Genomic DNA, 55,290 nt, shown 5'->3' on the forward strand with positions numbered 1-55,290 from the left:
CGGCGCTGGCCCGGCTGCTGCTGGAGGCCCCGGTGACGGCCGTCGCCGCCGGTCTCGCGGCCCCGGCGCTCGCCGCCGGGCCGCTGCTGCCGCGGCTGGCGCTGCGCCTGGCCGGGATCCCGGCCCCGGCGGTCCCGACCGACGCCGACTCCGTCGCGGGCGCCGAGCAGGTGCTGCCCGGCGCGGAGCTGACCGCCCGGGCCGGGCTGGCCCGCGGGCTGCACACCGGGACGCTGGCCGGCACCGCGGTCGTCGCCGCCGGGGCGGGCGCCGTCGCCGCGACGGGGGGCTGGACCGGTGGTCTGCTGCTGGTGGTGACGGCGGCGGTGCTGCTCCTGCGGGCCCGTGCGCTCGTCGAGCCCGCGCCGGCCCGCATCCTGACCGGGTCCGCGGTGGTCGCGGTCGCCACCGCCGCCGTCCCGGCAGCGCTCGCGCTGGAGCCCGCGCCGCGCCTCGCCGTGGCGGCGGGGCTGCTGCTCGCCGTCGGACTGGGGGCCGCCGCGGCGCGGGCGACGCCGTCGCCGCCGGCCCGCCGGGCGCTCGACGTGTGCGAGCTCGTCCTCACCGCCGCCGCGGTGCCCGCCGCGCTGGCCGCGATGGGCCTGTTCTCCCTGGTCCGCACCCTGTGACCGGGCCCGTCCGGCACCCCGCTGCCGCCCCACCGACGGCAGCACCGCGGATCGCGCCGCTGCTGGCGGTGCCGCTGCTGGCCGCGTCGGTCCTCGCGCTGCCCACCCCGCCCCCGTCACCCGTTCCCGCCGCCGTCGCCCCCGCCATGTCCTGCGCCGTCCGCACCCCCTGTGGGGTCGCCGCACCCCGCGCAGCAGGTGCGGGAGCAGGCGGAGGGGTGCGGACGAGGCCTGCCGTCGCGGCCGCCGAGCCCGGGCCGCCGGGACCGGCCGACGGGTTGCGGCAGACCCGCGCCTGCACCCCGCCCGGCGACGACGGCCCGGGCGCCGCCCGCGGTGCGGTCCCGCAGCCGCCACCGGGGCTCGCGACCGGCGCGGGGCAGCTCGTCGCCGTCGTCGACACCGGGGTCGCGCCGCTGCCCCGGCTGGCCGGACGGCTCGTCGGCGGCGGGGACTACCTCACCGGCGGCGACGGTCTCACCGACTGCGACGGCCACGGCTCCGACGTCGCGCTGCTCCTCGCCGGGGCCGCCGACCCGGTCACCGGGCTCGGCGCGGGCATGGCGCCCGGCGCGCGGATCCTGTCGCTGCGCCAGTCCTCGGGGCGGTTCGCCGTACGCGGCACCGACGGCACCGAGCGACCCGCCGGCGAGATCCGCACCCTGGCCGCGGCGATCGACCGGGCCGTCGCACTCGGTGCGAGCGTCGTCAACGTGTCCGAGGTGGTGTGCGTGCCGTCCGCGCAGGTCGACTCCGCGGGGGGCGCACTGCGCGAGGCCGTCGACGACGCCGAGCGGGCCGGGGTGCTGGTCGTCGCCGCCGCCGGGAACATCGACGAGGCGGGCACCTGCACCGGCGACCCGGACCTGCGGCCGCTGCCCGCGTCCTACGACTCGGTCCTCGCCGTCGGGGCGGTCGACGGCGACGACGTCCCCGGTGACTTCTCCGTGCCCGGCCCCTGGGTGGACCTCGCCGCCCCGGGCCAGGACCTGCCCCGCCCGTCCGGACCGGACGGCGCGGTGGTCCGCGGGACGTCGTACTCGGCACCGCTGGTCGCGGGGACCGCGGCGCTGCTGCGCGAGCGGTTCCCGATGCTCACCCCGCGCCAGGTCGCCGACCGGTTGCGTGCCACGGCCCGCCCCAGCGCGGGCGACGGCCGCACCGGCCACGGCGTGCTCGACCCCGGGGCCGCGCTGACCGCCGAGCCGCTGCTCCTGACCCCGGACGGTCCCGCCGGTCCCGGCGACCGCGCCGGCTCACCCGGGGCGGGCCGGGCGCCGCTGCCGCTCGCGACAACCCCGCCGCCGGACCTGCCGGCGGTGGCCGGGGTCGGGGCGGTCGCGGCGGTCGGCGGGGCGCTCGTCGCGGCGCTGGCGGGGCTGCGGCGCCGCCCCAGGCGCCCCTGACCTCCGACCTCCGGCACTCCTTGCCCTGCACAGCCGCTCGCCCAGCAGCCGCCCGCAGCCCGCCGGTGTCGCCGCCGCCCCCGTGCGCAGCCGACCCCCTGTGGGGCCGACCCGTGTGGGGCCGACCCGTGTGAGGCCGACCCGTGTGAGGCCGACCCGTGTGAGGCCGACCCGTGTGAGGCCGACCCGTGTGAGGCCGACCCGTGTGAGGCCGACCCGTGTGAGGCCGACCCGTGTGAGGCCGACCCGTGTGAGGCCGACCCGTGTGAGGCCGACCCGTGTGAGGCCGACCCGTGTGAGGCCGACCCGTGTGAGGCCGACCCGTGCGCGGCGGCGCACCGTCAGCCCGGCAGGTCCGCCACCTCCCTCGCCGCCGCGACGCTCAGCACGCCCGCCCGCGGCAGCAGCCGCACCATCTCCGCCGGGGCGTCCCCCGCCACCCCGATCCCCAGCGCCCGCCCGGTCTCGGCGTCCGCGACGCCGTGCACCGCGCCGGAGGCGGCGAGCAGCAGGCGCGTCCCGCCGTCGCCGTCGCCGGTGTCGGCGGGCCCGGTCCGCAGCGGCCCCGGACCGGTCACCGGCAGCACCACGGTGTCGAGGGCGGGCCCGGCGTCGTCGGCACCGGCCAGGCGCACCCGGACCGCGCCGGGCGCGACCGGCTCCTCGGTCCCCGCGACGAGTGCGCGCCGCCCCTCCCGCCAGGTCCCGCACAGCACCGGCGGCACCTCGGTCACGTCGGTCAGCTCGGCCCGGGCGGCGGGCCAGGCCTCGGCACCGGGCACCCGGGTCTGCGGGACGTCGTCGACCAGGCCGGGCGGCAGCGTCGCCGGCTCGGCCTGCCCGGTCCGGGAGCGGACGGCGTCGGCGAGGGTGACCGGGATACGGGCGAGCCCGCCGTCGACCACCAGGAAGTACGTCGACCCGGCGCCGAGGGACTGGCTGCGCACGACCTCCCCGCTCCGCCCCAGCCCCGCGACGGGGGTCGGCTCCGGCGTGGGCACCCGCAGCGGCGCGCCCTCCGGGATCGCGGAGAGCAGGCCGTCGCCGACCCGGCGGACGGGGGCGCCGAGCAGGCCGAGGCCGTCGAGGGCGTTCCGGTCGGCCGGGTCGAGCCGGTGCCGGGCGCCGTCGTGGACGAGGTAGGTGACGCTGCCCTCGGCGGTCAGCAGGACGACCGGTTCCGGACCGGCCGGGGCGGGGCCGAGCGACCCCGCCAGCACGGTCGTGGTGCCGGCGCCGGCGCCGGTGCCCTCACCGCGGGTGTCGCAGACCGCCCACGCGGGCGGGACCGGGACCCCGTCGAGCGGGACGCCGACGGTGCCGGGCACCGCGGCGGGTGCGGTGCGCGGCGCCGCGGCCAGCGCGCCGTCGGGCACCGGGACGGGCACGGCGGTGGCGCCGTCGTCGCGTCCGTGCGCGGCCAGGACCAGCCGTCCGGCGACCGGGTCGGGCACCGGCACGAGCAGCTCGGACCGGTCGGGGGCACGGACCACGGCGTAGAGCACACCGCTGCGCTCCCCCTGCACCAGCGCCCGGGAACGCCAGTCGGTGGCCGGGTCGACCCGGGCCAGCAACGCCGCCACCCCGAGCGCGAGCAGCCCGACCAGCACTCCGGCGAACACCGCGCGATGCTGGGACCGGATCTGTTCGTGCCGCGGCACCGGGTCCGCGCGCACCAGGGCGGCCTCCATCCGGCGCACACCGAAGCGGTGGGCGTCGACCTGGTCGCGGGTCGCCGGGGCGCGCTGCACGCGCGCGGGGGCGGGATCGGTGCGCACCGCACGGACGGTAGGACCGCCGCGGCCCGACCGGACCCGATCCACGGACGCTGCGTAGAAGTACGCCACCTGACCGCTGCGCGCGGCCCGGGCCGGTGCTGCGGCCGTGGAGCCGGGTCAGGCCTCGCGGAGGGGACGGCGCAGCTGCTCGGCCAGGGCGCCGTCCTCGCCGAAGAGGGTGTCGCGCCAGCGCTGCTCCAGCTCGCGGGTGTCGTGCCGGTCGGGGTGGAAGCGCGGGTGTCCGAAGACGGGCATCCGGCCCAGCACGCGGCGCAGGAACTGGCCGCGGCCGAACAGCAGGCGGTAGCCCTCGCGCAGGTCCCGCGGCCGTCGCCAGACGCCCTGCTGCACGAGCAGGTACACCCACCCGAACACGACCGCGGGCAGCACGGTGGCGGCGACCAGCGGTGCGGCCCGGCCGCGCTCGGGGCCGTCGGTGCCGATGAGCTCGTAGACGTCCCAGGTCACGGACTTGTGCTCGAGCTCCTCGAGCGCATGCCAGTGCCACAGCTCGCGGATGTCGGCGTGCACCCGCTCGGCGAACTCGTCGCTGCCGAGGATGTCCTCAGCCATGACCGCGGTGAAGTGCTCCATCAGCGCGGTGCAGGCGAGCTGCTGACGCGGGGATGTGCGGTCGAGGACCTTCAGGGCGAGCGCGACCGCGGCCTCCGGCACGTGCACCGGGAAACCACGGGAGCGGAACGCCTCGTTGAGCCGGTCGTGCTCGCGGCTGTGGATGACCTCCTGCGCGGTGAACCCGGCGACCCTGGCGCGCAGCTCGGGCTCGGTCACCCGGTCCCGGAAGTGGATCACCGAGCGGACGAAGAAGTCCTCCCCCGGCGGGAAGATCGCCGAGAGCATCGCGAGGAACAGCGTCGCGGTCGCGTTGTCGGCGTAGGCCCAGCGGGCCATCTGCTCGGGCAGCCGGAAGTCCAGGTGGCGCGGCGGGATGCCGACGTCGCCGCCGGTCAGCCTGCGCGGACGTGCGCCGGTTCCGTCATTGGTCGCCGTCTCGGTCACGTCGGTCCTCCGGTCGTCGTCGACGAGCGGGTCGCATCTGGTACAGAAAGTATCCCGTACAGCGCGTACCCCTTACTGGCCGATCATGGGTGGCGCCGGGCGCGGTGTCAACCAGGAGCGGGATGATGGCCGGGTGAACCGATCCGTGACCCCCGGCGACGGCCGCGCCCGCCGCTGGGCCGGGCAGCGGGCGGCCCGGCGGGCCGAGGTCGTCGAGGCCGCGATGGCCGCGATCGCCGAGCACGGACCGGAGGCCACGACCGAGCAGATCGCCGGTCGTGCCGGGGTCCCCCGGCCCGCGCTGTACCGGCACTTCGACGGCCTGGAGGACCTGCAGGGCGCGATCGCCGAGGCCGCGCTGGGCCTCTACTCCGAGGCGCTCGCACCGGTGTGGAGCCCGCGCGGGACGCCGCGGGAGATGCTCGTCGCCGCCATCGCGGCGCACGTGCGGTGGCTGGCCGCGCACACCGAGCTCTACCGCTACGTGCTGCGCGCCGCCGGGGTCACGACGGCCGTCACCGACATCCGGCACCGCATCGCCGACCGGATGACCGGCCTGCTGACCGGGGGCTACCCCGGGCTGCCCGCGACCGTCGCGGCGCCGCTGGCCGCGGGCGCGGTCGGACTGGTCGACGGGGCGACCGAGCGCTGGCTCTCCTCGACGGACCCACTGCCGCTCGACGAGCTCGCCGAGCACCTCGCCCGATGGGTCTGGTCGGTGCTCGACGCGGCGCTGCGCGAGGTCGCGATCGAGCTCGACCCGGACGTCCCGCTCACGGCGGGCTGAGCGCTACTCCGCGACGCCGATGTCCTCGTTCCACAGGTCGGGGCGCTCGGCGACGAACGCGGTCATCATGTCCACGCAACGCGCGTCGTCGAGCACCTGCACGCGCACCCCGTGCTCGGCCAGCCAGTCGTGGCCGCCGTGGAAGGTCCGGGCCTCCCCCACGAGCACCGCGCCGATGCCGAACTGCCGGATCAGCCCCGAGCAGTACCAGCAGGGCGAGAGCGTGGTGACCATCGTCGTGGACCGGTAGTCGCGGCGGCGGCCCGCGTCGCGGAACGCCGCGGTCTCGCCGTGCACCGTCGGGTCGCCGTCCTGCACGCGACGGTTGTGACCGCGCCCGAGCACCTCCCCGTCCGGTCCGACGAGTGCGGCGCCGATCGGGATGCCGCCCGAGGCCAGCCCGGCCCTGGCCTGTTCCACCGCGACGTCCAGCCAGCTCGGATCCATGCGCGCGAACCTATACCGAGATCGCGTCGAGGCGTTCGCGCAGGAACGGCGCGGACACCACCGGCTCCAGCGCCGTGCGCCCGAGCGGCGGTGCCAGCGGCGTGACGACGGCGTCGTGGTCCAGCTCGAAGAAGAACACCAGCGACACCAGGTCCTCGGTCGGGGCGTGGGTCTGCGGCGGCAGCACCCGGTGCCGCCCGGCCCGCCAGCGGTGCCCGGTCCAGTGCGCGAGCAGGTCGCCGACGTTCACCGTCAGCGCACCCGGGGTGTACGGCGCGGCGGTCCAGCCGTGTCCCTCGACGTCGACCTGCAGCCCGCCCGCCCCGGGCTCCCGGTCGAGCAGGGTGACGGTGCCGAAGTCGGTGTGCGGGCCGATCCGGAACTGACCGGGCAGCGGTGTGCCTGTCTCGGTCATCGGCGGGTAGCGGTTGATGTTGAACGTCCACGTCGGGTGGGTCGCGAGGTCGCGCAGCGTCGACGGCTCCTGCCCGAGGGCTCCCGCGCACAGCTCCAGCAGCGCGCCCGCAACGCGGGTCATCGCCGTGCAGTATGCGGTCACCGCCTCCCGCAGCGCCGGGACCTGCTCCGGCCAGACGTTCGGTGGGAACCACACCGCGTCGACGTCCGGGTCACCGGTCGGCGCGAAGGGGCCCACCGCGAAGGACTCCTTGAGGTCGGGCGGGGAGTCGCCGCCCTCGACGCGGTCGTTGGCCTCGACACCGGGGGGCAGCCACCCCCGCCCGCCGACGCCGACCGCGTAGCCGTGCTTGACCGGCTCGGGCAGCGCGAAGAACTCGCGCGCCGCGGCCCGCACCGCCTGCGCCGCGGCGTCCGGCACGCCGTGCCCGACGACCTGCAGGAACCCGGCGCGTTGCAACGCGATGTCCACCGCGGCCGGGTCCGGCGCGGCCAGGTCCACGGTCGGGATGAGCTCGGTCACCGCGTCCCCCCGGGCGTCGCGACGGCGGTGCGGCGCACCAGCAGCGCGTAGAGCCCGGCCGAGAGCACCAGCCCGACCAGGAAGGTCACGTCGCCGATCCCGGGCAGCAATCGCGGCACCAGCCCGGTGAACAGCTCCTGGTTGGCGAACAACAGCACCGACACGACGACGCCGACGCCGAGCGCGATCGGGCCCGCGTGGTTGCGGTACGTTCGGTCGTAGAGCAGATCGGGGTCGGTCGGGCGCAGCCACTGGTCGGTGAGCACCACGCCGAGCCACGGCCCGACCCAGTACACGACGACCAGCAGGAACGCCTCGTACCCGGCCGCGGCGTCGCCGAGCGCGACCAGCGCGATCACGAACCCGACCGCCCCGAACGCCAGCGCGACGACGGCCCGCGCCCGCGCCAGCGGCACGTCGATGCCGAGGGCGAGGAACGCCATCGCCCCCGAGTAGACGTTGAGGACGTTCGCCGCGACCGCCCCGACCGCGATGGCGACCAGGGTCAGCACGGCCAGCCAGCCGGGCAGCAGGCCGGTGTAGTTCGCGACGGGGTTGTCCGAGTCGAGCCCGGCCGCGGTCGCCGCCCCGACCGACGCCGCGCCGACGGACATGAACACCGTGGTGGACAGGAACAGGCCGCCGCCCGCGGCGAGACCGGTGGCCCGCGCCGACACCGAGCGCGGCAGGTAGCGGGAGTAGTCGGCGGCGTACGGGCTCCAGCCCGCCGAGTACCCGACGACGGCGCCGACGGTCAGCAGGAACCCGCCGACCCCGCCCACCCCGTCCGGCGACGCGGCCGCCCCCGGGTCCGACCCGAGGAGCACCAGCACCGCCCCGACCCCGAGCACGAGCGCGAGCAGCGGGAACGCGAGCCGCTCGAAGGCCTGCACCAGGTTGTGCCCGAAGAACGCGACGGCGACCTGGACGACGACCACCGCCACCAGCCACGCGACCGTCCCGCCGCCGGTGATCGCCGACAGCGCGAACGCGGCGCTGACGCTGTTCACCGCGAACCAGCCGAAGCCCGAGGTGATCGTCATCAGGGCGGCGGGCAACGCGTTGCCGCGGTGACCGAAGGCGAGCCGCCCCAGCACCATCTGCGGCACCCCGGCGGCCGGTCCGCGGGCGGACAGGATCCCGTGGGCGATCGCGGCGAGCAGGTTCCCGACGACGATCGCCGCGATCGCCGCCGGCACCGTCTGCCCGAACGCCGTCACCGACAGCACGCCGACGAAGATCGTCGCGAACTCCAGGTTCGGCGAGGTCCACGTCCAGAACAGCTGGCGCGGCCTGCCGTGCCGCTCGGAGTCCGGTACGGGCTCGGTGGAGCCCGGTTCGACGGCGACGATACGGTCGCCGTACCCACGGTCCGCGGCCACGCCGACGGTGTTCTCGGTGGTCATCGGGTCACTCTGACTCCCGGGACACCCGGGACGGAACCTCGGTAACCGACTGTTGACACGGGTTGGGCCGTCCGGTCGGTAGTCCTGCGGATTCCGCCGGCGGACCCGGTCCGCCACGATCGTCGGCATGCGGACGAACCTGAACGTGGCCCTGCAGGCCGGCGCCCTCCTGGCCTTCGTGGCCCTGCGGTTCACCGCGCCGGGCTGGTTCCTCATCATCCTGATCATGACCCTGGTGGGTCCGGCCCTGCTGACGGTGCCGACGGTCCTGTCGCTGACCGTGATCCGACGCCGCGTGCTCACCCCTGCGGTGACCGCCCCGTTCCTCGCCTGCGCCGGATTCCTGCTCGCCGGCGGGCTGCTGATGCCCGACTTCGGCGACAGCGAGGACTCCGAGCGCGCCCCGCTGTCGGTGCTGCTCGAGTCCGCCGGGCTGTCCGCCGGGCCGACCGAGCCGCTGTACGTCCTCGGCTCGCTGGCCCTGCTCGGCTGGTCGGTGTCGCTGGTGTGGCTGGGCGTGGCCCTGGCGCTCGACGCCCGCCGGACCCACCGCGTCGCCGGGCCGCCGCACCCGGCGTGGGTGCGGCCGATCGACTGAGGCCGCTCGCCCCCGTCCGCGCATCCGGGCCGGTCGCGACGGGGCCTGCTCAGCCCTCGCCCGGCACCCGGATCCGCCGGGTCCGCTCGGCGCGGGCGGCGAGCTCGTCGTCGGCGGGGTAGTCGACGCCGGTCAGCGACAGGCCGTGCGGCGGCGCGACGGTCACCTCGGAGGCGCGCACCTCGCGGCGCAGCAGCCCCGCGGGCCAGTCGACGGGCCTGCGACCACGGCCGACCTCGAACACCGCGCCGACCAGGCTGCGGACCATCGAGTGGCAGAACGCGTCCGCCGAGACCGCCGCGACGAGCACACCCGGCTCACCCGGCGCGGGCGACCAGTCGAAGCGCTGCAGCGCGCGCACGGTCGTCGCGCCCTCGCGGCGCTTGCAGAACGCGGCGAAGTCGTGCTCGCCCAGCAGCAGCGCTGAGGCGGCGTTCATCGGCTCCGGGTCCAATGGGTACGGCCAGGCGACGGTCTCCCGCGCCCGCAGCGGCTCGGCACCGAACGGGGCCGTGGTGACCCGGTAGCGGTAGTGGCGGCGCAGCGCGGAGAAGCGGGCGTCGAAGGTGTCGGGCACCTGCCCGAGGTCGTGCACCCGCACGTCCGGCGGCAGCAGCCGGTTCAGCCGCCGGAGCAGACCGTCGATCTGCGGGGCGAGGGTCGCCGGGAGGTCGACGTGACAGACCTGCCCTGAGGCGTGCACTCCGGCGTCGGTACGTCCGGCGACGGTGAGCCGCAGCGGGGTGCGCAGCACGGTCGACAGTGCCTCGGTGAGCACGCCCTGCACGGTGCGCCGGGTCGGCTGCTGCGCCCACCCGGAGAAGTCGGTGCCGTCGTAGGCGACGTCGAGTCGCAGCCGCACGGTGCCCGGACCCGGAACACCGGAAACGCCGATGAGCCCGCCGTCGGTGACGGCGGGCTCATCGGAGTGGTGCGGACCGATCAGGAGTCGGAACCCTGCTGGGACGCCGGCTTCGCGAAGCCGGCCGCCTCGGCGGCCTCCTCGGTGGCGAACCAGACCTCGGCCACGGTGCGGTCGTAGAACGCCGAGCCGGGGACGTGGTAGAGCTTCGAGTCCTCGTTGCCCTTGATCTCGAAGCCCTCGGGAGCCTCGGCCGGGTCCTCCAGCGGGGCGTGCGAGCCCTCGCCGTAGGGCGCCTCGGACGTCTCGGACGCCTTCAGCTCCTCGGCGGCCGCGGTCGAGTCGGCCTGCGCCTGCTCGATCTTCTCCTCGGTCACCTCGGCCGCAGCCGGGGCTTCCTGCGAGGCGGCCGCGCGACGGGCACGGTTGGCCTCGTCGGTCACCGTCTTCTGCTGGACCAGCTCGATGACCGCCATCGGGGCGTTGTCGCCCTTGCGCGGCATCGTCTTGGTGATCCGGGTGTAGCCACCGTTGCGGTCCGCGAAGAACGGGCCGATCTCGGTGACGAGGCGGTGCACGACCGACTTGTCGCGGATCACCTTCATGATCTCGCGCCGGTTGTGCAGGTCGCCGGCCTTGGCCTTGGTGATCAGCCGCTCCGCGTACGGACGCAGCCGCCGGGCCTTGGCCTCGGTGGTGGTGATCCGGCCGTGTTCGAACAGCGAGGTCGCCAGGTTGGCCAGGATCAGCCGCTGGTGCGCGGGTGACCCGCCGAGGCGGGCACCCTTGGTGGGCTGGGGCATGGCTACAACTGCTCCGTTTCTGCGTAGTCCTGACCGTCGTCACCGAAGGTGTCCGGGTCGAACCCGCTCCCACCGTCGACGCCGTAGTCGCTCGCCGCCGCCGACGGGTCGAACCCGGGCGGGCTGTCCTTGAGGGCCAGGCCGAGGCCGACGAGCTTCATCTTGACCTCGTCGATCGACTTGGCGCCGAAGTTGCGGATGTCGAGCAGGTCCGCCTCGCTGCGGCCGACGAGCTCGCCGACCGTGTGGATGCCCTCGCGCTTGAGGCAGTTGTAGGACCGGACCGTGAGGTCCAGCTCCTCGATCGGCATCGCGAACGCCGCGATGGTGTCCGCCTCCTGCGGGGAGGGGCCGATCTCGATGCCTTCGGCGTCCACGTTCAGCTCGCGGGCCAGGCCGAACAGCTCGACCAGGGTCTTGCCGGCCGAGGCCAGCGCGTCCCGCGGGGTGATGGACGGCTTCGACTCGACGTCGAGGATGAGCTTGTCGAAGTCGGTGCGCTGCTCGACTCGCGTGGCCTCGACCTTGTAGGTCACCTTCAGCACCGGGGAGTAGATCGAGTCGACCGGGATCCGGCCGATCTCGGCACCGGTGGCCTTGTTCTGCATCGCCGGGACGTACCCGCGGCCGCGCTCGACGACGAGCTCGACCTCGAGCCGGCCCTTGTCGTTGAGCGAGGCGATGTGCAGGTCCGGGTTGTGCACGGTGACACCGGCGGGCGGGACGATGTCCCCCGCGGTGACCGCACCCGGACCCTGCTTGCGCAGGTACATCGTCACCGGCTCGTCCTCCTCGGAGCTCACGACGAGCTCCTTGAGGTTGAGGATGATGTCGGTGACGTCCTCCTTGACCCCCGGCACGGTGGTGAACTCGTGCAGGACGCCGTCGATCCGGATGGACGTGACGGCGGCGCCGGGGATCGACGACAGCAGCGTCCGGCGCAGGGAGTTCCCGAGGGTGTAGCCGAAGCCCGGCTCGAGCGGCTCGATGACGAACCGCGACCGGGTCTCGGTGACGACGTCCTCGGACAGTGAGGGTCGCTGAGAGATCAGCATGGGTGTGTGCCTCCTTCGCACCTGCGACAACCGCTATTTGATGTCGCAGAGGAACCGCCGCCCCTCCCTGCGGGGCGGCGGCGTGTCGAGCTACTTCGAGTAGAACTCGACGATGAGCTGCTCGGTGACCTGGGTGTCGATCTGAGCGCGCTCGGGCAGCTGGTGGACGAGGATCCGCAGGGTCGACGGGACGACCTGCAGCCACGCCGGGACCGGGCGGTCGCCCTGGGTCTCCTTGGCGATGACGAACGGGTCGGTGTTCCGCGACTTGTCCCGGACATCGATGATGTCGTAGCGCGACACCCGGTAGCTGGGGATGTCGACCTTCTTCCCGTTGACCAGGAAGTGGCCGTGGTTCACCAGCTGACGCGCCATGCGCCGGGTGCGGGCGAGGCCCGCGCGGTACACGACGTTGTCGAGGCGCGACTCGAGGATCTGCAGCAGCTCGTCGCCGGTCTTGCCCTCCCGGCGGTGCGCCTCCTCGTAGTAGGCGCGGAGCTGCTTCTCCTGCAGGCCGTAGCCGAAGCGGGCCTTCTGCTTCTCCTGCAGCTGCAGGAGGTACTCGGTCTCCTTGATCCGGATCCGGCCGTGCTGGCCGGGCGGGTAAGGACGACGCTCGAACGCCTGGTCGCCGCCGACGAGGTCGGTCTTCAGTCGGCGGGACTTGCGGGTCATGGGGCCGGTGTAACGAGCCATGGTGGTTCTCCCTTCCCCTAGACCCGGCGCCGCTTGGGCGGGCGGCAGCCGTTGTGCGGCTGCGGGGTCACGTCGGAAATGGTGCCGACCTCGAGGCCGGCTGCCTGCAGCGAGCGGATCGCCGTCTCGCGGCCCGAACCCGGGCCCTTGACGAAGACGTCGCACTTCTTCATGCCGTGGTCCATCGCCTTGCGGGCGGCGTTCTCGGCGGCCAGCTGCGCGGCGAACGGCGTCGACTTGCGCGACCCCTTGAGGCCGACGTGCCCGGACGAGGCCCAGGCGATGACGGCACCGGTCGGGTCGGTGATCGACACGATCGTGTTGTTGAACGTGGACTTGATGTGGGCGTGACCGTGCGCGACGTTCTTCTTCTCGCGACGGCGGACCTTCTTGGGTCCGGCACCCTGACGTGCGCGGGGCGGCATTACTTCTTACCTGCCTTCTTCTTACCGGCGACGGTCTTCTTCGGGCCCTTGCGGCCGCGCGCGTTGGTCTTCGTGCGCTGACCGCGGACCGGAAGGCCGCGACGGTGACGGATGCCCTGGTACGAACCGATCTCGATCTTCCGGCGGATGTCCGCCTGGATCTCACGGCGCAGGTCACCCTCGACCTGCAGGTTCGCCTCGATGTACTCGCGGAGCTTGCTGACGTCCTCGTCGGTCAGGTCCTTCGACCGGAGGTCGGGGCTCAGCGCCGTGGCCTCGAGGATCTCCTTGGACCGGGTCCGTCCGACCCCGAAGATGTAGGTGAGCGCGATCTCCAACCGCTTTTCGCGGGGGAGGTCGACGCCGGCAACACGTGCCATGCGGCGTTGTCTCCTTGTTTGTCGTCCCAGGTCTTCCCGATGCCCGTCCCGTTCCGCCGCTGAGCTGAACGGGCCCCGGCCTGGTTCCGGGGGTGCTACCGGGCCCGTGTGGCCCGGCAGGTGCATCGGGGGCTTCTGCTGCGCGATCAGAGGATCGCGACCGGTACCGCTCTGCTCAGCCCTGGCGCTGCTTGTGGCGCAGGTTCGAGCAGATCACGATGATCCGGCCGTGACGGCGGATCACCTGGCACTTGTCGCAGATCTTCTTGACGCTCGGCTTGACCTTCACGTCGTCTGCCTCTGTGTGTCGTTCTTGTGGGTCTCGCGACCGACCGTGGTGGAGCTGGTCGTCACTTGTAGCGGTAGACGATGCGGCCGCGGCTCAGGTCGTAGGGCGACAGCTCGACGACCACCCGGTCCTCCGGAAGGATCCGGATGTAGTGCTGGCGCATCTTCCCGCTGATGTGTGCGAGCACCCGGTGGCCGTTCTCCAGCTCCACCCGGAACATCGCGTTCGGCAGGGGTTCGACGACCCGGCCCTCGACCTCGATCGCCCCGTCCTTCTTGGCCATGTCCTCCGCTATCCGTGACAGGTGTCGGTTGCCCCGATCGACAGCGGTGCCGACGACCGGTTCGGCGCGCGCGGACGGAGCCGGACCGGGAACACTGTGGGGTACACGGAGCACACGGAGCGGACGTCACACGACGCGCCGAAGGTCCAGTGTACGGAGGCCGTGCGAGACCGGCGCAGGCGGGGGTGACCGGCGTGGTAGACGTCCGGGCCGCCGACGGTAACGGACCGGCCCGGTCACGGACCAGTACCCGCGCGGAGCGCGTCGGGCACCGGTGGGACGGCGCTCAGGCGCCGGGGCGGTCCGGTGCGCCGGCGGGCGCGGTCAGCAGCCACGGCCCGTCCTCGGTGACGGCGACGGTGTGCTCCCAGTGCACGGCGCGGCCGCCGGCCGCGGTGACGACCGTCCAGCCGTCCTCCAGCTCCAGGGTGTCCGGATCCCCCGCGACGAGCATCGGCTCGACGGCGAGGGCCATGCCGGGGCGCAGCCGCGGGCCCTTGCCCGGCTCGCCGTGGTTGGGCAGGAACGGGTCCATGTGCATCGAGGTCCCGATGCCGTGGCCGCCGTACTCGGCGACGATCCCGTAGTCGGCGCGGTCGGCCTCGGCGGCGGCCCGGCACGCCTCCTGGATGGCGTAGGAGACGTCGGTCAGCCGGGCCCCGTCGCGGACGGCGAGGATGCCGGCGTCCATGGCGCCGCGGCAGGCGGCCGACAGCGCCAGGTCGGCGGGTGCGACGTCGCCGACGGCGATGGTCACGGCGGAGTCGCCGTGCCAGCCGTCGACGATCGCACCGCAGTCCACCGAGATGAGGTCACCGTCGGCGAGCACCTGCTTCGGCGACGGGATCCCGTGGACGATCTGCTCGTTCACCGAGGCGCAGATGCTCGCCGGGAAGCCGTGGTAGCCGAGGAACGAGGGGACGCCGTTGCCGTCGCGGATCGTCTGTTCGGCCAGCGCGTCGAGCTCCGCCGTGCTCACACCGGGCTTCGCGTGCTCGGTGACCGCGGCCAGCGTGGCCGCGACCAGCGCGCCCGCCACCCGCATCGCCTCGAGCTGCCCGTGGGTCTTGAGCTCGATGTCCCGACCCCGGTAACGGGCGATCGCCCCTCGGATGCCGCCGCGACCGTTCATGTGCTCTTCCCTCGGTTCCCGTCGTGGTGCCGGTTCCGGCACCCCTCCGGGTCCTCAGCCGTCGTTGCGGTTCTGCAGCGCCGAGAAGACCCGGTCGGTGATCTCGTCGATCTCGCCGACGGCGTCGATCGTGACCAGCCGGTCACGGTAGTGGTCCAGCAGCGGAGCGGTCTCCTCGCGGTAGACCCGCTGCCGGTTGCGGATGGTGTCCTCGTTGTCGTCGCTGCGGCCGCGGCCGAGCAGCCGCTGGACCACGACCTCGTCGTCGACGTCGAACTGGACGACGGCGTCGAGCTCCAGCCCCTTCTCGGACAGGATCTTCTCCAGGGAGTCCGCCTGCGCCACGTTGCGCGGGAAGCCGTCGAGGATGAAGCCGTTCGCGGTGTCGGCGTCGCCGAGCCGGTCGCGCACCATCCCGACGGTCACCTCGTCGGGGACGAGGTCCCCGGCGTCCATGTAGCGCTTCGCCTCACGACCGAGCTCGGTCTCGTCCCGCAGGTTCGCCCGGAACAGGTCCCCGGTCGAGATGTGCGGGACGTCGAGCCGCTTGGCCATCTGCTCAGCCTGGGTCCCCTTGCCGGCACCGGGCGGTCCCACCAGAACGAGTCGCACGAGAACCCGACCTCCTGAAGTCTTGTCGTCCATGGCGCCGGCGTCCTCGCCGACACACGATGCCCGAGGCACCACGATCGGGGCCGGGGCCCCGCACCGGGGTTCCCGCTCGGCCACGTTGCGGCGAGCCTAACGCAGGAAACCTTCGTAGTTACGCTGCATGAGCTGGCTCTCGATCTGCTTCAGGGTGTCGAGGCCCACGGTGACCATGATCAGCACGGCCGTGCCGCCGAACGGGAAGTTCTGGTTCTGGCCGCTGCCGGTGATCCCGAGGAAGAAGTTCGGGAGCACCGCGATGACACCGAGGTACAACGATCCCGGCAGCGTGATGCGGCTGAGCACGAAGTTCAGGTACTCCGCGGTGGGCCGGCCCGGGCGGATGCCCGGGATGAACCCGCCGTACTTCTTCATGTCCTCGGCGCGCTCGTCGGGGTTGAACGTGATGCCGACGTAGAAGTACGTGAAGAAGATGATCAGTGCTACGTACAACACGATGTGCACGGGATTGGACTGATCGACGAGATAGGTCTGCACGAACTGCTGGAACCAGCCGCCGTCGTTCCCGGCGAGCCGGGCGACCAGGTCGGGCAGGTAGAGCAGCGAGCTACCGAAGATCACCGGCACGACGCCGGCCTGGTTGACCTTCAGCGGCAGGTAGGTCGATGTGCCGCCGTACATGCGCCGGCCGACCATGCGCTTGGCGTACTGCACCGGGATCCGGCGCTGGCCGTTCTCCACGAACACGACGCTGGCGATGATCGCGAGGCCGAAGACGCAGACACCGGCGAAGACCAGACCGCCCGAGTTCTCCAGGATCAGCCGGCCCTCGGCGGGGATGCGGTGCGCGATCGAGGCGAAGATGAGCAGCGACATGCCGTTGCCGATGCCGCGCTCGGTGACCTGCTCGCCCAGCCACATCACCACCGTCGTCCCGGCGACCATCACGATCACGATGACGATCAGGGTGAAGACCGACGAGTCCGGGATGATCGGCAGCGCACAGCCCTGGAACAGCTGACCGCGCTCGGCCAGCGCCACGAAGCCGGTGGCCTGCAGCACGGCGATGCCGATCGTCAGATACCGCGTGTACTGCGTGAGCTTGGCCTGGCCGGACTGGCCTTCCTTCTTCAACTGCTCGAACCGCGGGATGACGACCTGCAACAGCTGCACGATGATGCTCGCGGTGATGTAGGGCATGATGCCCAGCGCGAAGATCGACAGCTGGAGCAGTGCCCCGCCGGAGAACAGGTTGATCAGGGAGTAGACGCTGGCGTTGTCGCCGCCCTCGACCTGACGGACACATTCCTGGATGTTGGGGTACGACACCCCCGGCGAGGGGATGTTCGCCCCGAGCCGGTACACCGCCACGATCGCCAGCGTGAAGAGGATCTTCTTGCGGAGATCCGGCGTGGTCAGGGCCGCCCGGACTGCGCTGAGCACTCGGTGATCCTCCTACGACGTCGGCGGCCCGACACCGCCTGCGCCGGCCCCTGAGGGGTCGGCCGGGTTGGTCGACGCGCGTTCCGCGCCTCGCGGGACACCCGGGCCGGTGTGTACCGGCGGGGACTGCGCGCCTCCAGGCGCGCCAGGTAATCGGTGGACACTCGGTCCGGACGTGACTGTAACAGCGGCCCGGAAACGCCTCGGCGCCGCCCACGGGCCGGGTCCACCTGGGGTGGACCCGGCGCCACGGACGGCGCCGGGGGACGTGCGGTGGGGCCTACAGCTCGGAGACGGAGCCGCCCGCGGCCGAGATCTTCTCGCGCGCGGACGCGGAGAACTTGTGGGCCTTCACGGTCAGGGCGACGCCCGAGAGCTCGCCCTCGCCGAGGACCTTCACGAGCTGGTTCTTGCGCACCGCGCCCGCCTCGACCAGCTCGGCCGGGCCGACCTCGCCACCCTGCGGGAACAGGACGGCCAGCTCGCCGACGTTCACGACCTGGTACTCGACCTTGAAGCGGTTCTTGAAGCCCTTGAGCTTCGGGAGCCGCATGTGCAGCGGCATCTGCCCGCCCTCGAAGCGCGGGGACACCGTCTTGCGGGCCTTGGTGCCCTTGGTACCGCGACCGGCGGTCTTGCCCTTGGAGCCCTCACCGCGACCCACACGGGTCCGCGCCTTCTTCGAGCCCGGGGCCGGCCGCAGGTCGTGCAGCTTGATCACGGAGTTCTCGTTCTCGCTCACGGCTGCACCTCCTCCACCGTCACGAGGTGGCGCACGGTGTGGACGTAACCGCGGGTCTGCGGGTCCGCCTCACGCACCACCGACTGCCGGATCTTGCGCAGACCGAGCGAACGCAGCGTGTCGCGCTGGTTCTGCTTGGTCCCGATCCGGCTCTTCACCTGGGTGATCTTCCACGTGGCCATGTCGCTCACACCTTCGCCGCGTCGGCCTCGGCGCGCTGGCGCATCATGCTCGCCGGGGCGACGTCCTCCAGCGGCAGACCGCGGCGGGCCGCGACCTCCTCCGGACGCTGCACCGACTGAAGCGCCGCCACCGTGGCGTGCACGATGTTGATGGCGTTGTCGGAGCCGAGGGACTTGGACAGGATGTCCGAGATCCCCGCGCACTCCAGCACCGCGCGGACCGGGCCGCCGGCGATGACACCGGTACCCGGGGAGGCCGGGCGCAGCATGACGACGCCGGCGGCGGCCTCACCCTGCACACGGTGCACGATCGTGCCGCCGATGCGGGGGACGCGGAAGAAGTTCTTCTTCGCCTCCTCCACGCCCTTGGCGATCGCGGCCGGCACCTCCTTGGCCTTGCCGTAACCGACGCCCACCAGGCCGTCACCGTCGCCGACGATCATCAGCGCGGTGAAGCTGAACCGGCGGCCGCCCTTGACGACCTTGGCCACGCGGTTGATCGTGACCAGCCGCTCGATGTACGGGGTCTTGTCCTGGGCCGCCCCGCCACGGCCACCGTCCCGGCGGTCCCGGTTGTTGCGGTTGTCGTTCCCACCGCTGCCACCCGGGGCTCCGCCGTCACGCCGCGTACGTCCCGGCATCAGACAGTCCCTCCTGTATCACAGCTCTTCTTCGACTGGTCGTTCATCAGAACTCCAGGCCTCCCTCGCGGGCGGCGTCGGCCAGGGCCGCGATCCGGCCGTGGTAGGCCAGCCCGCCGCGGTCGAACACGACCGCGGAGATGCCCGCTTCCTTGGCCCGAGCGGCGATGAGCTCGCCGACCTTGGCAGCCTTGGCCTTCTTGTCGCCCTCGACGCCACGCACCTCGGCGTCCAGCGAGGACGCGAAGGCCAGCGTGTGGCCCGCCAGGTCGTCGATCAGCTGGACGGTGATGTGCCGCGAGGAGCGGTTGACCGCCAGCCGCGGACGCACCGGCGTCCCGGAGATCTTCTTCCGGAGCCGGGCGTGCCGGCGGATGCGCGAGTCGCGGCGCTTGCGCGCCACCTGGGACGCCATCCGGCGGCGGGCGGCACCCGACACCGTCTCGTTCGTCTCGGCCATCACTTACCCGTCTTTCCGACCTTGCGGCGGACCTGCTCGCCGGCGTACCGCACACCCTTGCCCTTGTACGGGTCGGGGCGGCGCAGCTTCCGGATGTTGGCAGCGGTCTCGCCGACCAGCTGCTTGTCGATGCCGGAGACCGAGAACCGGGTCGGCGACTCGACCGCGAAGGTGATGCCCTCCGCCGGCTCGATGACGACCGGGTGCGAGTAGCCCAGGGCGAACTCGAGGTTCTTGCCCTTCAGCTGCACGCGGTAACCCACGCCGTGGATCTCCAGCTTCTTCTCGTAGCCGGCGCTGACGCCGACCACGATGTTGTTGACGAGGGAGCGGGTCAGGCCGTGGTAGGCCCGCACCTCACGCTCCTCGTTCGGGCGCTTCACCAGCACCGTGCCGTCGTCGTCACGCTCGATCGTGATCGGCTCGACAGCGGTGTGCGAGAGGGTGCCCTTGGGGCCCTTCGCGGTGACCGTGCGGCCGTCGATGGTGATCTCCACGCCCGACGGGACGGTGATGGGCAGCTTTCCGATGCGCGACATCGTTCGTTACCCCTCTCTCACCAGACGTAGGCGAGGACTTCCCCGCCCACGCCGCTCCGGTAGGCCTGCTGGTCGGTCATCAGACCCCGAGAGGTCGAGATGATCGCGATGCCGAGGCCACCCAGGACCCGCGGCAGATTCGTCGACTTCGCGTACACACGCAGACCGGGCTTGGAGACCCGGCGCAGACCGGCGATGCTGCGCTCACGGTTGCGGCCGTACTTCAGCTCGACGACCAGGGACTTGCCGACCTCGGCGTCCTCGGTGTGGTGTGCCGTGATGTAGCCCTCCTTCTGAAGGATCTCCGCAATGGCGACCTTCAGCTTCGAGTGGGGCATCACGACGCGGTCGTGGTAGGCCGAGTTCGCGTTCCGCAGACGGGTCAACATGTCTGCGATCGGATCGGTCATCGTCATGGTGTATGTCTCTTTCCCGCCGTGGTTCCTCGTACCGGCGCGGTGCCCCTGTGCGGGGCACCGCGCCGATGCGGGCCTGCGGCGATCGGATCCGCTGCCCCGCGGACGCGGGGCGGTCGGATCACCAGCTGGACTTGCTCACACCCGGCAGCTCGCCGGCGTGCGCCATGTCTCGCAGGCACACGCGGCAGAGGCCGAACTTGCGGAACACGGCACGCGGCCGACCGCACTTGTTGCAACGGGTGTAACCCCGCACGGCGAACTTCGGCTTCGCGTTCGCCTTGTTGATGAGCGCCTTCTTCGCCATTCGCTCAGCTCTCCTTGAACGGGAAGCCCAGGTGGCGCAGCAGCGCCCGGCCCTCGGCGTTCGTGGTCGCGGTGGTCACGACCGTGATGTCCATGCCCCGCGGCCGGTCGATGGAGTCCGGGGGGATCTCGTGGAACATCGACTGCTCGTTCAGGCCGAACGTGTAGTTGCCACGCCCGTCGAACTGGTTGCTCTCGAGGCCGCGGAAGTCGCGGATACGGGGCAGCGCGATGGTCAGCAGCCGGTCGAGGAACTCCCACATCCGGTCGTTGCGAAGGGTCACCTTCGCACCGATCGGCATGCCCTCACGCAGCTTGAACTGCGCGATGGACTTGGTGGCGCGACGCAGCTGGGGCTTCTGGCCGGTGATGGTGGCCAGGTCGCGCAGCGCACCGTCGATCAGCTTCGAGTCGCGGGCGGCGTCACCGACACCCATGTTCACCACGACCTTGGTCAGGCCGGGGATCTGCATGACGTTGGTGTAGCCGAACTCCTCGCGGAGCTTGTCGAGGATCTCGTCGCGGTAACGCTGCTTGAGCCTCGGCAGGGTCTTCTCAGCCGTGGTCATCTCAGATCTCCTTCCCGTTGCGCCTGGAGATCCGGACGCGGCGGGTGGTGCCGTCCTCGCCCTCGACGGTCTTCTTGCCGATGCGGGTCGGCTTGCCGTCGGAGTCGCACACCATCACGTTCGAGACGTGGATGGCGGCCTCCTGGGTGACGATCCCGCCGCTCTCGGCCCCGCGCTGGTTCTGGCTGATCCGGGTGTGCTTCTTGATCCGGTTCACGCCCTCGACCAGCACGCGCTGGCGCTCCGGGTAGGCCGCGATGACCTTGCCCCGTGCACCCTTGTCCTTGCCGGCGATCACCAGAACGGTGTCGCCCTTCTTGACCTTCATCTTCGCCTTCATGTCAGAGCACCTCCGGGGCCAGGGAGATGATCCTCATGAACTTGCGGTCGCGCAGCTCGCGCCCGACCGGGCCGAAGATACGGGTCCCCCGAGGTCCGTTGTCCGCCTTGATCAGGACGGCGGCGTTCTCGTCGAAACGGATGTAGCTGCCGTCGGGACGGCGCTTCTCCTTCTTGGTGCGCACGATGACCGCCTTGACGACGTCACCACGCTTCACGCCGGCGCCGGGGATGGCCTCCTTGACCGTGGCGACGATGACGTCGCCGATCCCGGCGTAGCGCCGCGCGGAGCCGCCCAGCACCCGGATGCACAGGATCTCCTTGGCACCGGTGTTGTCGGCGACGCGCAGCCGCGACTCCTGCTGGATCACTTCGACTCCTACTTGGCCTTCTCGAGGATCTCCACCAGCCGCCAGCGCTTGGTCGCCGACAGCGGGCGGGTCTCCATGAGGCGGACACGGTCGCCGATACCGGCGGTGTTCCCCTCGTCGTGCGCCTTGACCTTGCTGGTCCGGCGGATGACCTTGCCGTACAGGGGGTGCTTCACCCGGTCCTCGAGGGAGACGACGATCGTCTTCTCCATCTTGTCGGACACGACCAGGCCCTCGCGGACCTTGCGCTCCCCGCGCTCCTCGTTCTTCGTCTCAGCCGAGTTATCGCTGCTCACGCCGCGCCCTCACTCTCGGTCGGTGCGGCGGAAAGGCCGAGCTCACGCTCGCGCATGACGGTGTAGCACCGCGCGATGTCGTGACGGACGGACCGCAGCCGCCGGTTGTTGTCCAGCTGCCCGGTGGCCATCTGGAAGCGGAGGTTGAACAGCTCCTCCTTGGCCTCCCGGACACGCACGACCAGCTCCTCGTCGGAGAGCTCGCGCAGCTCGGCGGCCTTGGTGTTGCCACTGCTCGCCATCAGATGTCACCACCCTCACGGGACACGATCCGGCACTTCATGGGCAGCTTGTGGATCGCACGGGTCAGAGCCTCGTGCGCCACCTCGCGGTTCGGGAAGCTCATCTCGAAGAGCACCCGGCCCGGCTTGACGTTCGTGACCCACTTCTCGGGCGAACCCTTACCGGAACCCATGCGGACCTCGGCCGGCTTCTTGGTCATCGGGATGTCCGGGAAGACGTTGATCCAGATCTTCCCGCCACGACGGATGTGCCGGTTGATCGCGATACGCGCCGACTCGATCTGTCGGTTCGACACGTAGGCCGGCTCCAGCGCCTGGATGCCCCAGTCGCCGAAGGTGACCGCGGTACCACCGCTGGCCATGCCCTTGCGCTTGGGACGGTGCTGCTTGCGGTGCTTGACCTTGCGTGGGATCAGCATCGGTCAGCTCTCCCCACCGTTGCTCTGGTTCTCACCGGAGGCCGGGGCCTCGGCGGTCGCCGTCGCGGCGCCGCCGGCCTGGCCCGCGCTCTGCGCGGCACGCCCGGCCTCGGTGCTGGTCGCAGTGGTGCCCGAGGCACCGGAACGGCGCCGGGCCGGACGCTCGCGGCGCGGACCGCGGCCCGGGGCCTCGGCAGCGGCCGGAACGCCCTCGCGGCGGCCGCCGACGACGTCGCCCTTGTAGATCCAGACCTTCACGCCGATGCGGCCGAAGGAGGTCCGGGCCTCGAACAGGCCGTAGTCGATGTCGGCACGCAGCGTGTGCAGCGGGACCCGACCCTCGCGGTAGAACTCCGACCGCGACATCTCGGCACCGCCGAGGCGGCCCGAGCACTGGACCCGGATGCCCTTGACCTGCGGGCTGCGCATGGCCGACTGGATGGCCTTGCGCATCGCACGCCGGAAGGCGACCCGGTTCGACAGCTGCTCGGCGACGCCCTGGGCGACGAGCTGCGCGTCGGACTCGGAGTTCTTGACCTCGAGGATGTTCAGCTGGACCTGCTTCTTGGTCAGCTTCTCGAGGTTGCCCCGGATCCGGTCGGCCTCCGCGCCGCGGCGGCCGATCACGATGCCCGGACGCGCGGTGTGGATGTCCACCCGCACGCGGTCCCGGGTCCGCTCGATCTCGACCTTGGAGATGCCGGCCCGCTCCATGCCCTTGGAGAGCATGCGGCGGATCTCGACGTCCTCCTTGACGTACTCGGAGTACTGCTTGTCGGCGTACCAGCGCGACTTCCAGTCCGTGGTGATGCCCAGGCGGAAGCCGTGCGGGTTGATCTTCTGCCCCATCAGCGGGCCCTCCCCTTCGCACCACGACGGCCGGCCTTCTGCGGAACCGACTCGACCTCGATGGTGATGTGGCTCGTCCGCTTGCGGATGCGGTACGCACGCCCCTGGGCGCGCGGCCGGATCCGCTTCAGCGTCGGGCCCTCGTCGACCATCGCCACGGCGACCACGAGGGTCTCCGGGTCCAGGTCCAGGTTGTTCTCGGCGTTGGCCGCGGCGCTCGCCACGACCTTCGCGACGGGCTCCGCCGCGGCCTGCGGCGAGAACCGCAGGATCGCCAGCGCCTCGTCGACCGGCAGGCCGCGGACCAGGTCCACGACGCGGCGGGTCTTCATCGGCGAGCTACGGACGAACCGTGCCACGGCGCGCGCACGAGTCGGCTCGAGCGCAGCGCCGGTGGTCTCGGCAGTGTCTGCCATCTTCTCCACCTCTCCTTGTCGCTACTCGGGCCGGCTTCTAGCGCCGACGCGCCTTGCGGTCGTCCTTGATGTGCCCCCGGAACGTGCGGGTCGGGGCGAACTCGCCCAGCTTGTGCCCGACCATCGAGTCGGAGACGAAGACCGGGACGTGCTTGCGGCCGTCGTGCACCGCGATGGTGTGACCGATCATGTCCGGGATGATCGTGGACCGACGGGACCACGTGCGGATCACGGTCTTCTTGCCGGACTCGTTGAGGGCGTCCACCTTCTTGAGCAGGTGGTCGTCCACGAAGGGGCCCTTCTTCAGGCTGCGCGGCATGTCTTACCTCCCTGCTCAGCGCTTCTTGCCGGTACGGCGCCGGCGGACGATCAACTTGTCGGACGGCTTGTTCTTGCGGGTACGGCCCTCGGGCGTGCCCGCGGGGTTCACCGGGTGGCGGCCACCGGAGGTCTTGCCCTCACCACCACCGTGCGGGTGGTCCACCGGGTTCATGACGACACCACGGACGGTCGGGCGCTTGCCCTTCCACCGCATACGGCCGGCCTTGCCCCAGTTGATGTTGGCGCGCTCCGAGTTGCCCACCTCGCCGACGGTGGCGCGGCAGCGCACGTCGACGTAGCGGATCTCGCCGGAGGGCATCCGCAGCTGCGCGTAGGGCCCGTCCTTGGCGACCAGCTGGACGCCGACACCGGCCGAGCGCGCGATCTTCGCGCCGCCACCGGGGCGGAGCTCGATCGCGTGCACCACGGTGCCCGTCGGGATGTTGCGCAGCGGCAGGTTGTTACCCACCTTGATGTCGGCCCGGGGACCGTTCTCGATCTTGTCGCCCTGCTTGAGCTTCGCCGGCGCGATGATGTAGCGCTTCTCGCCGTCGGCGTAGTGCAGCAGTGCGATCCGCGAGGTGCGGTTCGGGTCGTACTCGATGTGCGCGACCTTCGCCGGCACGCCGTCCTTGTCGTGACGACGGAAGTCGATCAGACGGTAGGCGCGCTTGTGCCCGCCACCCTGGTGACGGGTGGTGATCCGCCCGTGCGCGTTGCGGCCGCCCTTGTTGTGCAGCGGACGCAGCAGCGACTTCTCGGGGGTGTCGCGGGTGATCTCGGCGAAGTCCGACACGCTCGAGCCACGACGGCCCGGGGTGGTCGGCTTGTACTTACGAATGGCCATGGGTCAGCTCGCTCCCTCAGCTCGCCGGGCCACCGAAGACGTCGATCGCCTTGCTCTCCTCGGAGAGCGTGACGATCGCGCGCTTGGTGTCCTTGCGCTTGCCGTAGCCGGTGCGGGAGCGCTTGCGCTTGCCCGGGCGGTTCAGCGTGTTCACGCTGGTCACCTTGACCCCGAACACCTTCTCCACGGCGATCTTGATCTGGGTCTTGTTCGCGTCCGGTGCCACGACGAAGGTGTACTGGCGCTCGTCGAGCAGCCCGTAGCTCTTCTCCGAGACGACCGGCGCGAGCAGCACGTCCCGCGGGTCCGTGATCACTTGTCGGCCTCCTCAGCGCGGCGGCCGGCAGCCTTCGGCTTCGCGATCGGGCCGGCCAGGAACTCGTCCAGCGCCGCCTGCGTGAACAGCACGACGTCGTTGACGAGCACGTCGTGGGTGTTCAGCTGGTCGGGCGCGATCAGGTGGACCTGCGGCAGGTTGCGCAGGCTCAGCAGGGCGTTCTCGGCGGAACGCTCGACGACCGCGAGCACCCGGCGGGCGTCGGGCACGACGGCCTCGATCACCTTGCGGGCGGACTTGGTCGACGGCGCGTCACCCTCGGCGAAGGCGGACACGACGTGCACGGCTCCGGCGCGGGCCCGGTCGGAGAGGGCGCCACGCAGGGCGGCGGCCTTCATCTTCTTCGGGGTCCGCTGCGAGTAGTCGCGCGGGGTCGGGCCGTGGACGATGCCACCACCGGCGAACTGCGGCGCGCGGATCGAGCCCTGACGGGCGCGACCGGTGCCCTTCTGCCGGTACGGCTTCTTGCCACCGCCGCGGACCTCGCCGCGGCCCTTCACGTCGTGCGTGCCCTGACGCGCGGCGTTGAGCTGCGCGGTCACCACCTGGTGCATGAGGGCGATGTTCGCCGTCACGTCGAAGACGTGGTCCGGGAGCTCGACGCTGCCGGAGGCGGAACCCTCGGGGGTCTTGATCTGCACGGTGCTCACTTGCCATCACCCTTCGCGGGGGTCTTCACCACGACGAGGCCACCGCGCGGACCGGGGACGGCGCCCTTGACGAGCAGCAGCCCGCGCTCGGCGTCCACCCGGTGGACCTTCAGGTTCTGCGTGGTCTGGCGGTCGGAACCCATCCGGCCGGCCATCCGCACACCCTTGAACACGCGGCCCGGGGTGGCGCAGCCGCCGATGGAGCCCGGCGAACGGTGCTTGCGCTGCGTGCCGTGCGAGGCGCCCAGGCCCTTGAACCCGTGGCGCTTCATGACACCGGCGAAGCCCTTGCCCTTGGTCACGCCCACCACGTCGACCTCGGCCACCTCGGCGAACGCCTCGACGGTGACCTCCTGGCCGGTGGTGTACTCGGCGGCGTCGGAGGTGCGGAGCTCCAGGACGTGGCGACGGGGGGTGACGCCGGCCTTGGCGAAGTGGCCGGACTCCGGCTTGTTCACCTTGCGCGGGTCGATGGCCCCGTAGGCCAGCTGGACGGCGGTGTAGCCGTCGGTCTCCTGCGAGCGCACCTGCGTCACGACGTTCGGTCCGAGCTGGACCACGGTGACCGGCACGATGCGGTTGTTCTCGTCGAACAACTGGGTCATCCCGAGCTTGGTGCCCAGGAGGCCGGTGACCTTCTTCGTCTGCTTGGTGGCAGTCGTCTTCTTGAATGCAGCAGTCATCGTCTCCACCCCGCCGTCACTGAATGTTGACGTCGACGCTCGCCGGCAGGTCGATGCGCATGAGCGCGTCGACCGTCTTGGGCGTCGGGTCGAGGATGTCGATGAGTCGCTTGTGCGTGCGCATCTCGAAGTGCTCGCGCGAGTCCTTGTACTTGTGCGGCGAGCGGATGACGCAGTACACGTTCTTCTCGGTAGGCAGCGGCACGGGGCCGACGACCCGGGCACCGGTACGCGTCACGGTCTCCACGATCTTGCGAGCAGACGCGTCGATTGCCTCGTGGTCATAGGCCTTGAGCCTGATGCGGATCTTCTGTCCCGCCATGGTCGTCGGTCGTCCTCTTCTTCCTGCCGCGGGGGTGTCGCGGTTCGGCCCCGTAAGAACTCGCGCCGTGCTGCCACCGGATGTCCGGCGGGCCGGCTGCGGCCCGTGCTCTGTTCAGGTCTCTGTCGGCCCGGAGTCGCGCGTCCAGTTCCCTGGAGCACTCGTCCTGCCGGGGCTCTCCGGTCCACGAGGTCGGGCGTGTCGCGCCCTACCCGCATGGTTCTGCCCGGGTCACCGCGTCCCACCCCCATCTGGGGCGGGCATGTCGCTCGGAATCTCCCCGGCCTCACGGCGGACCGTGGTACCGGGGCTGACAACGAACATGGCGCGTGGTTCGCGACCTCTGAACTACCGGGAACCGGGAACAGGGGCGGCGCTCCCACGCGCCATGCTCATCGTGCAACCCGTCAAGGATGACACACCGCTGTGCGGCACCCTCGACCGGGGGGTGGGTAACGGGGCCGCCCCTGCTGGGACGACCCCGTCACGTCACGCGTTGATCTTGGTGACCTGGCCGGCGCCCACGGTGCGGCCACCCTCACGGATGGCGAACTGCAGGCCCTCCTCCATGGCGATCGGCTGGATCAGCTGAACGCTCATGGTGGTGTTGTCACCCGGCATGACCATCTCGGTGCCCTGCGGGAGGGTCACGACACCGGTCACGTCGGTCGTCCGGAAGTAGAACTGCGGACGGTAGTTGTTGAAGAACGGGGTGTGACGGCCGCCCTCGTCCTTGCCCAGGATGTACACCTGGCCCTCGAACTCGGTGTGCGGGGTGATCGAACCCGGCTTCACGACGACCTGGCCGCGCTCCACGTCCTCACGCTTGATACCGCGCAGGAGCAGACCGACGTTCTCGCCGGCGCGACCCTCGTCGAGGATCTTGCGGAACATCTCGACACCGGTGACGGTGGTCGAGGTCTTGTTCGGCCGGATCCCGACGATGTCGACGGTCTCGTTGACCTTGACGATGCCGCGCTCGATACGGCCGGTGACGACCGTGCCGCGACCGGTGATCGTGAAGACGTCCTCGACGGGCATGAGGAACGGCTTCTCGACGTCGCGCTCGGGCTCCGGGATGGCCTCGTCGACCGCGTCCATGAGCTCGACGATGGCCTCGGCCCACTTGTCGTCGCCCTCGAGCGCCTTCAGCGCCGAGACGCGCACGATCGGGAGGTCGTCGCCCGGGTAGTCCTGAGCCGACAGCAGCTCGCGGACCTCCATCTCGACGAGCTCCATGATCTCCTCGTCGTCGACCATGTCCGCCTTGTTCAGGGCGACGACGATGTACGGCACGCCGACCTGACGCGCGAGCAGCACGTGCTCACGGGTCTGGGGCATCGGGCCGTCGGTCGCGGCGACCACCAGGATCGCGCCGTCCATCTGGGCGGCACCGGTGATCATGTTCTTCACGTAGTCGGCGTGCCCGGGGCAGTCGACGTGCGCGTAGTGCCGCTTCTCGGTCTGGTACTCGACGTGCGCGATCGAGATCGTGATACCGCGCTGGCGCTCTTCGGGCGCCTTGTCGATCATGTCGAACGCCGACGCCTCGTTGAGGGTCGGGAACTTGTCGTGCAGAACCTTGGTGATGGCCGCCGTCAGCGTGGTCTTGCCGTGGTCGATGTGACCGATGGTGCCGATGTTGACGTGCGGCTTGGTCCGCTCGAACTTCGCCTTCGCCACTGCTGGGTCCTCCTGGACTCGTGTCTGTACTCCGCCGTGCTGACGGCAGGTCTGTCGGTGTCGGGTGTGCGGGCCGCGGACCTTACCGATCCGCGGACCGCACCCTCCGAGCAGGTCGGGCACTGGGGCCCGCCCCGGGGAGCTCTTACTCGCCCGTGGCCTTCGCGATGATCTCCTTCGCCACGTTCGCCGGAACCTCGGCGTAGGAGTCGAAGACCATCGTGTAGTTCGCCCGGCCCTGGGTCCGCGACCGCAGGTCGCCGACGTAGCCGAACATCTCGGACAGCGGCACGGTCGCCTTGACGACACGGGCACCGGCCCGCTCCTCCATGGCCTGGATCTGGCCGCGGCGGGAGTTCAGGTCACCGATGACGTCGCCCATGTAGTCCTCGGGCGTCATCACCTCGACGGCCATCATCGGCTCGAGGATGGCGGGGCTCGCCTTGCGGGCCGCCTCCTTGAACGCCATGGAACCGGCGACCTTGAAGGCCATCTCCGAGGAGTCGACCTCGTGGTACTGACCGTCCAGCAGCGTGAGCTTCACACCGACCACGGGGTAGCCGGCCTGGATGCCGTACTGCATGGCGTCCTGGGCACCGGCGTCGACCGACGGGATGTACTCCCGCGGGACACGGCCACCGGTGACCTTGTTCTCGAACTCGTACAGCGCACCGTCGCCGCTGGTGAGCGGCTCGAGCTTGATGATGACGCGGGCGAACTGGCCCGAACCACCGGTCTGCTTCTTGTGCGTGTACTCGAACTTCTCGACGGCCTTCTTGATGGTCTCCCGGTAGGCCACCTGCGGCTTGCCGATGTTGGCCTCGACCTTGTAGTCGGACTTCATCCGGTTGACCAGCACCTCGAGGTGCAGCTCGCCCATGCCGGCGATGATGGTCTGACCGGTCTCGTCGTCCAGGGAGACCTGGAACGTCGGGTCCTCCTCGGCCAGCTTCTGGATCGCCAGGGAGAGCTTCTCCTGGTCCGCCTTCGACTTGGGCTCGACGGCGACCTGGATGACCGGGTCCGGGAAGGTCATCGACTCGAGGACGATCGGGTTCTGCGGGTCGCAGAGCGTGTCGCCGGTGGTCGTGTCCTTCAGACCGATGACCGCGTAGATGTGGCCGGCCACGGCCTCGTCGACCGGGTTCTCCTTGTTGGAGTGCATCTGGAAGAGCTTCCCGATGCGCTCCTTCCGGTCCTTGGTCGAGTTGATGACCTGGGCGCCGGCGGCGACCTGACCCGAGTAGACCCGGATGTAGGTGAGCTTGCCGAAGAACGGGTGCGCGGCGATCTTGAAGGCCAGCGCCGAGAACGGCTCGTCCTTCGACGGCTTGCGGCTCGCCGGCGTCTCACCGTCGGTGAGGAAACCCTCGACCGGCGGCACGTCGTACGGCGACGGCAGGTAGTCGATCACCGCGTCCAGCATCGGCTGGACACCCTTGTTCTTGAACGCCGAGCCGCAGAGGACCGGGTACGCGGCGCGGTCGTTGACCAGCCGGCGCACGCCGTTCTTGATCTGCTCGACGGTCAGGTCCTCACCACCGAGGTAGAGCTCCATGAGCTCGTCGTCGGTCTCGGCGACCGCCTCGATCAGCTGGGTGCGGTACTCCTCGGCCTTGGCCTGGAGCTCCGCCGGGATCTCCTCGACGGTGTAGTCCTCACCCTTGGCGACCTCGCCGCGCCAGGTGAGGGCACGCATCTCGACCAGGTCGACGACACCGATGAAGTCGTTCTCGGAGCCGATCGGGATCTGCAGCGGGAGCGGCGTCGCGTTCAGCCGGTCCTTGATGGTCTGGATGGTGAAGTAGAAGTCCGCGCCCAGCTTGTCCATCTTGTTGACGAAGCAGATGCGGGGGACGTCGTACTTGGTGGCCTGCCGCCAGACCTGCTCGGACTGCGGCTCGACCCCCTCCTTGCCGTCGAAGACCGCGACCGCACCGTCGAGCACCCGCAGCGACCGCTCCACCTCGACGGTGAAGTCGACGTGCCCGGGGGTGTCGATGATGTTGATCTGGTGGTTCTTCCAGAAGCAGGTCGTCGCGGCGGACGTGATCGTGATGCCGCGCTTCTGCTCCTCCTCCATCCAGTCCATCGTGGCGCCGCCGTCGTGGACCTCACCGATCTTGTAGTTGATCCCGGTGTAGAACAGGATCCGCTCGGTGGTGGTCGTCTTACCGGCGTCGATGTGGGCCATGATGCCGATGTTGCGGACCTTGGTCAGGTCCGTCAGCACGTCCTGTGCTGCCACTAGCTCAGCTCTCCCTCGATCGCGAGATGGCGCCCGACGGTCGGCCGGTCACCAGCGGTAGTGGGCGAAGGCGCGGTTCGACTCCGCCATCTTGTGCATGTCCTCGCGCCGCTTGACGCTGGCGCCGAGGCCGTTGCTGGCGTCGAGCAGCTCGTTCATGAGGCGCTCGACCATGGTCTTCTCGCGGCGCTGACCGGAGTAGGTGACCAGCCAACGCAGCCCCAGGGTGGTCTGCCGGACGGCACGGACCTCGACGGGGACCTGGTAGGTCGCGCCACCGACGCGGCGGCTGCGGACCTCGAGGGCCGGCTTCACGTTGTCGAGAGCGCGCTTCAGCGTGACGACCGGGTCGGTGCCGGTCTTGTCACGGGTGCCCTCGAGGGCGGCGTAGACGATGCGCTCGGCGAGCGACCGCTTTCCGTCCTTGAGGACCTTGTTCACCAGCTGGGTGACCAGCGGCGAGCCGTAGACCGGGTCCGAGACCAGCGGACGCTTCGGGGCGGGGCCCTTGCGGGGCATCAGCTCTTCTCCTTCTTCGCGCCGTAGCGGCTGCGGGACTGCTTGCGGTTCTTCACGCCCTGGGTGTCCAGCGACCCCCGGATGACCTTGTAGCGCACGCCGGGGAGGTCCTTCACACGACCACCACGCACGAGCACGATGCTGTGCTCCTGCAGGTTGTGGCCCTCACCGGGGATGTACGCGGTGACCTCGATGCCGCTGGACAGGCGCACACGGGCGACCTTGCGCAGGGCCGAGTTCGGCTTCTTGGGCGTGGTGGTGTACACGCGGGTGCAGACCCCGCGGCGCTGGGGGCTTCCCTTCAGCGCGGCGGTCTTGGTCTTGGAGACCTTGTCCTCGCGGCCCTTGCGGACCAGCTGCTGGATCGTGGGCATGAACCGTCTACTTCTTCCCGTCGACGTGGCTCGACTGTCTTGCTCGCCGTGACACTGGTGATCGTGGTTCGGTGTCCCGGACTCCGGGCGCCGGCGTGGCTGCCGGCTCTCACCGGACTCCGCCACCGTCGCGCCGGACCCCGAGGTCGGGCGTGTCGTCCCGGGCACGCTCGGGGCCGGAAGGGCCCCGCGGAGGCTGTCGGGACGTCCGGCGTGCCCTGCTCCGGGGCGCAACCACAGACCTGAGGGTCGGAACCATCGGATCGGTGCACACCACGGGACACGCGGACCTGCCCGACCGGAGCCGAGCACAGAACACGAGAGTACCCGGCCCTCTTCAAGGCGGTCAAAGCGGGTCCGTTCCGGGCGTTCGCCTCGGACCTGCCTTCGGGTCCATCGGGGGCTTCGATGGTCCTCGGATCCCCCGGGATGACACTCCGGAGGAGACCTGTGGTGACCCGACGATGCCGTACGACGCCGCCTCTGGCAAGCGGACTCACCCGCTCGTCGCAGATCGACGGCCGCTCGTCGCGGTCGGATCGGTGGTGGGCGATGACTGTGTCCCCACGGGATCCCGCCGTGTCGATCACGGTGTGGATCACCCTGTGGACGATGGCGACGGAGGGACGGTTACGGTCCGGTATGCACCTGCCGACGGCCGTCAACCGCCTCGCCACGCGAGCACTCATCGCGCCCTTGCTCGGTCCCACACTACCCGTCGCCCTCCGGCGGCGTGGACTCGACCTGGTCGGCGCGTCCCTCCCGCTCCCCCGCGGCACCCGCCGGAGCCTCGGGACGCTCGGCGGGGTGCCCACCGCGGTCGTCGCACCGCCCGGGCCGCTCTCCCCGCACCGAGTGCTCTACCTGCACGGCGGCGGGTACCTCGTGGGGTCGTCGTCCTCGCACCGGCCGCTGCTCGCGGGGCTCGCGCACGCCACCGGGAGCGCCGTCCTCGCACCGCACTACCGGCTCGCGCCGGAGCACCCGTTCCCGGCCGCCCTCGACGACGCGTACGCCGCCTGGACCGCCCTGCGCGCCGCGGGGATCCCGGCCCGGCACATCGCGGTGGCCGGTGACTCGGCGGGCGGCGGGCTGACGATGTCGCTGCTGCTGCGGCTCCGCGCCGCCGGTGAGGACCTCCCGGGCTCGATCGGGCTGATCTCGCCGTGGCTGGACCTGTCCTGCACCGCCGACGCGCTCACCCGCAATGTCGCCTCCGACTCTATGCTGGACCCGTCGTGGCTGCCCGACGCCGTCGCCGACTACGCGGGCCCGCACACCGGGGCCCCCGAGCTCCTGCCGCTGGAGGCCGACCTGGCGGGGCTGCCGCCGCTGCACGTCGTCGCCGGCGCCGACGAGATCCTCGTCGACGACGCCGACACCCTCATCGAGCGTGCCCGCGCGGCCGGGACCCCGGTCACCTACGAGCGCGCACCCGGCATGTGGCACGCCTTCCCGACCCTGGCCGGGCTGCTCGCCGAGGCCGACTCCTCGCTGCGCACGCTGGGCTCCGCCCTGCGCGCGGACTGCCTGCGCTGAGGCCCGCACCGGGGCACAGCCCCCGGACGCACGAACGGGGCCGGTCACCGCCACGGGAGAGCGGTGTCCGGCCCCGTCCGGGACCTCCTCGGTCACGGTCCGGACCCACCGTCGCGGGTCCGGACCGAGCGGCTACCTCAGCGCTGATGCGCGCTGCGCGCTAGCGGTAGTCGCGACCGAAGTCGTAGTCGTCCAGCGGCACCGCGGCACCGGTGCCCGTGCCGAAGACGTCCGGGCTGTAGTAGCCGTCGTCGTAGCTCGGCAGCGCGTAGGCGGCCGCGCGGGCCTCCTCGGTCGGCTGGACCTGGATGTTGCGGTACCGGTTGATGCCGGTACCGGCCGGGATCAGCTTACCGATGATCACGTTCTCCTTGAGCCCGACGAGCTTGTCGCGCTTTCCGTTGATCGCGGCATCGGTGAGGATGCGGGTGGTCTCCTGGAACGACGCCGCAGACAGCCACGACTCCGTCGCCAGCGAGGCCTTGGTGATCCCCATCAGGACCGGACGGCCCGACGCCGGCTCCAGCCCCTCGGCGACGACCCGGCGGTTCTCGGACTCGAACTCGCCCCGCTCGGCCAGTGCGCCGGGCAGGAACTCGGTCGCACCCGAGTCGATGATCGTGACCCGGCGCAGCATCTGCCGGACGATGACCTCGATGTGCTTGTCGTGGATGTCCACGCTCTGCGTGCGGTACACCTTCTGCACCTCACGCACGAGGTGCAGCTGCACCTCACGCGGGCCCATGACACGCAGCACCTCGTGCGGGTCCGCCATGCCCTCGAGGAGCAGCTGGCCGACCGTCACGTGGTCGCCGTCCGCGAGCGGACGCTCGGTGCCGTCGACGGTGGTCATCCCGAGCCACTGCCGCTTGGACAGCTTCTCGTAAACGATCTCCTCGCCGCCGTCGTCCGGGATCAGCGTGATCTTCCAGAACCGGTCGCCGTCCTCGATGCGGATGCGGCCGTCGACGTCGGCGATCGGCGCCTTGCCGCGCGGGACCCGGGCCTCGAACAGCTCGGTGACACGCGGCAGACCGGTCGTGATGTCGTCGCCCGCGACGCCACCCTGCTTGAACGTACGCATCGTCAGCTGGGTGCCGGGCTCACCGATGGACTGCGCGGCGACGATGCCGACGGCCTCGCCGACGTCCACCAGCTTGCCGGTGGCCATCGAGCGGCCGTAGCACATCGCGCAGATACCGGTGGCCGAGGCGCAGGTCAGTGCGGACCGGACCCGGACCGTCTTGACACCGGCCGCCACGAGCGCGTCGAGCACGGTGTCGCCGAGGTCGTCGCCCTTGCGGACGAGCACCGTGCCGTCCGGTCCGGTGATCTCCTCGCCGGAGGTCCGGGCGTACACCGAGGTGCGCAGGTAACGGTGCGGGATGAACCGACCGTCGCTCGTCTCCTCGGTGACCGCCATCGGGATGGCGCGCTCGGTGCCGCAGTCGACCTCGCGGACGATGACGTCCTGCGACACGTCGACCAGACGACGGGTCAGGTACCCGGAGTCCGCGGTCCGCAGCGCGGTGTCCGCCAGACCCTTACGGGTGCCGTGCGTGGAAATGAAGTACTCCAGCACCGACAGACCCTCGCGGTACGAGGCCTTGATCGGACGCGGGATGAACTCGCCCTTGGGGTTCGCGACCAGACCCTTCATACCCGCCAGCTGGCGGATCTGGGTCATGTTGCCCGCGGCCCCGGACTGCACGATCGTCGGGATCGGGTTGTCCTCGGGGAAGTTCTGCTCCATCGCCTTGGCGACCTCCTCGGTCGCCCGGCTCCAGATCTTGACCATCTCGTCGTTGCGCTCCTGGTGCGACAGGGCACCACGCTGGTAGCGCTTGTTGATCTGGTCGGCCTTCGCCTCGTACTCCTCGAGGATGCCCGCCTTGGCCGGCGGGACCAGCACGTCCGCGATCGAGATCGTGACGCCGGAGCGCGTGGCCCAGTAGAAGCCCGCGTCCTTCAGCCGGTCCAGGACCTGCGCGACCTCGGTCATCGAGTAGCGCTCGGCCAGCTCGTTGACGATCGTGGCCTGACGCTTCTTCGGCAGCGGCTCGTTGACGAACGGGTAGTCCGCCGGCAGGAGCTCGTTGAACAGCACCCGCCCGAGCGTGGTCTCCGCGGTCCAGACGCCGTCCTCGGTCACGGTCTCGGCCGCGGCACCCGGGGTCGGCGTGACGTTCGGGAGCCGGATCTTGATCGGCGCCTGCAGGTGGAGGACCTTGCGGTCGTAGGCCATGATCGCCTCGGCCGCGGAGCCGTAGTGGTTCCCGGCGCCGTGGGCGTCCTCGCGGAGACGGGTCAGGTGGTACAGACCCGTGACCATGTCCAGACGCGGCATCGCCAGCGGGCGACCCGACGCCGGGGACAGGATGTTGTTCGACGAGAGCATCAGGACCCGGGCCTCGGACTGCGCCTCGGCCGACAGCGGCAGGTGCACCGCCATCTGGTCACCGTCGAAGTCCGCGTTGAACGCCTCGCAGACCAGCGGGTGCAGCTGGATGGCCTTGCCCTCCACCAGCTGCGGCTCGAAGGCCTGGATGCCGAGACGGTGCAGCGTGGGCGCACGGTTCAGTAGCACGGGGTGCTCGGAGATGACCTCCTCGAGCACGTCCCACACCTGCGAGCGGCCGCGCTCGACCATCCGCTTGGCCGACTTGATGTTCTGCGCGTGGTTGAGGTCCACCAGGCGCTTCATCACGAACGGCTTGAACAGCTCCAGCGCCATCTGCTTGGGCAGACCGCACTGGTGCAGCTTCAGCTGCGGGCCGACGACGATGACCGAACGGCCCGAGTAGTCGACGCGCTTGCCGAGCAGGTTCTGGCGGAACCGGCCCTGCTTGCCCTTGAGCAGGTCGGACAGCGACTTGAGCGGGCGGTTGCCCGGCCCGGTCACCGGCCGGCCGCGACGGCCGTTGTCGAACAGCGCGTCGACGGACTCCTGGAGCATCCGCTTCTCGTTGTTGACGATGATCTCGGGCGCGCCGAGGTCGATCAGTCGCTTGAGGCGGTTGTTCCGGTTGATGACCCGGCGGTACAGGTCGTTCAGGTCCGAGGTCGCGAAGCGGCCACCGTCGAGCTGCACCATCGGGCGCAGGTCCGGCGGGATGACCGGGACGCAGTCGAGCACCATGCCCATCGGCGAGTTGCCGGTGGTCTGGAACGCCGCGACGACCTTGAGGCGCTTGAGCGCACGCAGCTTCTTCTGGCCCTTGCCGGACCGGATGATCTCGCGCAGCTTCTCGGCCTCGGCCGGGATGTCGAAGTTCTCCAGCAGCTTCTGGATCGCCTCGGCACCCATGGCACCGGTGAAGTAGTCGCCGTAGCGGTCGTAGAGCTCGCGGTAGATGGACTCGTCCGCGATGAGCTGCTGGACGTCGAGCTTGGTGAACGTCGTCCAGATCTCGTCGAGCCGGTCCAGCTCGCGCTGAGCGCGGTCGCGCAGCTGGCGCATCTCGCGCTCGCCGCCGTCCTTGACCTTGCGGCGGACGTCGCCCTTGGCACCCTCGGCCTCGAGCTCGGCGAGGTCCTGCTCGAGCTTCTGGGCGCGGGCCTCGAGGTCGGCGTCGCGGGTCTGCTCGACCCGGCGGCGCTCCACGCTCATCTCGTTCTCGAGCGTGGACATGTCGTTGTGCCGCAGCTCGGTGTTCACCGAGGTGATCACGTACGCCGCGAAGTAGATGATCTTCTCGAGGTCCTTGGGAGCCAGGTCGAGCAGGTAGCCCAGCCGGCTCGGGACGCCCTTGAAGTACCAGATGTGCGTGACCGGGGCGGCCAGCTCGATGTGGCCCATCCGCTCACGACGCACCTTGGCGCGCGTGACCTCCACGCCGCAGCGCTCGCAGATGATGCCCTTGAACCGGACGCGCTTGTACTTGCCGCAGTAGCACTCCCAGTCCCGGGTCGGACCGAAGATCTTCTCGCAGAAGAGCCCGTCCTTCTCCGGCTTCAGGGTGCGGTAGTTGATGGTCTCGGGCTTCTTGACCTCACCGTGCGACCACTGGCGGATGCCCTCGGCGGTGGCCAGGCCGATGCGCAGTTCGTCGAAGAAGTTGACGTCGAGCACGTATGTCCTCTGTTTCTTCGTTTAAAGGGCGGCTGGTCGGACGGGGGTCAGTTGACGACGTCGTCGACGGTCATCGACTCCGAGCCCGGGCGGCTGGACAGGTTGATGCCCAGATTCGCCGCGGCACGCTCGAGGTCTTCGTCGTCGGCGTCCCGCATCTCGATCGCCGCACCGTCGCTGGAGAGCACCTCGACGTTCAGGCAGAGCGACTGCAGCTCCTTGAGGAGCACCTTGAACGACTCGGGGATCCCCGGCTCCGGGATGTTCTCGCCCTTGACGATCGCCTCGTAGACCTTCACGCGGCCCACGACGTCGTCGGACTTGATCGTCAGCAGCTCCTGCAGGGTGTAGGCCGCGCCGTACGCCTGCATCGCCCAGCACTCCATCTCGCCGAAGCGCTGGCCACCGAACTGCGCCTTACCGCCCAGCGGCTGCTGGGTGATCATCGAGTAGGGGCCGGTCGACCGGGCGTGGATCTTGTCGTCCACCAGGTGGGCCAGCTTCAGGATGTACATGTAGCCGACCGCGACCGGGAACGGGTACGGCTCACCGGAGCGGCCGTCGAGCAGCTGCGCCTTGCCGTCCGGACCGACCATCCGCTCGCCGTCCCGGTTGGGGCGGGTCGAGCCGAGCAGACCCGTGATCTCGTGCTCGCGCGCACCGTCGAACACCGGCGTCGCGGTGTTCGTGTCGGCGGGCACCGAGTAGAGCTCCTCGGGCATCTGCGCCGCCCACTCGGGCTTGCCCTCGATCTCCCAGCCGGACTTGGCGATCCACCCGAGGTGGGTCTCCAGGATCTGGCCGATGTTCATACGACGCGGCACACCGTGGGTGTTCAGGATGATGTCGACCGGCGTGCCGTCCGGGAGGAACGGCATGTCCTCCTGCGGGAGGATCTTGCCGATGACGCCCTTGTTGCCGTGCCGGCCGGCGAGCTTGTCGCCGTCGGAGATCTTGCGCTTCTGGGCCACGTAGACGCGGACCAGCTCGTTGACGCCCGGGGCCAGCTCGTCGTCGTCGTCGCGGGAGAAGACCCGGATGCCGATGACCTTGCCGTTCTCGCCGTGCGGGACCTTCAGCGAGGTGTCGCGGACCTCGCGCGCCTTCTCACCGAAGATCGCGCGGAGCAGGCGCTCCTCCGGGGTCAGCTCGGTCTCGCCCTTGGGCGTGACCTTGCCGACCAGGATGTCGCCGGGCTGGACCTCGGCGCCGATCCGGATGATGCCGCGCTCGTCGAGGTCGGCCAGCACGTCCTCGGAGACGTTCGGGATGTCCCGGGTGATCTCCTCGGCGCCCAGCTTCGTGTCGCGCGCGTCGATCTCGTGCTCCTCGATGTGGATCGAGGTGAGCACGTCGTCCTGCACGAGGCGCTGCGACAGGATGATCGCGTCCTCGTAGTTGTGGCCCTCCCACGGCATGATCGCCACGAGCAGGTTCTTGCCCAGCGCCATCTCACCGTTCTCGGTGCAGGGACCGTCGGCGAGCACCTGGCCCACCTCGACCCGCTGCCCCTCGTCGACGATGGGCTTCTGGTTGTTGCAGGTGCCCTGGTTCGAGCGGCGGAACTTGTTCAGACGGTAGGTCTGACGCTGGCCCTCGTCGTCCATGACGGTGATGTAGTCGGCGCACAGCTCCTCGACGACACCGGCGGACTCGGCGGTGACGACGTCACCGGCGTCGACGGCGGCACGCAGCTCCATGCCGGTACCGACCAGCGGCGACTCCGAGCGCAGCAGCGGCACGGACTGGCGCTGCATGTTCGCGCCCATCAGCGCGCGGTTCGCGTCGTCGTGCTCGAGGAACGGGATCATCGCCGTCGCGACCGACACCATCTGGCGCGGCGAGACGTCGATGTACTCCACGCCCGAGGGCGAGATCAGGTCGACCTCGCCGCCCTTGCGGCGGACCAGCACGCGCTCGTCGGCGAAGGAACCGTCCTCGTTGAGCTGGGCGTTCGCCTGGGCTACGACGAAGCGGTCCTCCTCGTCGGCGGTCAGGTAGTCGATCTGCGAGGTGACGACACCGTCGACGACCTTGCGGTACGGCGTCTCGATGAAGCCGAACGGGTTGACCCGCGCGAAAGAGGCCAGCGAGCCGATCAGACCGATGTTCGGACCCTCGGGGGTCTCGATCGGGCACATGCGGCCGTAGTGCGACGGGTGGACGTCGCGGACCTCCATGCCGGCGCGCTCACGGGACAGACCGCCCGGGCCGAGCGCCGACAGACGACGCTTGTGGGTCAGTCCGGCCAGCGGGTTGTGCTGGTCCATGAACTGCGACAGCTGCGAGGTGCCGAAGAACTCCCGGATCGCGGCCGTGATCGGCCGGGTGTTGATCAGGGTCTGCGGCGTGATGGCCTCGACGTCCTGGGTGGTCATCCGCTCGCGGACGACCCGCTCGGTGCGGGACAGACCGACCCGGACCTGGTTCTGGATCAGCTCGCCGACGGTGCGCAGGCGCCGGTTGCCGAAGTGGTCGATGTCGTCGGTCTCGACCGGGATCTCCCGCGCGGAGTCACCGGAACCCACGGTCATCGTGGTCTCGCCGGCGTGCAGCCGGACGAGGTACTCGATGGTGGTGGCGACATCCTCCTCGGTCAGCGTGCCGACCGAGTTGTCGATGTCGAGACCGAGCTTCTTGTTGGCCTTGTAGCGACCGACCTTGGCCATGTCGTAGCGCTTGTCCTTGAAGAACAGGTTCTCCAGGAGCGCCTGGGCCGACTCGCGCGTCGGCGGCTCGCCGGGGCGCAGCTTGCGGTAGATGTCGAGCAGCGCCTCGTCCTGGCCCGCGGTGTTGTCCTTCTCGAGCGTCGTCATGATCGTCTCGGAGAACCCGAAACGCTCACCGATCTGCTCGGCGGTCCAGCCCAGGGCCTTCAGCAGCACGGTGACCGGCTGGCGGCGCTTGCGGTCGATGCGGACACCGACGGTGTCGCGCTTGTCGACGTCGAACTCCAGCCACGCGCCCCGGCTCGGGATGATCTTGACCGAGTAGACGTCCTTCTCGGTCGTCTTGTCGATCGCGTGGTCGAAGTAGACACCCGGCGAACGGACGAGCTGCGACACGACGACGCGCTCGGTGCCGTTGATGATGAACGTGCCCTTGTCGGTCATCACGGGGAACTCGCCCATGAAGACCGTCTGGGACTTGATCTCACCGGTGGTGTTGTTGGTGAACTCCGCCGTCACGAACAGCGGGGCACCGTAGGTCATGTCCTTGTCCCGGCACTCCTCGACGGAGGCCTTGACCTCGTCGAAGCGAGGGTCGGAGAAGGACAGCGACATCGACCCGGAGAAGTCCTCGATCGGCGAGATCTCGGTGAGGATCTCCTCCAGACCGCTCACCGGAAGCTCGTCACCGGCCTCGATCCGGCGCTGGAACCAGGCCTCGCTGCCGACCAGCCACTCGTAGGACTGGATCTGCAGGTCGAGAAGGTCGGGGACCTCCAACGGCTGGGCGATCTTCGCGAAGGTGACCCGGGTGGGTGCGCCGGGGCAGTTCGGGTTCGCCGAAGCGGAGAGGGTCGAGGTGGTCGCGGCGGCGCGGGAGACAGCCAAGATGCGTCCTTCCGAGAACTGCGCTTCTCGTCTGGCGTGCGCCGGTGGCGGGCGCTACCGTCTCCCTCGATCCGATCGGGGTCCCCCCGGATCGCGAGCCGGTAGCCGGCCACGTCGCACGCCGTCTGTTGTCGGGCACTGACGGACGACCGAACCCCCGTACCCATGTCCGCCGAACCCTCTCCGGCGGCCGACGGATCGGTCCGGAAGTCTTCCCCGGTCATGAGCGCGTGAGCCTGGACGCAGACAGTGCAAAGAATGACTATAGACGCTGCGAGCGCAGCTGTCGAGACAGGTCGCCGATTCCAGCATGCAGGCAACCACCGTTGCCCAAGGGTGACCTGCACGCCGCACCGAGTCAAGTCCCACTTCGTCGACGAGCGGTCATTCTGCCGGGACGACCGGTCCACCGACGACCGTTCAGGTCGATCCGCGTGACGGTTGACACGGTGTCGTCGGGACGCCAACGATCGGTCACAGGTCGGTGACGGCCGACGGCGACGAAAGGACGACGATGTCCGACAGCACTCCTCCCATGCGCGAGGTCCTCGGCGACGACGCCCCCAGCAACTGGGGCAAGTGGGGTCCCGACGACGAGCTCGGCTGCCTGAACTACCTGGACGCGGGCGAGGTCCTCCGCGGCGTGCGGCACGTCCGCTCGGGCGAGGTGTTCACCCTGCAGATCCACATGGGACGCACCGAGTCGCCGGGCGACCCGCTGTGGCCGGGCCGCGAGGGCATCAAGCGGCAGAACGTCATGGACGAGGCCACCTGGGACTCGGCCGACGCGCCGCAGTTCCCCGGCGGGCTGCACTACGCCGACGACACCGCGCTCATCTTCCTGCAGGGCTCCACGCAGTACGACGCGCTCGGCCACGTCTGGTACGACGGCAAGCTCTGGAACGGCTACGACGCGCGCTCCACCGTCGAGGCGATGGACCAGGCGTCGGTGCTGCCCATCGCGGAGAAGGGCGTCGTCGGGCGGGGGGTGCTCATCGACATGGCCCGGCACCGCGGCAAGGAGTGGCTGGACAAGGGCGAGACCTTCGACCACACCGACCTCGAGGCCGCGGCACGGGCGCAGGGCGTCACGATCGAGCCGCACGACGTGCTCGTCATCCGCACCGGATGGATGAAGTACTGGTACGAGCTGAACGACCCGGCGACCTTCTACACCGACTTCACCGAGCCGGGGCTCACCTACTCGCGCGAGCTCGTGGAGTGGTTCCAGCGCAAGGAGATCCCGAACCTCGTCACCGACACCATCGCCAACGAGGTGACCAGCGAGCCACACACCGGCGTCGCGCTCCCGCTGCACTGCGCGCTGATGCGCAACCTCGGCGTCGCCCTCACCGAGATCGCCTGGCTCGACGACCTCGCCGACGCCTGCGCCGCCGACGGCCGGTGGAGCTTCCTCTACGCCGCCGCCCCGCTGAAGGTCGTCAACGGCACGGGGGCACCGGTCAACCCGATCGTGATCCGCTGATGTCCTACGCCGACCGCCCCTGGCTGGCCCGCTACGCCGAGGGCATGCCGCACGACATCACCCCGGACCACACCGACGCGCTGTCGATGTTCGGGGCCGCGGTGGCGCGCAACCCCGACGGCGACGCGCTGCGCTACTTCGACGGCGCGCTCACCTACCGCGAGCTCGACGAGCTCAGCGACGCCTTCGCCGCCGGGCTGCTCGCCGGCGGGTTCACCGCGGGCGAGCGGGTGGCGATGTACCTGCAGAACGTGCCGCAGTTCGTCCTGGGCCTGGTCGGCACCTGGAAGGCGGGCGGGATCGCGGTGTCGATCAACCCGATGAACCGCGAGCGCGAGCTGGAGCTGCTGCTGCGCGACTCCGGGTCGTCGGTGCTGGTCTGCCTGGAGTCGCTCCACGACGGCGTCGCGCGGACCGTGCTGGCCGGGCTGTCCGGCGTGCGCACCGTGCTCACCACCTCCGAGCGCGAGTTCCAGACCCGCGACGACCCGCGTGCCCTCCCCGAGACGGCGCGGCCGGACCTGTCCGGCGACGACGTCACCGACCTCGGCACGTTCCTGGACGCGCACCGGGGCACCGCTCCCCCGCCGGTGTCGTTCGGCGCCGGGGACACCGCGTTCCTCACCTACACCTCGGGGACCACCGGGCCTCCCAAGGGCGCGATGAACACCCACGGCAACGTCGTCTTCACCAGCCAGGCCTACGCCACCTGGTGCGGCCTCGGCGACGACGAGGTCGTCCTCGGCATCGCCCCGCTGTTCCACATCACCGGGCTGATCGCGCACGTCACGGTGGCCCAGTACCTCGCGGCACCGCTCGTGCTGTTCCACCGGTTCGAGCCCTCGCTCGGCATCGACGTGATCCGCGAGCAGCGCCCGACCTTCACCGTCGGGGCGATCACGGTGTTCATCGCACTGATGAACGCCCCGAACGCCGACCGGGAGGCGCTCGCGTCGCTGCGCACGATCTGCTCGGGCGGGGCGCCGATCCCGCCGTCGACGGTCACCGCGTTCCACGAGGCGTTCGGGCTGTGGATCCACAACATCTACGGGCTGACCGAGACCACCTCGCCGTCGCACGCCACACCGATCGGCACCCAGGGGCCGGTGGACTCCGCGTCCGGGGCGCTGTCGGTCGGTGTCCCGATCTACGGCACCGTCGTCCGCATCCTCGACGACGACGGCGCGGAGCTCCCGCCCGGCGAGATCGGGGAGATCTGCACGTCCGGGCCGCAGGTCGTCGCGGGCTACTGGAACAAGCCCGAGGAGACGGCGGGGGCGATCCCGGGTGGAGAGCTCCGTACCGGGGACGTCGGCTACATGGACGCCGACGGCTGGTTCTACATCGTCGACCGGAAGAAGGACCAGATCAACGCGGGCGGCTACAAGGTGTGGCCGCGCGAGGTGGAGGACGTCCTCTACGAGCACCCCGCGGTGCGGGAGGCCGCGGTGGTCGGCGTCGCCGACGAGTACCGGGGCGAGACGGTGAAGGCCTTCGTGTCCCTGCGGGCGGGTGCCTCGGTCACCCCGGAGGAGCTGATCTCCTTCACCAGGGAGCGGATGGCGGCCTACAAGTACCCGCGGCAGGTGGAGCTGCTCGACGAGGTGCCCAAGACCGTCACGGGCAAGGTGCTGCGTCGCGAGCTGCGGGCCCGCGAACGGACCTGACCGCCGGAACGACGACGGGGCGCCGACCCGGTGGGTCGGCGCCCCGTCGTGCGAGCGGTGCTCAGGTCACTTGAGCGAGACCTTGGCGCCGGCCTCCTCGAGCTTCGTCTTGGCGGCCTCGGCGGCCTCCTTGGCGACACCCTCGAGCAGCGGCTTCGGCGCGGACTCGACGAGGTCCTTCGCCTCCTTCAGGCCCAGGCCCGAGACGACCTCGCGGACGACCTTGATGACCTGGATCTTCTTGTCACCGGCGGCCTCGAGGACGACGTCGAACTCGTCCTTCTCCTCCTCGGCGGGGGCGGCACCGGCGGCGGGGGCACCCGCGGCGGCGACGGCGACCGGGGCGGCCGCGGTGACCTCGAAGGTGTCCTCGAACTTCTTCACGAAGTCCGAGAGCTCCAGCAGGGTGAGCTCCTTGAAGGCGTCGAGCAGCTCGTCGGTGGACAGCTTCGCCATGGTGGCGGTCCTTTCTACGAAAGACAGATGGGGGTGGTGGTCAGCTCTCGGCGGAGTCGCCGTCGGCCTCGGCCGGAGCGGCGGACTCGCCGGACTCGGCCTTCTTGTCGGCCAGCGCCTGCGCGAGGCGGGCGACCTGCGAGGCCGGGGCGTTGAACAGCCCGGCGGCCTTCGACAGGTTGGCCTTCATCGCGCCGGCCAGCTTGGCCAGCAGGACCTCACGGGTCTCGAGGTCCGCCAGCTGCTCGACCTCGGCGGTGGACAGGGCGCGCCCGTCCATGTACCCGCCCTTGATCGTCAGACCGGGGTTGTCCTTCGCGAACTGCTTGATCGCCTTCGCGGCCTCGACGGGCTCACCCTTGATGAAGGTGATGGCCGTCGGGCCGGCGAGCAGGTCGTCCAGGCCCTGGACCCCGGCCTCCGCCGCCGCGCGCTTGACCAGGGTGTTCTTCGCGACGCGGAAGTTCGCGTCCGAACCCAGGTCCCGGCGCAGCTGGGTCAGCTTGGCGACGCTGAGCCCGCGGTACTCGGTCACGACCGAGGCGTCCGACTCGCGGAAGCGGTTGGTGATCTCCTCGACCGCTGCGACCTTCTCAGGTGCTGCCATCGCTGCCCTCCTCTCGGGGGTCGGTCTCGTGCACGTGGGACGTGCTTGGGGGTGCCACCGACGCAGTTCCCACTCCGACCCCGGAGACGACGAACGCCCCGTGCGCAGCAGCACGGGGCGTCGGAAGTTCGTGGGGCGCTCGCGCGCCCGGTGTCGCCTCGTCCTCCTGCGCGGGCCGTCCGGCTGTTCCCGGAACCTTCGTGCACCCGGAACCCGGGCGCGGACCTGCGGTCTTCGGTGGATCGTGGACCACCATACGCCGGTGCCCCGCACCCCCGTCGACCGGGGGTACGGGGCACCGTCGCGGGCGCGGGGGCCGGGTCAGGCCGGCGTCATCGCGGAGATCTTCCAGCGGCCGTCGACGAACTGGGCGTCGACCCGCAGCCGGGCCGCGGCGGCCCCCTCCTGCGGGGCACCGCCGTCGGCCTGGCGCCGGATGACCTGGTTGACGAAGGCGTAGACGGTCGCGCGGTCCCCGTCGATGCTGGCCACGGCGAGCTTCGGGATCGTCGCGGTGACCACGGCCTTCTGCTGCGGGGCGAGGTCCTTCACGCTGCCGAAGATCTTGTCGAACTCCGGCTGGAAGCCCGGGGTGATGACGGCGCGGGCATCGTCCTCGGCCTGCTGGAGGCGGGCGTAGTCGAACGAGTAGACCTTCGTGATCGCCTCGCCGACCTGCTCGCTGACCTGCGTGGTGGTGCCGACGTCGCTCAGCGCGGTGTTGGCCGCCGAGCCGGTGAAGGTCGTGCGGTACCACTCGGCGCCGAAGAACGCGGCGGCCGCGACGAGCAGCACCGTGACGGCGAGCAACAGCCCGGTCGCGCGCCGGGTCGTCGGGGCGGACAGCAACGACCGGCGGCGCGGGGCGCCGTCGGCGTCGGCCGCACCGGCATCGTCCGCGTCGCCGGCGTCGGCCGGGTCGGAGGCGTCGGTCGTGCCGGGGGTGTCGGATGCGTCGGTGCGCCCGGCGTCGCCGGAGCGGACCGGTGCGGCGGACGGGACCGCGGCACCGGAGCGCTCGTCGAGGGCGACACCGCCGGTGCCGGTCTCCTCCTCGTCGGGCTCGTCGGTGCGGGTGCGCGGGCGGCCCGCGACCTGGGGCCTGCGGATGCCGCCCGCGGGGCGGCGGCGGGGGGTGGACATGCGGTGACCTCCTGGGGTGGTCGACCTGGGTGCGGGGCGGCGCGGGGCACCGCCGGGGGCCGGGGGTCGGGCCGGAGGGTCAGCCCGTGCCCGGGGTGACAAGCGGCTCCAGGGCGTCGACCTTCCAGCCGTCGTCGGTACGGACCATGCCGAGCTCGATGCGCTGGCGGGTCACGGTGGGCTGACCGCCCTCGGGCGTGACGTTCACGTCGACGCCGGCGAGCACCCGGGCGGTCCCGGCGCGCGGGTCGACCTCGGTCACCGCGGCGTCGGTGACGGTCGCGGTGGTGGTGCGCTTCTGGTCGGTGACCAGCTTGGCGTAGGCGTCGCGGTTGGACACGAACTCGTCGCGGACCGACCCGGCCGAGGACTGGATCCACAGGTCCAGTCCCTTCTGGGCGTCCTTGTGGTCCAGGGTGTTCAGGTTGATCACCGCCTGGCGGGCGTCACGGAGTGCAGCGTCGCGGGCCTGCGCGACCTGGGTGGCGTCGCTGTTCAGCGCGAACAGCCACAGGCAGCCCAGCACGACCGCGAGCACCGCCGCGACGACGGCGGCCACGGGCAGCGCCCTGGCGAGCGGCCCAGGCGGGGTCTGGCCGCCGTCCCGGCCGGTGGCAGGCTCCACGGGCGCGGCACCGTCGGGGGTGTCCGCCGTCGTGTCGGCCTTCGGGTCGGCCTTCGTGTCGGCCTTCGTGTCGGCGTCGGAGCCGGCAACGTCGGTGTTCATCGGGGAGCGTTCCTCCTCCCGGCTGCGGGGGCACAGCCGCTCGGCGACCGCACCGGGCGGCCGTGGGCCGGCCGTGGGGGTCCGCGTCGTCCGGCGGACGGCGGTCCCCCGCGGTCGTCGTGCCGGCCGGGCCCGGGTGTGGCCCGGCCGTCGTGCCGGTCGCGCCCCGGACGGGGCACGACCGTCGTGCTCAACCGCCCAGGATCTGGGCGAAGCTCGTCACCAGGCCCGGCGTCGCGACCCGCTCGGCACGGTCGTCGCCGAGCGACCCGGCATTCGGCCGCGGGGCCAGCCCGTCGGCGGGGTCGCCGCCGCCGTGCTGACCGTCACCGTGGCCGCCGAACCCCGAGTTGCCGGAGTAGTCCGGCACCTCGAGCGGCTGGGGCCTGGGCACATTCTGCATTCCGCGCACGTTGGTGGGGCTGCCGGGGGGCTCGGCGCAGCGGGCGTCCTCGTTCACCGGTCGCTCGGAGACGTCGAGGCCACCGCGGTTGGGCGTGCCCTCGTAGCCCCGGGTGCAGACCGGCGGGTCGGCGATGTTGACGACCAGGCCGAGGTGCGCGGTCCCGTCGCCGGGCACGACCTTCGGCGCGACCGACACCAGGCCGGGGTAGGTGACGAGCAGCTGACGCAGGCCCGCCTGACGCGGGGCCAGCAGCTCGGTCACCGTCCGCAGGTTCGCGATCGACTCGCCGAGCCCGGGGCCGCTCTCCCGGAGGAGGCCGCTGACCTGGTCGCCGAGGCGCGGGCCGTCGTCGATGATCCGACGCAGGTCCGGGTCGGACTGCTTGAGCTGCTCGGTGACCTCGCGCAGGCCCCGGCTGAACTCCTGGAACTGCGGCGCCACCTCGTTCTGCGTGGTGAGCACCGGGCGGGAGTCGCGGATCAGCGCGGTCGTCTGCGGCAGCGCGTCCGTGGCGGCCCTGCTGAACTCCCCGGTGGTGTCGAGCAGCTGCTGCAGCGGCTGCGCGGTGCCCTCGAAGCCCTGGCCGAGCTCGCGGACGACGGTCTGCAACGAGTCCTTCGGCACCGTCGAGACGAGCTGGTCCAGCTCGGTCAGGAAGGTGTTGATCTGGATCGGGGTCCGGGTGCGGTCCTGCGGGATCACCGAGCCGGCGGCGAGCGCCTCACCGCCGTCGGCGACCGGCTGGAGGTCGACGTACTGCTCACCGATCGGCGAGAGGTTCCCGACGACGGCCCGGGCGTCGGCCGGGATGGACGGCGCGGAGTTGTCGATGTCCAGCTGGACGTCGACGCCGCGGGCGGTCAGCGACAGCTGACCGACCCGGCCGACGCTCACGCCGCGGTAGGTGACGTCGGCACCGGTGAAGATCCCGCCGGAGTCGGCGAGCTGCACCGTCACCGGGTAGGTCGTCGCACCGAAGATGCGGTCGAGACCCGCGTAGCGGAAGCCCGCGTAGCCGACCGCCACGACGGTGACGAGCACCAGCGCGATCAGCTGCCAGCGGACGGTCTTGGTGATCACGATCCGCCTCCGAAGAGTCCGCCGAGCAGGCCGCCGCCGCCGGAGCCCCGCTCCGGCGTCGGGCTCGGTGTCGGGGTCGGGGTCGCCGAGGGCGCCGGGGTGGCCGGCGCGGAACCCGATGCGGGCGGCGCCGGCTCGGTGGTGGGCTGCTCGGGCCCCAGCAGCGGCAGCGCGGGCGCACCCGGGACCGCCGGGTCCGGCTGCCGCGGCGTCGCCCCGAGCAGCGGTGTCAGCAGCTGCGCGGTGGGCGGCAGCTGGGCCAGCTGCGTCGGGTCGAGTGGGAGCCCGAGCTGGTTGGAGTTGAGGATGTTGCGCAGGATCGACCCGAGGTCCAGGTCGAGCTTGGCGTACAGGTTGGCGTAGTCGCCGGCGACGGCGTCGGTGGCCGCGTCGGTGAACGGGATCGACAGCAGCAGCTGCAGCGAGTCCGGCAGGTTCTGGCCGGAGTCGGCCAGGTTGCGCAGCACCGGGCGCAGCGCCTCCAGGTCGGCGAGCAGGTCGTCGCGGGACCGGTTGACCACGTTCGTCGCGACGCCGGACAGCCGGTCGAGCGCCTGCAGCATGCCGACCAGCTGGGTGCGCTGGGCCTCGAGCTCGCGCAGGCCGGGGCTGATGTTCTGCAGGGCGTTCTCGATCTGCGGGCGACGCTCGGCGAGCGTGGCGGACAGGCGGTTGAGCCCGTCGAGCGCCCGGTTGATGTCGTCCTTGGAGCTGTCGAGCGAGCCGACGAGCCGGTTCAGGTTGTCCAGCAGACCGCGGATCTGCGGCTCGCGCCCGGACAGCGCGTTGTTGAGCTCGGTGGAGATGGTCCGGATCTGGGCCACGCCGCCGCCGTTGAGCAGCAGCGACAGCGCCCCGAGGACCTCCTCGACCTCGGCCGCGCGCCCGCTGGCCTGCAGCCCGATCTTCCCGCTCTGGGCGAGGTCGCCCTCGGCGGGGACGGTCGGCGGGGAGAGCTCGACGAACTTCTCGCCGAGCAGCGAGGTCGTGCGGACCCGCGCGGTCGCGTTGGCCGGGAGCTTGACGTCGCGGTTCACCGACACGGTGACCAGCGCGTTCCACGACCCCGGCTCGACGGCGACCTTCTCGACCGCCCCGACCGGCACGTCACCGACGCGCACGATCGACTGCGGGACGAGGTCGACGACGTCGGCGAACTCGATCTGCACCGAGTACGGGTCGTCGCCCAGGTTCGCGCCACCGGGCAGCGGGATGCCCCGGAGGCCGCCGTCCACCGCGCCGCAGCCGCCCGCGAACAGCGCCACGGCCGTCAGCAGCGCCGACACCCGGCCGACGCGGCCGCTGGAGCCGATCACGATCCACCTCCGAACAGGCCGAACAGTCCGCCGCCCCCGCGCTCCTCGGTCTCGGGGACCGGGGTGGGAGTGGCCTGCGGGGCCGTCGTGGTCGACGGCGCCGGGGTGGCCGGGGTGCTGGTGGCACCCGGTGCGGGCTGCCCGGCGGGGGCGGGAGCCTGCGGGTCGGCCGGGGCGCGCAGCTGGGAGCCCGGGTCGGTCAACGACAGCGGCGAGCCCCGCATCAGCTGCGGCACGGCCGGGTTGACCCCGGAGCCGCCGGCCTGCAGCTGCTCGAGCACCTGCTGCGGGGTCGGCAGCGGCACGGCGCCGTCGAGGATCGGCGCGAGGCCGTCGCACAGGGCGGCCGTGGGCTGGTCGAGGCCACCCGGGAGCTGGCCAGCGCCGCGGCGGAGGATCTCGCAGATCGCGACCGGCAGCGGGTAGGCCAGCTCGTTGATGTTGGCCCGGGTGTCCAGGGTCTCCGAGGCACCGTTGTAGATGTTGGTGAGGTTGCTCAGTGCCGCCGGGGCGACGTCGGCGATCTCGGACAGCGCCCGCTGGTGGTCGACGACCTCCTGCGACACGCTCGCGAGCTTGTCGACGTTCGACCGCAGGGTCGCCCGGTTGTCCTGCACGAAGTGCGCGACCTCGCCGAGCGCGTAGGACAGCTGGTTCAGCGCGCCGCCGAGCTCGCCGCGCTGGCTCGCGAGGAAGCCGGTCACGTCGGCCAGCTTCCCGTTGAGCTCGCGGATGCCGGGGTCGTTCTCTCGCAGCGTCCCGACGAACTTCTGCAGCTCGGTGACGGTGCCGAACAGGTCACCGCTGGAGCCGTTCAGGGTCGCCGAGAGTCCGCCGAGGTTGCGGATGGTGTCGTTGAGCGCCCGGCCGTTGCCGTCGAGGTTCTTCGCGGTGACGTCCAGGACGTCGTTGAGCGCACCGGTCTTGTTCGCCCCCTGCGGGCCGAGGGCCCGGGAGAGCTCGGTGGCGGTCCGGGTGAGGTCGTCGACGCCGAGCGGGAACGCGGTGCGCTCCAGCGGGATCGGCTCGCCGTTCCACTCGGGGCCGCCGGTCCACACCGGGGTCAGCTGCACGTAGCGGCCGGTGACCAGGCTCGGCGAGACGACGGCGGCCTTGACGTCGGCGGGCAGGCGCACCTCGTCGTCGGTGATGGTCATGTCGACCCGCACCCGGTCGCCCTCGGGCGTGATCCGGTCGACCTTGCCGACCGGGACGCCGAGCACGCGCACGTCGTTGTCCTCGAACAGTGCGGCGGAACTGGTGAAGTAGGCGGTGATCTGGCGGCCCCCGCCGGAGGTGATCAGCCAGATCGCGCTCGCCACCAGGACGGCGACGACGGCGATCAGGGCACCGAGCTGGATCTGGCGCCGGTCGTTGGCCCAGGACCCCATCAGCAGTCACCCCCGAGCGGCACGACCGGCGGCAGCAGGCCGCACAGGTAGTTGTCGAACCAACGGCCGTTGCCGAGGGCGTTGCCGAACACGCGGATGAACACCGCTTCCTTGTCGAGGATCTCGCCGAGGTTGTCGCGGTTCTCCTCGAGCACCGCCTGCACGCGGTCGAGGGTCTCCAGCGCCGGACGCAGCTGCGCCTGGTTGTCGGCGACGAGACCGCGCAGCTGGATCGACAGGCGCTGCACGCCGTCGAGCAGGTTCGCGATCGCGTCCTTGCGGCGCTGCAGCTCACCGAGCAGCAGGTTGCCGTCGTTGACCAGCTTCACGACGTCGCCGCGGCGGTCGGCCAGCGTGGTCGACAGCTGCCGGGTGTTGGCGAGCAGCTTCTTCAGCTCGCCGTCGCGGCTGGAGATGGTGTTCGACAGCCGGGACAGTCCGTCCAGGGCCCCACGGATCTCCGGCGGGGTGTCGCGGAAGGTGTCCGAGAGCGTGGTCAGGCTCGACGCGAGCTGCGTGGTGTCGAGCTGGTCGATCGTGCCGGAGAGGCCGTTGAAGGCGTCCACGACGTCGAACGGGGACTTCGTCCGGTCCCGGCCGATCGGCTCGTCGGGGTTCTGCTCGCCGTCGCCGCGCGGGTCGAGGGCGAGGAACTTGGAGCCGAGCAGCGTCGCGATCTCGATCGACGCCGTGGTCCGGTTGCCGACCCAGGCGTCGTCGACGGTGAACTCGACGTTCACGTGGTCGCCGTCGAGGGAGACCTTCTGCACCCGGCCCGCCTCGACGCCGGCCACGGTGACACGGTCGTTGGCCTGCAGGCCCGCCGCCTCGGGGAACTCCGCGGTGTAGCGGGTGGCCCCGGAGAAGATCGCCTCGTAGTTGAACGCAGCCAGTGTCAGCGCCGCGATCAGCACGATTCCGATCACCGCCGTCAGGACGGGGCGCTTCTGCCCTGCCTGTGCCATCAGTTGCCTCCCGGCTGCAGCGCTGCTGTCGGGTCGCTGCTGGAGTCGACCGGGCCGCGGCCTGCCGCCTGGCCCAGCAGGCCGCCGACCGACTCGGTGGTCGGCTCACGCATCAACGGGTTGTTCTGGGCCCGGTTGTCCGGCTGGTCGCCGGGCTGCGAGCCGTCGGTCGGGGCGGTGTTGCCCGCCCCGATCCCGGACGGGTCCGGGCCACAGCGCCGCTCGGGGTTGCGGATCGGGCCGATGCCCAGGTCCTCCAGTGAGGTCGGCGGCAGGATCGGCGAGATGCCGATCTGGCCGTCGAGGCCGCAGAGGTAGAAGTTGAACCAGCTGCCGTAGGAGCCGACGCGGGCGATCCGGTTCAGCTTGAACGGCGTGTACTGCAGGAACCGCTCGATCGTGGGGCGTCCCTGGTCGAGCTGGGTCGCCAGATCGCCGAGGTTGCGGATGTCGTCGCGCAGCGGCGGGCGGGCGTCCTCCAGGAACGACCCGGTGACCTGGGTCAGCTCGCCGATGGACTGGATCGCGTTGCCGATGGGCTCGCGGTCCTGGGCGAGTCCGGACACCAGCGCCTGCAGCGAGCTGATCAGCTCGTTGAGGCCCTCGTCGTTGCGGTTGACGGTGTCGAGGGTCAGGTTCAGGTTGTCGATGACCTGACCGATGACCTGGTCGCGGTCGGCGATCGAGTTGGTCAGCGACGACGTCGAGGCGAGCAGGCTCTGCACCGTGCCGCCCTCGCCCTGCAGGACCTGGACGATCTCCATCGACAGCTTGTTGATCTGATCCGGGTCGAGGCCCTGGAACAGCGGCTGGAAGCCGTTGAACAGCACGGTCAGGTTGACCGCGGGCCGGGTCCGCTCGATCGGGATCTGGCCGCCCGGGGGGAGGTCCTCCCCGGTCGGGCCCGCGCCCTGGTCCAGCGCCATGTACCGCTGGCCGATGAGGTTCTTGTACTTCAGGGTCGCGCTGACCGTCGCCGGCAGCGGGGTGGACGAGTCGACGTCGAACGCCACCTCGGCGACCCGCTGGTCGACGATGCGGACGTCCTTGATCGACCCGACGACGACGCCGGCGATGCGGACGTCGTCGCCGGCCAGCAGGCCGGTCGCGTCGGTGAACCGGGCGGTGTACTCGGTGACCTGGCCACCGCGGGCGTTCGCGATGGTCAGGCCGAGCATCGTGGTGCCCAGTGCCGTGATCAGCGCGAAGACCAGGAACTTGACCAGCGCCGAGATCGGGAGCCTGCTCACGTCAGCGTCACCTCCGTGCCGCGCAGGAGCGGGCCGACCAAGGTCGCGCTCCAGGCCGGGACGGCCTGCGGGGAACCGCCCTGGTGGGCGGCCAGCAGCTGGGCGACGACCTGCTGCTCACCGGTGGAGTTCGCGACGCCCATGTCGACCGAGCCGCTCTGGTGCGCCCCGTCGTAGGACGACGGCTGGATGCCGGCCTGGCCGAGCGCGCTGGTCAGCGGGGGCAGCACGCCCGCACCGTTCTGCGCGCTCTGGTCCTGGATCAGGCCGAAGCTGTTCGTGCCGTCGTAGGTGCCGAAGGTGTCGGTCCCGAAGTCCTCGGGGTTGCCCATCGGCTGCCCGGCCGGGGCCGGGCCGGGGACGGAGCCGTCGCGGAACGGGCCGTCCGGCGGGTACTGGGTGCCGGCCGGCGACGGGATCGGGTAGCAGCGCGGCCCGCGGTCGTCGCCGTAGCGGGGCTCGTCCTGGTTGGGCAGGTACTTGCCCTTGCTCGAGACGATCTCGAGGGTGATGTTGATGCCCACCCGGTCGGTGCCCGGCCGGATCGCGTTGTTGATCTTCGGGATCAGCTCGACGAGCTGGCGGGTCAGGCAGGGGAACTCGGGCGAGTAGCGCTCGAGCGTCTCCAGCGTCGGCCGGCTGGCCGCCGACAGCCCGATGATGTTCTCGCCGTTGGCGTCGAGGAAGGCCCGCAGGTCGTCCGACGCGCCGGTGATGGAGCGGTAGAGGTTCCGCAGCCCCTCGCGCTTCTCGACGATCGTGCGGCTGGTGACCGTCAGGTTGTCGAGCGCGTCGAGCAGGTCCGGCGCCGCCTGGTTCAGGTTGTCGGAGAACGTCGCCAGCTGGCGGATGTCCTCCTGCAGGTCGGGCACGGCCGGGTTGAGGCCCTCGACCAGCGTGTTGAGCTGGGTGAGGGTCTCGCCGAGCTGGTTGCCGCGGCCCTGCAGCGCCTGGGACAGCGCGCCGAGGGTGGTCGCGAGGTCCTGCGGGCGGACGGTCTGGAGCAGCGGCAGGAGATCGTCGAGCACCCGCTCGACCTCCAGAGCGGCCTGGCTGCGGTCCTCGGGGATGACGTCACCCGCGGCGAGGCGGGTGGTCGAGGGCGCGGCCGGCGGGACGAGCGAGACGAACTTCTCGCCGAACAGCGTCTTCGGCAGCAGCTGCGCGGTGACGTTCTCCGGGATCTCGTCGAGGTACTGCGGGTCCATCGACATGTCGATGCTGGTGGTCGTGCCGTCCGAGACGACCTTGTCGACCTGCCCCACGATCAGACCGTTGATCTTGACGTCGGAGCGCTCCTGCATCTGGGTGCCGACCCGCGCGACGTTGAGCGTGACCGGGACGCCGGAGGAGAACACCCCGGCGTACTGGGCGACGGCGAGGCCGAGCAGGACGACGATGACCGTGACGAAGGCCAGGCCCTGCAGCACGCGCTTGGTGGACCTCATCCGGCCACCCGCACCGAGGTGGAGGTGCCGAACATGACCAGGGTGAGGAAGAAGTCGAGCACCGCGGTGCTGACGATCGACAGCCGCACCGCCCGGCCCACCGCGACGCCGACGCCGGCCGGGCCGCCCTTGGCGGAGTAGCCGTAGTGGCAGTGGATCAGGATGATCACCGTCGCGAACACGATCACTTTGAGATACGACAGCAGTACGTCACTGACCGGCAGGAACAGGTCGAAGTAGTGGTCGTACGTGCCACCCGGCAGACCGTTGAGCAGCGTCACGTTGATCCGCGACGCGGCGTAGCTGGCGAGCAGGCCGAGCGTGTAGATCGGGATGATCGCGACGATGCCGGCGACCACCCGGGTGGTGACCAGGTAGGGCACCGAGGGCACGGCCATGACCTCGAGGGCGCCGATCTCCT

At 71.0% G+C, this 55,290-nt stretch carries 58 protein-coding genes and 3 pseudogenes (1 of these 61 running past the window's edge); 7 read left to right on the plus strand and 54 right to left on the minus strand.

Translation table 11 applies throughout. The annotated features are described in order from the left end of the window. A pseudogene (locus Ae505Ps2_RS32415) lies at positions 1 to 629 on the plus strand (hypothetical protein); the annotation flags it as partial. Continuing rightward, the gene (gene mycP / locus Ae505Ps2_RS02945) at positions 626 to 2,035 is read left to right on the plus strand and encodes a type VII secretion-associated serine protease mycosin (protein ID WP_075310164.1); all 1,410 of its coding nucleotides are present in this window, start codon (positions 626 to 628) and stop codon (positions 2,033 to 2,035) included. The pseudogene Ae505Ps2_RS32415 and the gene mycP, both read left to right, overlap by 4 nt. A 341-nt stretch (positions 2,036 to 2,376) precedes the next feature. Here mycP and eccB read toward each other — a convergent pair whose 3' ends face one another. Then, a complete protein-coding gene (gene eccB, locus Ae505Ps2_RS02950; protein ID WP_075553393.1) occupies positions 2,377 to 3,813 on the minus strand; it encodes a type VII secretion protein EccB in 1,437 nt (478 codons plus the stop codon). 117 nt (positions 3,814 to 3,930) lie between these two features. Further along, the gene (locus tag Ae505Ps2_RS02955; RefSeq protein ID WP_020622830.1) at positions 3,931 to 4,833 is read right to left on the minus strand and encodes a metal-dependent hydrolase; all 903 of its coding nucleotides are present in this window, start codon (positions 4,831 to 4,833) and stop codon (positions 3,931 to 3,933) included. A 133-nt stretch (positions 4,834 to 4,966) separates the two neighbouring features. On the opposite strand from Ae505Ps2_RS02955, the gene Ae505Ps2_RS02960 reads away from it, so the two are divergent. After that, positions 4,967 to 5,620: a TetR/AcrR family transcriptional regulator gene (locus tag Ae505Ps2_RS02960; protein WP_233147665.1), complete on the plus strand. Its 654-nt coding sequence runs from the start codon at positions 4,967 to 4,969 to the stop codon at positions 5,618 to 5,620. Between the two features lie 3 nt (positions 5,621 to 5,623). Here the strand turns inward: Ae505Ps2_RS02960 and Ae505Ps2_RS02965 are convergent, their stop codons facing one another. Genes Ae505Ps2_RS02965 through Ae505Ps2_RS02975 form a run of 3 tightly spaced genes read right to left on the minus strand, consistent with a single transcriptional unit; the run spans position 5,624 to position 8,413 of the window. Beyond that, positions 5,624 to 6,067 carry a nucleoside deaminase gene (locus Ae505Ps2_RS02965; protein WP_060710562.1) on the minus strand — a complete coding sequence of 148 codons (444 nt, stop codon included), beginning with the start codon at positions 6,065 to 6,067 and terminating at the stop codon, positions 5,624 to 5,626. Positions 6,068 to 6,077: 10 nt separating this feature from the next. Beyond that, a complete protein-coding gene (locus Ae505Ps2_RS02970) occupies positions 6,078 to 7,007 on the minus strand; it encodes a 2-oxoglutarate and iron-dependent oxygenase domain-containing protein (protein ID WP_075553394.1) in 930 nt (309 codons plus the stop codon). Next, on the minus strand, positions 7,004 to 8,413 hold the full coding sequence (locus Ae505Ps2_RS02975) for a cytosine permease (RefSeq protein WP_020622909.1): 1,410 nt from the start codon (positions 8,411 to 8,413) through the stop codon (positions 7,004 to 7,006). The genes Ae505Ps2_RS02970 and Ae505Ps2_RS02975 overlap by 4 nt, the downstream gene beginning before the upstream one ends. Positions 8,414 to 8,540: 127 nt before the next feature. On the opposite strand from Ae505Ps2_RS02975, the gene Ae505Ps2_RS02980 reads away from it, so the two are divergent. After that, entirely contained in the window at positions 8,541 to 9,011 is a 471-nt protein-coding gene (locus tag Ae505Ps2_RS02980) for a hypothetical protein (RefSeq protein WP_020622910.1), read from the plus strand. A 49-nt stretch (positions 9,012 to 9,060) separates the two neighbouring features. On the opposite strand, the gene truA is transcribed toward Ae505Ps2_RS02980, so the two are convergent. The 36 genes and pseudogenes from truA to rpsL form a co-directional block, all read right to left on the minus strand. Beyond that, entirely contained in the window at positions 9,061 to 9,867 is an 807-nt protein-coding gene (gene truA / locus Ae505Ps2_RS02985) for a tRNA pseudouridine(38-40) synthase TruA (protein WP_198932341.1), read from the minus strand. A 299-nt stretch (positions 9,868 to 10,166) separates the two neighbouring features. Next, a pseudogene (gene rplQ, locus Ae505Ps2_RS02990) lies at positions 10,167 to 10,676 on the minus strand (50S ribosomal protein L17); the annotation flags it as partial. Positions 10,677 to 10,678: 2 nt separating this feature from the next. Then, positions 10,679 to 11,731 (minus strand): DNA-directed RNA polymerase subunit alpha, encoded by a 1,053-nt coding sequence (locus Ae505Ps2_RS02995; RefSeq protein WP_020622913.1) that lies wholly within the window; start codon positions 11,729 to 11,731, stop codon positions 10,679 to 10,681. Positions 11,732 to 11,821: 90 nt separating this feature from the next. Continuing rightward, entirely contained in the window at positions 11,822 to 12,427 is a 606-nt protein-coding gene (rpsD, locus tag Ae505Ps2_RS03000; RefSeq protein ID WP_043277188.1) for a 30S ribosomal protein S4, read from the minus strand. 17 nt (positions 12,428 to 12,444) lie between these two features. Then, on the minus strand, positions 12,445 to 12,852 hold the full coding sequence (gene rpsK, locus Ae505Ps2_RS03005; protein WP_020622915.1) for a 30S ribosomal protein S11: 408 nt from the start codon (positions 12,850 to 12,852) through the stop codon (positions 12,445 to 12,447). After that, complete coding sequence (gene rpsM / locus Ae505Ps2_RS03010) at positions 12,852 to 13,232, minus strand: 30S ribosomal protein S13 (protein ID WP_020622916.1); 381 nt, start codon at positions 13,230 to 13,232, stop codon at positions 12,852 to 12,854. Before rpsM ends, rpsK begins: the two co-directional genes overlap by 1 nt. 175 nt (positions 13,233 to 13,407) lie before the next feature. Further along, entirely contained in the window at positions 13,408 to 13,521 is a 114-nt protein-coding gene (rpmJ, locus tag Ae505Ps2_RS03015) for a 50S ribosomal protein L36 (RefSeq protein WP_020622917.1), read from the minus strand. A 61-nt stretch (positions 13,522 to 13,582) separates the two neighbouring features. Next, positions 13,583 to 13,804, minus strand: coding sequence for a translation initiation factor IF-1 (gene infA / locus Ae505Ps2_RS03020; protein WP_010228514.1), 222 nt, complete (start codon positions 13,802 to 13,804; stop codon positions 13,583 to 13,585). A gap of 286 nt (positions 13,805 to 14,090) precedes the next feature. Further along, on the minus strand, positions 14,091 to 14,936 hold the full coding sequence (map, locus tag Ae505Ps2_RS03025) for a type I methionyl aminopeptidase (protein ID WP_020622918.1): 846 nt from the start codon (positions 14,934 to 14,936) through the stop codon (positions 14,091 to 14,093). Between the two features lie 54 nt (positions 14,937 to 14,990). Then, a complete protein-coding gene (locus tag Ae505Ps2_RS03030; protein ID WP_043277190.1) occupies positions 14,991 to 15,548 on the minus strand; it encodes an adenylate kinase in 558 nt (185 codons plus the stop codon). 129 nt (positions 15,549 to 15,677) lie between these two features. After that, complete coding sequence (gene secY, locus Ae505Ps2_RS03035) at positions 15,678 to 16,988, minus strand: preprotein translocase subunit SecY (protein ID WP_075310158.1); 1,311 nt, start codon at positions 16,986 to 16,988, stop codon at positions 15,678 to 15,680. A 280-nt stretch (positions 16,989 to 17,268) separates the two neighbouring features. Then, positions 17,269 to 17,730, minus strand: a complete 462-nt coding sequence (gene rplO, locus Ae505Ps2_RS03040) for a 50S ribosomal protein L15 (RefSeq protein WP_020622921.1) — start codon at positions 17,728 to 17,730, stop codon at positions 17,269 to 17,271. Further along, the gene (rpmD, locus tag Ae505Ps2_RS03045; protein ID WP_020622922.1) at positions 17,727 to 17,912 is read right to left on the minus strand and encodes a 50S ribosomal protein L30; all 186 of its coding nucleotides are present in this window, start codon (positions 17,910 to 17,912) and stop codon (positions 17,727 to 17,729) included. Before rpmD ends, rplO begins: the two co-directional genes overlap by 4 nt. A 5-nt stretch (positions 17,913 to 17,917) precedes the next feature. Beyond that, complete coding sequence (rpsE, locus tag Ae505Ps2_RS03050) at positions 17,918 to 18,553, minus strand: 30S ribosomal protein S5 (protein ID WP_020622923.1); 636 nt, start codon at positions 18,551 to 18,553, stop codon at positions 17,918 to 17,920. A 46-nt stretch (positions 18,554 to 18,599) separates the two neighbouring features. Then, a complete protein-coding gene (gene rplR / locus Ae505Ps2_RS03055) occupies positions 18,600 to 19,013 on the minus strand; it encodes a 50S ribosomal protein L18 (RefSeq protein WP_020622924.1) in 414 nt (137 codons plus the stop codon). Beyond that, on the minus strand, positions 19,013 to 19,552 hold the full coding sequence (gene rplF / locus Ae505Ps2_RS03060; protein WP_020622925.1) for a 50S ribosomal protein L6: 540 nt from the start codon (positions 19,550 to 19,552) through the stop codon (positions 19,013 to 19,015). The genes rplR and rplF overlap by 1 nt, the downstream gene beginning before the upstream one ends. Positions 19,553 to 19,569: 17 nt before the next feature. Further along, positions 19,570 to 19,968 (minus strand): 30S ribosomal protein S8, encoded by a 399-nt coding sequence (gene rpsH, locus Ae505Ps2_RS03065; protein WP_075310156.1) that lies wholly within the window; start codon positions 19,966 to 19,968, stop codon positions 19,570 to 19,572. Positions 19,969 to 20,089: 121 nt separating this feature from the next. Next, positions 20,090 to 20,275 carry a type Z 30S ribosomal protein S14 gene (locus Ae505Ps2_RS03070; protein ID WP_020622927.1) on the minus strand — a complete coding sequence of 62 codons (186 nt, stop codon included), beginning with the start codon at positions 20,273 to 20,275 and terminating at the stop codon, positions 20,090 to 20,092. A 4-nt stretch (positions 20,276 to 20,279) separates the two neighbouring features. After that, positions 20,280 to 20,843 (minus strand): 50S ribosomal protein L5, encoded by a 564-nt coding sequence (gene rplE, locus Ae505Ps2_RS03075; protein ID WP_075553395.1) that lies wholly within the window; start codon positions 20,841 to 20,843, stop codon positions 20,280 to 20,282. Between the two features lies 1 nt (position 20,844). Further along, positions 20,845 to 21,171: a 50S ribosomal protein L24 gene (rplX, locus tag Ae505Ps2_RS03080; RefSeq protein WP_043277204.1), complete on the minus strand. Its 327-nt coding sequence runs from the start codon at positions 21,169 to 21,171 to the stop codon at positions 20,845 to 20,847. Positions 21,172 to 21,184: 13 nt separating this feature from the next. Continuing rightward, positions 21,185 to 21,553: a 50S ribosomal protein L14 gene (gene rplN, locus Ae505Ps2_RS03085; protein WP_010228481.1), complete on the minus strand. Its 369-nt coding sequence runs from the start codon at positions 21,551 to 21,553 to the stop codon at positions 21,185 to 21,187. Positions 21,554 to 21,561: 8 nt separating this feature from the next. Continuing rightward, positions 21,562 to 21,849 carry a 30S ribosomal protein S17 gene (gene rpsQ / locus Ae505Ps2_RS03090; RefSeq protein WP_020622930.1) on the minus strand — a complete coding sequence of 96 codons (288 nt, stop codon included), beginning with the start codon at positions 21,847 to 21,849 and terminating at the stop codon, positions 21,562 to 21,564. Beyond that, complete coding sequence (rpmC, locus tag Ae505Ps2_RS03095) at positions 21,846 to 22,091, minus strand: 50S ribosomal protein L29 (protein WP_075553396.1); 246 nt, start codon at positions 22,089 to 22,091, stop codon at positions 21,846 to 21,848. Before rpmC ends, rpsQ begins: the two co-directional genes overlap by 4 nt. After that, a complete protein-coding gene (gene rplP, locus Ae505Ps2_RS03100; protein WP_020622932.1) occupies positions 22,091 to 22,510 on the minus strand; it encodes a 50S ribosomal protein L16 in 420 nt (139 codons plus the stop codon). The genes rpmC and rplP overlap by 1 nt, the downstream gene beginning before the upstream one ends. A 3-nt stretch (positions 22,511 to 22,513) precedes the next feature. Next, the gene (rpsC, locus tag Ae505Ps2_RS03105; RefSeq protein ID WP_020622933.1) at positions 22,514 to 23,359 is read right to left on the minus strand and encodes a 30S ribosomal protein S3; all 846 of its coding nucleotides are present in this window, start codon (positions 23,357 to 23,359) and stop codon (positions 22,514 to 22,516) included. After that, positions 23,359 to 23,775 (minus strand): 50S ribosomal protein L22, encoded by a 417-nt coding sequence (rplV, locus tag Ae505Ps2_RS03110; RefSeq protein WP_043277206.1) that lies wholly within the window; start codon positions 23,773 to 23,775, stop codon positions 23,359 to 23,361. The genes rpsC and rplV overlap by 1 nt, the downstream gene beginning before the upstream one ends. 37 nt (positions 23,776 to 23,812) lie before the next feature. After that, the gene (gene rpsS, locus Ae505Ps2_RS03115; protein ID WP_020622935.1) at positions 23,813 to 24,094 is read right to left on the minus strand and encodes a 30S ribosomal protein S19; all 282 of its coding nucleotides are present in this window, start codon (positions 24,092 to 24,094) and stop codon (positions 23,813 to 23,815) included. Between the two features lie 15 nt (positions 24,095 to 24,109). Beyond that, positions 24,110 to 24,943: a 50S ribosomal protein L2 gene (rplB, locus tag Ae505Ps2_RS03120; protein ID WP_075553397.1), complete on the minus strand. Its 834-nt coding sequence runs from the start codon at positions 24,941 to 24,943 to the stop codon at positions 24,110 to 24,112. 16 nt (positions 24,944 to 24,959) lie between these two features. After that, complete coding sequence (gene rplW / locus Ae505Ps2_RS03125) at positions 24,960 to 25,259, minus strand: 50S ribosomal protein L23 (RefSeq protein ID WP_020622937.1); 300 nt, start codon at positions 25,257 to 25,259, stop codon at positions 24,960 to 24,962. Next, a complete protein-coding gene (gene rplD, locus Ae505Ps2_RS03130) occupies positions 25,256 to 25,930 on the minus strand; it encodes a 50S ribosomal protein L4 (protein WP_020622938.1) in 675 nt (224 codons plus the stop codon). Before rplD ends, rplW begins: the two co-directional genes overlap by 4 nt. Then, positions 25,927 to 26,613, minus strand: coding sequence for a 50S ribosomal protein L3 (gene rplC / locus Ae505Ps2_RS03135; RefSeq protein ID WP_051050086.1), 687 nt, complete (start codon positions 26,611 to 26,613; stop codon positions 25,927 to 25,929). Before rplC ends, rplD begins: the two co-directional genes overlap by 4 nt. 16 nt (positions 26,614 to 26,629) lie before the next feature. Further along, complete coding sequence (gene rpsJ, locus Ae505Ps2_RS03140; RefSeq protein WP_003938093.1) at positions 26,630 to 26,935, minus strand: 30S ribosomal protein S10; 306 nt, start codon at positions 26,933 to 26,935, stop codon at positions 26,630 to 26,632. Between the two features lie 489 nt (positions 26,936 to 27,424). Continuing rightward, a complete protein-coding gene (gene tuf, locus Ae505Ps2_RS03145) occupies positions 27,425 to 28,618 on the minus strand; it encodes an elongation factor Tu (protein WP_020622940.1) in 1,194 nt (397 codons plus the stop codon). Between the two features lie 145 nt (positions 28,619 to 28,763). Further along, positions 28,764 to 30,866, minus strand: a complete 2,103-nt coding sequence (gene fusA, locus Ae505Ps2_RS03150) for an elongation factor G (RefSeq protein ID WP_043277197.1) — start codon at positions 30,864 to 30,866, stop codon at positions 28,764 to 28,766. 48 nt (positions 30,867 to 30,914) lie between these two features. Then, positions 30,915 to 31,385, minus strand: coding sequence for a 30S ribosomal protein S7 (rpsG, locus tag Ae505Ps2_RS03155; protein ID WP_020622942.1), 471 nt, complete (start codon positions 31,383 to 31,385; stop codon positions 30,915 to 30,917). Next, complete coding sequence (gene rpsL / locus Ae505Ps2_RS03160) at positions 31,385 to 31,759, minus strand: 30S ribosomal protein S12 (RefSeq protein WP_020622943.1); 375 nt, start codon at positions 31,757 to 31,759, stop codon at positions 31,385 to 31,387. Before rpsL ends, rpsG begins: the two co-directional genes overlap by 1 nt. Positions 31,760 to 32,566: 807 nt before the next feature. On the opposite strand from rpsL, the gene Ae505Ps2_RS31745 reads away from it, so the two are divergent. Continuing rightward, entirely contained in the window at positions 32,567 to 33,298 is a 732-nt protein-coding gene (locus Ae505Ps2_RS31745) for an alpha/beta hydrolase (RefSeq protein ID WP_158071537.1), read from the plus strand. Positions 33,299 to 33,458: 160 nt separating this feature from the next. Here Ae505Ps2_RS31745 and Ae505Ps2_RS03170 read toward each other — a convergent pair whose 3' ends face one another. Together Ae505Ps2_RS03170 and Ae505Ps2_RS03175 are read right to left on the minus strand one after the other, a co-directional pair. Continuing rightward, on the minus strand, positions 33,459 to 37,370 hold the full coding sequence (locus tag Ae505Ps2_RS03170; protein WP_075333892.1) for a DNA-directed RNA polymerase subunit beta': 3,912 nt from the start codon (positions 37,368 to 37,370) through the stop codon (positions 33,459 to 33,461). Between the two features lie 47 nt (positions 37,371 to 37,417). Next, positions 37,418 to 40,927, minus strand: a complete 3,510-nt coding sequence (locus tag Ae505Ps2_RS03175; protein ID WP_075553398.1) for a DNA-directed RNA polymerase subunit beta — start codon at positions 40,925 to 40,927, stop codon at positions 37,418 to 37,420. Between the two features lie 514 nt (positions 40,928 to 41,441). Here Ae505Ps2_RS03175 and Ae505Ps2_RS03180 point away from each other — a divergent pair. Then, a complete protein-coding gene (locus Ae505Ps2_RS03180) occupies positions 41,442 to 42,413 on the plus strand; it encodes a cyclase family protein (RefSeq protein WP_075310142.1) in 972 nt (323 codons plus the stop codon). Further along, positions 42,413 to 44,080 (plus strand): AMP-binding protein, encoded by a 1,668-nt coding sequence (locus tag Ae505Ps2_RS03185; protein WP_075333893.1) that lies wholly within the window; start codon positions 42,413 to 42,415, stop codon positions 44,078 to 44,080. Before Ae505Ps2_RS03180 ends, Ae505Ps2_RS03185 begins: the two co-directional genes overlap by 1 nt. Before the next feature lie 66 nt (positions 44,081 to 44,146). Here Ae505Ps2_RS03185 and rplL read toward each other — a convergent pair whose 3' ends face one another. The 11 genes and pseudogenes from rplL to Ae505Ps2_RS03240 all read right to left on the minus strand — a co-directional run. Then, positions 44,147 to 44,536, minus strand: a complete 390-nt coding sequence (rplL, locus tag Ae505Ps2_RS03190) for a 50S ribosomal protein L7/L12 (protein ID WP_020622231.1) — start codon at positions 44,534 to 44,536, stop codon at positions 44,147 to 44,149. A gap of 40 nt (positions 44,537 to 44,576) precedes the next feature. Beyond that, positions 44,577 to 45,143: a 50S ribosomal protein L10 gene (rplJ, locus tag Ae505Ps2_RS03195; RefSeq protein WP_020622230.1), complete on the minus strand. Its 567-nt coding sequence runs from the start codon at positions 45,141 to 45,143 to the stop codon at positions 44,577 to 44,579. Positions 45,144 to 45,464: 321 nt separating this feature from the next. Beyond that, complete coding sequence (locus Ae505Ps2_RS03200; protein ID WP_075333895.1) at positions 45,465 to 46,286, minus strand: nuclear transport factor 2 family protein; 822 nt, start codon at positions 46,284 to 46,286, stop codon at positions 45,465 to 45,467. 79 nt (positions 46,287 to 46,365) lie between these two features. Continuing rightward, the gene (locus Ae505Ps2_RS03205) at positions 46,366 to 47,013 is read right to left on the minus strand and encodes a hypothetical protein (RefSeq protein ID WP_083695288.1); all 648 of its coding nucleotides are present in this window, start codon (positions 47,011 to 47,013) and stop codon (positions 46,366 to 46,368) included. A gap of 190 nt (positions 47,014 to 47,203) precedes the next feature. Continuing rightward, positions 47,204 to 48,499, minus strand: coding sequence for an MlaD family protein (locus tag Ae505Ps2_RS03210; protein ID WP_075553399.1), 1,296 nt, complete (start codon positions 48,497 to 48,499; stop codon positions 47,204 to 47,206). Next, positions 48,496 to 49,815, minus strand: coding sequence for an MCE family protein (locus tag Ae505Ps2_RS03215; protein ID WP_075333896.1), 1,320 nt, complete (start codon positions 49,813 to 49,815; stop codon positions 48,496 to 48,498). The genes Ae505Ps2_RS03210 and Ae505Ps2_RS03215 overlap by 4 nt, the downstream gene beginning before the upstream one ends. Then, positions 49,812 to 51,206, minus strand: a complete 1,395-nt coding sequence (locus tag Ae505Ps2_RS03220) for an MCE family protein (RefSeq protein WP_020622225.1) — start codon at positions 51,204 to 51,206, stop codon at positions 49,812 to 49,814. The genes Ae505Ps2_RS03215 and Ae505Ps2_RS03220 overlap by 4 nt, the downstream gene beginning before the upstream one ends. Next, a complete protein-coding gene (locus Ae505Ps2_RS03225; RefSeq protein ID WP_075310132.1) occupies positions 51,206 to 52,171 on the minus strand; it encodes an MCE family protein in 966 nt (321 codons plus the stop codon). Before Ae505Ps2_RS03225 ends, Ae505Ps2_RS03220 begins: the two co-directional genes overlap by 1 nt. Positions 52,172 to 52,443: 272 nt before the next feature. Beyond that, positions 52,444 to 53,421 (minus strand): annotated as a pseudogene (locus tag Ae505Ps2_RS03230) (MCE family protein); the annotation flags it as partial. Beyond that, positions 53,418 to 54,869: an MCE family protein gene (locus Ae505Ps2_RS03235; RefSeq protein WP_075333897.1), complete on the minus strand. Its 1,452-nt coding sequence runs from the start codon at positions 54,867 to 54,869 to the stop codon at positions 53,418 to 53,420. The pseudogene Ae505Ps2_RS03230 and the gene Ae505Ps2_RS03235, both read right to left, overlap by 4 nt. Continuing rightward, positions 54,866 to 55,290 carry the 3' portion of an ABC transporter permease gene (locus Ae505Ps2_RS03240; protein WP_075553400.1) on the minus strand. 418 nt of this gene lie beyond the right edge of the window, so the window shows 425 of its 843 coding nt (coding positions 419–843); the start codon falls outside the window, past its right edge — the gene reads right to left on this strand; the stop codon is at positions 54,866 to 54,868. Before Ae505Ps2_RS03240 ends, Ae505Ps2_RS03235 begins: the two co-directional genes overlap by 4 nt.

The sequence above is a fragment of the Pseudonocardia sp. Ae505_Ps2 genome (assembly GCF_001932425.1).
In the GTDB taxonomy this organism is placed as follows: domain Bacteria; phylum Actinomycetota; class Actinomycetes; order Mycobacteriales; family Pseudonocardiaceae; genus Pseudonocardia.

Bases quoted from the DNA above. Each gene is read 5' to 3' on its own strand.
- rpsL (WP_020622943.1), bottom strand. From the start codon at position 31,759: ATGCCCACGATCCAGCAGCTGGTCCGCAAGGGCCGCGAGGACAAGGTC.
- Ae505Ps2_RS02980 (WP_020622910.1), top strand. From the start codon at position 8,541: ATGCGGACGAACCTGAACGTGGCCCTGCAGGCCGGCGCCCTCCTGGCC.
- rplF (WP_020622925.1), bottom strand. From the start codon at position 19,552: ATGTCGCGCATCGGAAAGCTGCCCATCACCGTCCCGTCGGGCGTGGAG.
- rplV (WP_043277206.1), bottom strand. From the start codon at position 23,775: ATGGCAGACACTGCCGAGACCACCGGCGCTGCGCTCGAGCCGACTCGT.
- Ae505Ps2_RS03200 (WP_075333895.1), bottom strand. From the start codon at position 46,286: ATGTCCACCCCCCGCCGCCGCCCCGCGGGCGGCATCCGCAGGCCCCAG.
- rplR (WP_020622924.1), bottom strand. From the start codon at position 19,013: ATGGCCGAGACGAACGAGACGGTGTCGGGTGCCGCCCGCCGCCGGATG.
- rpsJ (WP_003938093.1), bottom strand. From the start codon at position 26,935: ATGGCGGGACAGAAGATCCGCATCAGGCTCAAGGCCTATGACCACGAG.
- map (WP_020622918.1), bottom strand. From the start codon at position 14,936: ATGAACGGTCGCGGCGGCATCCGAGGGGCGATCGCCCGTTACCGGGGT.
- Ae505Ps2_RS03180 (WP_075310142.1), top strand. From the start codon at position 41,442: ATGTCCGACAGCACTCCTCCCATGCGCGAGGTCCTCGGCGACGACGCC.
- rplJ (WP_020622230.1), bottom strand. From the start codon at position 45,143: ATGGCAGCACCTGAGAAGGTCGCAGCGGTCGAGGAGATCACCAACCGC.
- rpsC (WP_020622933.1), bottom strand. From the start codon at position 23,359: ATGGGGCAGAAGATCAACCCGCACGGCTTCCGCCTGGGCATCACCACG.
- rplP (WP_020622932.1), bottom strand. From the start codon at position 22,510: ATGCTGATCCCACGCAAGGTCAAGCACCGCAAGCAGCACCGTCCCAAG.
- rplE (WP_075553395.1), bottom strand. From the start codon at position 20,843: ATGACCACGGCTGAGAAGACCCTGCCGAGGCTCAAGCAGCGTTACCGC.
- Ae505Ps2_RS03235 (WP_075333897.1), bottom strand. From the start codon at position 54,869: ATGAGGTCCACCAAGCGCGTGCTGCAGGGCCTGGCCTTCGTCACGGTC.
- Ae505Ps2_RS02965 (WP_060710562.1), bottom strand. From the start codon at position 6,067: ATGGATCCGAGCTGGCTGGACGTCGCGGTGGAACAGGCCAGGGCCGGG.
- rpsM (WP_020622916.1), bottom strand. From the start codon at position 13,232: ATGGCACGTGTTGCCGGCGTCGACCTCCCCCGCGAAAAGCGGTTGGAG.
- Ae505Ps2_RS03185 (WP_075333893.1), top strand. From the start codon at position 42,413: ATGTCCTACGCCGACCGCCCCTGGCTGGCCCGCTACGCCGAGGGCATG.
- Ae505Ps2_RS03220 (WP_020622225.1), bottom strand. From the start codon at position 51,206: ATGGGGTCCTGGGCCAACGACCGGCGCCAGATCCAGCTCGGTGCCCTG.
- rpmD (WP_020622922.1), bottom strand. From the start codon at position 17,912: ATGGCCACGTGGAAGATCACCCAGGTGAAGAGCCGGATCGGGACCAAG.
- Ae505Ps2_RS03225 (WP_075310132.1), bottom strand. From the start codon at position 52,171: ATGGCACAGGCAGGGCAGAAGCGCCCCGTCCTGACGGCGGTGATCGGA.
- rpsE (WP_020622923.1), bottom strand. From the start codon at position 18,553: ATGCCGGGACGTACGCGGCGTGACGGCGGAGCCCCGGGTGGCAGCGGT.
- rplX (WP_043277204.1), bottom strand. From the start codon at position 21,171: ATGAAGGTCAAGAAGGGCGACACCGTTCTGGTGATCGCCGGCAAGGAC.
- rpsG (WP_020622942.1), bottom strand. From the start codon at position 31,385: ATGCCCCGCAAGGGCCCCGCCCCGAAGCGTCCGCTGGTCTCGGACCCG.
- rpsS (WP_020622935.1), bottom strand. From the start codon at position 24,094: ATGCCGCGCAGCCTGAAGAAGGGCCCCTTCGTGGACGACCACCTGCTC.
- rpsD (WP_043277188.1), bottom strand. From the start codon at position 12,427: ATGGCTCGTTACACCGGCCCCATGACCCGCAAGTCCCGCCGACTGAAG.
- Ae505Ps2_RS03205 (WP_083695288.1), bottom strand. From the start codon at position 47,013: ATGAACACCGACGTTGCCGGCTCCGACGCCGACACGAAGGCCGACACG.
- infA (WP_010228514.1), bottom strand. From the start codon at position 13,804: ATGGCCAAGAAGGACGGGGCGATCGAGGTCGAGGGCCGGGTCGTCGAA.
- Ae505Ps2_RS03070 (WP_020622927.1), bottom strand. From the start codon at position 20,275: ATGGCGAAGAAGGCGCTCATCAACAAGGCGAACGCGAAGCCGAAGTTC.
- rplL (WP_020622231.1), bottom strand. From the start codon at position 44,536: ATGGCGAAGCTGTCCACCGACGAGCTGCTCGACGCCTTCAAGGAGCTC.
- Ae505Ps2_RS02975 (WP_020622909.1), bottom strand. From the start codon at position 8,413: ATGACCACCGAGAACACCGTCGGCGTGGCCGCGGACCGTGGGTACGGC.
- rpmC (WP_075553396.1), bottom strand. From the start codon at position 22,091: ATGGCGAGCAGTGGCAACACCAAGGCCGCCGAGCTGCGCGAGCTCTCC.
- rpsH (WP_075310156.1), bottom strand. From the start codon at position 19,968: ATGACGATGACCGATCCGATCGCAGACATGTTGACCCGTCTGCGGAAC.
- rpsK (WP_020622915.1), bottom strand. From the start codon at position 12,852: ATGCCGCCCCGCGCACGTCAGGGTGCCGGACCCAAGAAGGTCCGCCGT.
- Ae505Ps2_RS02995 (WP_020622913.1), bottom strand. From the start codon at position 11,731: ATGCTGATCTCTCAGCGACCCTCACTGTCCGAGGACGTCGTCACCGAG.
- rplB (WP_075553397.1), bottom strand. From the start codon at position 24,943: ATGGCCATTCGTAAGTACAAGCCGACCACCCCGGGCCGTCGTGGCTCG.
- rplC (WP_051050086.1), bottom strand. From the start codon at position 26,613: ATGACTGCTGCATTCAAGAAGACGACTGCCACCAAGCAGACGAAGAAG.